This window comes from Pectobacterium hainanensis (genome assembly GCF_046237015.1).
Taxonomy (GTDB): Bacteria; Pseudomonadota; Gammaproteobacteria; order Enterobacterales; family Enterobacteriaceae; genus JBJYIN01.
The window spans coordinates 230,686-275,394 of record NZ_JBJYIN010000006.1 but is presented as its reverse complement, the minus strand read 5'-3'; the positions used below and the strand labels follow the sequence as shown (position 1 = coordinate 275,394).

The window sequence follows — 44,709 nt, the reverse complement described above, 5'->3', positions numbered from 1 at the left end:
GATACGGTCTTGTGAGTGCCCACACAGATTGTCTGATTAAATTGTTAAAGAGCAGTGCGTTGCGGTCTTAGCCACTTCGCGAGGTGGCGTATATTACGCTTATCACCTGCAGAGTCAACGTTTATTTTAAAGCGCTTTCTCTTTCTTCTTCTTTATCAACTCGGTTGTGTATTCACAGCGCCGTGTCGATGGAGGCGCATTATAGGGATCCGTTTTCTTTACACAACAACTTTCTTGATCTTTTTTTCCGTCCGCGTGTTTTTCAACCCTTTCGTTGAGATCTTATTCGATCAAGGCTATTTTCTGAGTATATAAACTGAGATTCTCTCCACTGGATAGCATTATGGTGCCGTGGATAAGGGGTTGTGGATGGTTTCTGAATTATTTCGCCGCTATAAAGATGCATTTCCAATCGTTGGCAAGAACGTCATGGTTGATCGTTCAAGCATTGTTATTGGCAAAGTCACGCTAGGTAATGACGTCAGTATATGGCCACTCGTCGTCATTCGTGGTGACGTTAATCAGATAAGTATTGGTGCAAGAAGCAATATTCAGGATGGTTCTGTTTTACATATTACCCACTGCTCCGAGAAAAACCCCGATGGTAACCCGCTGGTTATTGGGGAAGATGTAACGGTTGGTCATAAAGTGATGTTACATGGCTGCACTATTGGTAACCGGGTATTAGTCGGAATGGGTTCAATCATCCTTGATGGAGCCATTATTGAAGACGATGTAATGATCGGTGCGGGCAGCCTTGTATCGCCAGGTAAACGTTTGGAAAGCGGGCATCTTTACCTAGGAAGCCCAGCAAAAAAAATCAGGCCACTGACTAAGGAGGAAATAGAGGGGCTCATTTACTCCTCAAATAACTATGTCCGTTGGAAAAATGAATACCTTTCTCAAAGTAAAGAAAAATAGCCCTGAGCGTCAGGGGAATCATCGCGTACTATTTTTTCAAACACATCTTCAAAATCCCAGCGATGTTCCCTGAACGACATTAGAAGTTGTTCAGGGCTGACATTACCATAGAGTGATTGAAGATGAGCGAGACCAATTAAGCATTCCTGCTGGAACCCATTGACTAAAACAGGAAAGCGAATTGCCTGCAGCATTTCATCCCAATGTTCACGATCCGGGAACTGAATAGCTTGATTCATAGAGAGAGTTCTTTTTTAAGCTGCTGGATGACAGGATTCACATCAGGCATCACACCATGCCAAAGTTTGAAAGCATGAGCAGCTTGCCCAACCAACATTCCTAACCCATCGGCACAATGTTCAGAGCCTCGTTTTACACACCATGTTAAAAATGGTGTAAGTTCAGGAAGGTAGAACATGTCATAGCAGCGTGTTTCAGGTGAAATTAAGCTAGCGGGTAAATCAGGGATACGATCGTACATACCCGATGATGTCGCATTGATTATCAAACTAAATGACTGTGTTTGCAGAGAATCAAACGAGATGGCTTCAATCTCACCAATTGAACTAAAGATCTGAACGAGCGCTTCCGCTTTTGAAAAAGTACGGTTCGTCAGCACAATAGAACAACCGTGTGATAATAATGGCTGTATAACACCGCGAGCAGCGCCACCTGCACCAATTAGTAAAATACGATCCTTTGGCTTGATAAAATTCAAACGCTGCAAATCACTTAACAAACCAACACCGTCTGTGTTATCACCAAACAGACGTCCATCATTCAACTTATGTAACGTATTTACTGCCCCAGCAAGTAGCGCACGCTCACTAAGCTCGTCTGCTTGTGCAAAAGCACACTCTTTAAAAGGTGCAGTAATATTCGCACCACTGGCGCCATCCAGAAAATAACAGCGAAGCGTATTTTCAAAACCATCCAGCGGAGCCAATATCCGTTGATAAGAAAGCGCAATACCCAATTGGTCTGCAAATAACTCATGTATACGAGGTGATTTACTATGAGCAATGGGGTTACCAAAAACGGCAAAAGACTTCATCTGAGACACCCTACTCTCCAATTGTTAGATTAACCTTGGCGCAACAATTCACCCGTTAAAACATCTCTTATCTCTGAAGGATTAAGCCTACCACCAACATTCCCATGAACCACAGGAAACCCTACGCCAAACTGCTGACAAACCTCCTCTTCAGTACGGCAAGGCGCTAAACCACTTAAGTTGGCGCTCGTTGAGACCAAAGGCTTACCAAAACTAAGACACAGTTGACGAACTAGTGGATGAGCACTAACACGCACAGCAAGAGAGGTAAATTGCCCAGTCAGCCACCGAGGCGTAGTAGGTTTTGCCGGTATTACCCATGTTACAGGACCAGGCCAGCTTGAAAACATCCCTTGTTTTTGCACCTCAGAAAGCATGCTATCGTCAATGTAAGGGAGCAATTGCTGATAATCAGCTGCAATAAGGATCAATCCCTTCTGCCACGGTCGCTGTTTTAATGCCAACAATCGTTTGACTGCCGTTTCACTATCAGGATCACAACCTAACCCAAATACAGCTTCAGTTGGGTATGCAATTACATTTTCACTCTGCAATTCCGACAACACAGAAATCAGAGCATTGCTAGGCATATCATTCATTAGTATCAACTTCAGCCATTACTGGCTTTCCACATAATTTACTGGCGCAAAAAAGCTTCACACCCTGAGCCGTTTTCTTCTCAATCAGCAACGGATAATGGCAATAAGTACATTCGCCAGCAACCGGTTTATGGTTTAGCGTAAACTGGCAATCAGGATAGCGATCGCATGAATGGAACACCTTCCCAAACCGAGACTTACGCTGTAACAACGAACCCTTTTTACACTGCGGACAACCTATCGCCGTTTCATCAGGACGATCAATGGCCTCAGTATGATTGCACTCTGGATAATGGCTACAAGCGATAAACATACCATAACGGCCTTGCCGCAATACCAGCGTAGACTGACATTGAGGACAAACCTGCCCATCTAAGACTTTTACAATATGACCATCAATCTGTGCTTTCAGCGGCCGAATAAACTCACATTCTGGATAATTGGAGCATCCTAGGAAAGGCCCATGTCGCCCTGAGCGAATAACCAAAACTGAGCCACACTCAGGGCAGATATCCTGTTTCTTATCGGCAAACAATCTGGTCTTAGCCATCCGCTTTTTTACACCCTTGGCTATTGCACATAACCGTCATTTACCTCAAATAATAACTCTTCCATTTGCTGGTACGCATTTTCACAACCCGGTACGTTGAAAAGCACCATAAGAATGACCCATTTAAGATCTTCAAGATCAAACTCCGGCGTGTCCAATGCCATCACCCGCTCAATAATCATTTCTCTTGTTTCAAGACTCAACACTTGGATTTGTTCAAGAAATAACAAAAAACCCCGACAGCTCGCATCTAAACGCTGCGCCTCATCCTGTGTATAAATGCGCATAGCCAGTGGGTCATGCGCTAAATTGAGAGGCGCACTCTGCCCTTCCTGTATATCGGCTAATTTTTCCAGCCAATTCAAGGCGCTGTAAATATCATTACGCTCAAACCCTGCGCGAGTGAGGTCATCAGTTAACGTATCCTGATCGACACGCATTTCAGTTTCATTGTGAATATAAGTCTCAAACAAGTACATGAGTACGTCGAACATGGCCTGCCCTCCTTAATCGGACATAGCCGCCGGGTACTGCTGCGATCCATCCTGCTAACTCCAGCTCTAATAGTTTACTTACTACCTCTGGCACAGGTTGGCCGGCACGTTCAGCGACAACGTCAACAGGTGTAACCTCATCTCCTACGTTAGCCAACACATCAGCAAATGGCAATTCAACATCCTCTTCAATAGCAGAAATCGATTGATGATCTTCGGTGGAAAGCCAATGGAGTTCACTTCTCAACTGCTCAATAATATCTTTAGGGTGAGTGACTAAGTAGGCACCTTGTTGAATCAACCAATGAGTTCCTTCCGTCATCGGATTACCGATTGCTCCCGGTAAAGCAAAAACCTCGCGTCCTTGCTCCAAGGCATACTTTGCTGTCACCAAAGAACCACTACGCAGTGATGCTTCAATGATGAGTGTTCCCATACTTAACCCACTAATTATCCTATTTCTCCTTGGGAAATTAGATGGTTTTGGGGGAGTAGAGAGCAAAAATTCAGATACCAAAGTACCGCCATTCTCAAGAATACGCGCAGCAAGATTTTTGTGGCGATGGGGATAAATATTTGCCAATCCGCTGCCTAATACTGCTATCGTTTTTCCCCCAGCATCCAGTGCTGCACGATGGGCCACACCATCAATACCAATCGCTAATCCACTGGTAATAGTAAATTCATTAACAGCCAGCTCTTGAGCAAAGAATTGCCCCCATTGTTCACCGTATAAAGAGTTTTCCCGACTTCCGACTATCGCGATTTGTGGCGACATCAGTAAATCCAAATTACCCTTAACAAAGAGTAAAAGTGGCAATGAATTAATATTGCTTAATAAAAAGGGATACTGCTTATCAGCGCAGGTGACGATATGACAACCCGGTTGAGCGGCCCACTCAAGTGCTGTCGCCAGAGATAAGCCATCAAAAGATCGAAATTGTTCAATCTGAATATCGGTCATTCCCAGAGAACGTAAGGTCTTGCCATCAGTACTCCCTCGTTCAATCAGTTTTCTGGCAATGAGACTGGCACGCTTTGTATTCAACTGCCTCACGTCCATTAACCGCAGCCAAATTTCCGTCGATAGCATGGAATATCCCTTGTTTCTCCAATACTGGAAAGCCGTGTAATGAGTGCTGATGCTGTCAATCAGTGCAGGAAATGTCTAGAATAGAGAATAGGACTCTCTCACCACGTAGATACAGATCTAAACATATATGTCAGTTTTGCAGGTATTACATTTTCCAAACGAGCGGCTCCGCATAAAAGCGCAGCCCGTAAAAGAAGTCAATGCAGACATCCAGCGTATCGTCGATGATATGTTCGATACGATGTATGAAGAAGAAGGCATTGGCCTGGCAGCTACGCAAGTAGACGTTCATCAACGTATTATTGTTATTGATGTTTCAGAGGAAAGAGATCAGCGACTCGTTTTGATCAACCCTGAGTTGCTTGAAAAAGATGGCGATACTGGCATAGAAGAAGGCTGCTTATCGATTCCAGAAACAAGAGCGTTGGTTCCACGGGCTGAGCGAGTGAAAGTGCGGGCATTAGACCGGGAAGGCAATTCATTTGAACTGGAGGCTGAAGGCCTTCTTGCGATTTGCATTCAGCACGAAATGGACCATCTGGTTGGAAAATTGTTCATTGATTATCTTTCTCCACTGAAACGCCAAAGAATTCGCCAAAAACTGGAAAAACTGGCTAAGCAAAATAGCCGCACTTAATAATCTTTCCTTACAGGAAATGCCGTGTCTGACTCTTTACGCATTATTTTTGCCGGAACACCTGACTTCGCGGCACAACATCTTGATGCTTTGCTATCGTCAAATCATCAAATAGTCGGTGTCTTTACTCAGCCCGATCGTCCTGCGGGAAGGGGTAATAAGCTGACCCCTAGCCCGGTAAAGATTCTGGCAGAACAGCATGGTTTGCCGGTATATCAGCCAAAATCTTTGCGAGCCGCTGAAAACCAGAAAATGGTAGAAACGCTTCGAGCCGATGTGATGATTGTTGTCGCTTACGGACTCATTTTACCGCAAGCCGTCTTAAATATGCCTCGACTTGGCTGTATCAACGTACATGGCTCTCTATTGCCCCGTTGGCGCGGCGCAGCTCCCATTCAGCGAGCATTATGGGCGGGAGATCAATATACCGGCGTGACGATTATGCAAATGGACGTGGGTCTGGATACCGGCGCCATGTTGCATAAAATTGAGTGCCCGATCTCTCAAGAAGATACTAGCGCGACCCTGTATAACAAACTTGCAGAACTGGGCCCACAAGGTCTACTGGACACGTTGGAGCAGCTCGCCAATTCATGTGTTGTAGCGGAAGCACAGGATGATACTTGTGCTACCTATGCGGAAAAACTCAGTAAGGAAGAGGCTCGCCTTAACTGGCAACTTTCTGCTGAACAACTTGAACGTTGCATTCGTGCCTTTAATCCTTGGCCTGTGAGCTACTTTTTAACAGATGAACAAGCGATCAAAGTGTGGAAAGCTGAGGTCATCTTTTCTGAGCATCATTCACAGCCAGGTACCATCCTGCAAGCAGACAAACATGGCATTCAGATTGCTACTCAGAAAAATATTCTAAATATTCTCGAATTGCAGCCTCCTGGCAAAAAAGTCATGAGAGCACAGGATTTACTTAACTCACGCCGAGAATGGTTCACACCTGGCAGTATTCTGGCTTAATCGATTGGCATACCGACAAAAATAGTCGATATGCCCTATCCTTCACGTAGTTGCTGACAAATGAAAAGCTCATATAACCTTCGTAGTATTGCCGCTAAAGTGATAGGGCAAGTATTAGATCAGGGACAATCTCTCAGTACGTTACTGCCTGCTAATCAGCGGGAGATCGATGAAAAAGATCGCGCACTATTACAGGAGTTGTGCTTTGGTGTGCTGCGTGTTCTGCCGCAATTAGAGTGGTGTATTCAACAACTGATGTCCAAACCGTTGACGGGCAAACAACGGCCACTGCATTACCTCATTATGGTCGGCATTTATCAGTTGCTATACACTCGAATTCCAGCACATGCCGTGCTGGCTGAAACCGTTGAAGGCGCAGTTACGATGAAACGCCCTCAGCTTAAAGGTCTAATCAACGGTGTATTACGGCAGTTTCAGCGCCAGCAGGAGGATTTACTTCAACGTGTCGCCAATAATTCAGCACGTTATCTGCATCCCAGTTGGCTATTGAAAAGGATTAAAGACAGCTACCCAGATCAATGGGAGGAAGTTATTGATGCAAATAACCAACGCCCCCCCATGTGGTTACGCGTCAACCGATTGCATCACACCCGCGATGCTTATCTCAATTTATTAGCTCAGGAAAATATTGACGCCTCCCCCCATAGCGATTATGTCGATGCAATCAGGTTATCCACGCCATGCGCGGTTAGCCTACTACCGGGTTTTACGCAAGGATGGGTTACCATTCAGGATGCATCTGCTCAAGGATGCGTCCACTGGCTTGCACCACAAAACGGTGAGCAAATTCTCGATTTATGCGCTGCGCCAGGAGGAAAAACCACACATATTCTTGAATTAGCGCCAGAATCTCATGTTTTAGCCGTTGACGTTGATGATTCAAGGCTGAAACGGGTTAAGGAAAACTTACAACGTTTGCAGTTGCACGCCGAGGTAAAGCAAGGTGATGGACGCTATCCTGAGACATGGTGTGGTGACAAAAAATTTGACCGTATTCTCCTGGATGCGCCTTGTTCAGCCACTGGCGTGATTCGCCGCCACCCAGACATTAAATGGTTACGACGCGATAATGATATTGACGAACTGGCAAAACTACAAAAAGAAATACTTGATACCATCTGGCCCCATTTAAAAACTGGCGGCACACTGGTCTATGCTACTTGCTCAATTATGCCGGAAGAAAATCAGCAGCAAATCATCAGCTTTCTTAATCGTCACCCCGATGCACAGTTAGTAGGTACAGGAAACCCAGCAACTCCAGGTATACAAAAGCTACCGAATCCCGATGATGGCGATGGTTTCTTTTATGCGAAACTGGTAAAAAACTGACATTAGCTCCGGTATTGTCAAAAGTACTGCGACAGCAGGTATACGGCAGAATAAACTATGAAAATTATTATTCTTGGCGCAGGTCAGGTCGGTGGCACGTTAGCGGAAAATCTGGCAGGTGAAAATAACGATATTACCGTAGTCGATACAGATACTGTTCGTTTACGCCAACTCCAGGATAAATTCGATCTCCGCGTAGTCACGGGCTACGCCTCGCATCCTCGCGTCTTGCGTGAGGCAGGCGCAGAAGATGCGGATATGCTGGTCGCCGTAACCAATTCTGATGAAACTAATATGGTTGCATGCCAAATTGCCTATTCACTTTTTAATACGCCAAATCGTATTGCAAGGATTAGAGCGGCCGAATATATCCGTGAATCCGAACATCTCTTTTTGCCTGAAGCCGTTCCGATTGATCACTTAATTTCCCCCGAACAATTAGTTATCGATAATATCTACAAGCTGATTGAATATCCCGGAGCGCTCCAAGTCGTCAATTTCGCTCAAGGGAAAATCAGTATAGCTGCGGTAAATGCCTACTATGGCGGCCCCTTAGTCGGAAATGCATTATCATCTATTCGTGAACACATTCCTCATATTGAGACTCGTGTAGCCGCAATTTTTCGCCATGACCGCCCAATCCGTCCTCAAGGATCAACCGTGATCGAGGCTGGCGATGAAGTTTTTTTTGTTGCCGCATCTCAGCACATTCGAGCGGTAATGAGCGAACTACAACGTCTGGAGAAACCCTATAAGCGAATTATGATTGTGGGTGGAGGGAATGTCGGGGCAGGTTTAGCTCAGCGATTAGAAAAGAGCTATAACATCAAACTAATAGAAAGGAATGCAGATCGTGCAGTAGAACTTGCTGAACTATTGCAAGATACCGTTGTGTTTCATGGCGATGCTTCCGATCAAGAGCTTCTGGCAGAAGAGCATATCGAACAAATCGATGTGTTTATCGCTATTACCAACGATGATGAAGCCAACATCATGTCGGCCATGCTAGCAAAGCGAATGGGGGCTAAAAAAGTGATGGTTCTTATTCAGCGTCGAGCCTATGTCGACCTGGTACAAGGAAGTGTCATTGATGTGGCCATATCGCCACAGCAAGCAACGATTTCAGCGTTACTAAGCCATGTCCGTAAAGCTGATATTGTCAGCGTATCTTCTCTACGCCGTGGGGCAGCAGAAGCTATTGAAGCCATTGCACATGGTGATGAAGGCACATCGAAAGTGGTTGGAAGGAAGATTGAAAATATAAAACTTCCCCCCGGCACAACAATTGGCGCAATTGTTCGAGGCGACGATGTCATCATTGCGAATGATGATGCTTACATTGAACAAGGCGATCATGTCATTATGTTTTTAACAGATAAAAAATTTGTACCAGATGTAGAGCGTTTATTCCAACCAAGTCCGTTCTTTTTATAATAGTCAGGATCGGATCTTCTAAGCCAAGCTAGGTCGTGTGGAAAATATCAAACTATTGGTTAAAATTAATTTATCTTTTATCAAGGAGAGTGGTTATGAGCATTATTAAAGAATTCCGCGAATTTGCTATGCGCGGTAATGTTGTCGATCTGGCTGTCGGGGTAATCATTGGGGCCGCTTTTGGTAAAATCGTTTCGTCACTAGTCTCTGATATCATCATGCCACCATTAGGTTTATTAATCGGTGGCGTTGATTTCAAACAATTCAACCTAGTTTTACGTGACGCCCAAGGAGATATACCTGCGGTAATTATGCACTACGGTGTTTTTATTCAGAACATCTTTGATTTCATTATCGTCGCGTTTGCCATTTTCATGGCAATCAAATTAATGAATAAAATGCGCCGTAAACAAGAAGATGCTCCTGTTGAACCAGCGAAGCCAAGTGCAGAAGAATCATTATTAACTGAAATCCGCGATCTACTCAAAGAGCAACAACAGCCCAAGTCATAACCCCCAAAAAGTAACGATCTATAATTTGGCGTCACTGTTTTTCACATCAGAAAGTAAGAAGGTCAGAGGTAAATAATCATTTGATTTCTTACCACTGACCTCCCAATTCCCCTTCTTTGCATGTTTATCTTTTCTACGATAGCTACCTTTACCTTTTACATTCACCTCGACCCGTTGGCGAAACAGTGGGTCATACAGTAATGCTTCGATAGCATTATCTTGGATCTTTCCTCGTTTATGACGATAAGTAGCCATAATCACTCCTATGAGACAGATGATAAAAATGAAACGTGAACAGTATAGTGTACCGATAAAATAATTTGCTCCTGTATTTAAAACTTTTTTTTCAGCGACGACGCATATTCTCCGTGTAAAAAGTCAGTGTTCATCCCCTTTTGCTGCAAGCTAAATTCAAGAACTCGCAAACACTGCGATATGTCTTGATAATCAGATGATTCCCGACAAATCGTACGCAAAATATCTGCTAATTCTAATGCCTCTTTACGCTCTTGCAGTTCAACTGGTAAACATCCTGCGTTTTTAAGTAAACGATAAGCGACTCTGAGTTCTGAAGGCACAGTGCTATCATCATCTAAATCTAATGGACAACCTGTACCGGGAAGATTATCAAAAACACCTTCTTTCTGAGCTTGAGCAATATGGCGTTCAACTAATTCATCAATTAACCACATGATAACCTCTGAAATAGCACCGCAATCATAAAAGGTTAGCTGTATTTTAAATATAAAAAAACCGGGTTTCCCCGGTTTTTTTATGCTCTTACAGATTACTCTGCAGTAGCTACTTCTTCTGTCTGAGAGACTGAGCGATCAACGAGCTCGATGTATGCCATCGGTGCATTGTCACCAGCACGGAAGCCACACTTCAGAATACGAGTGTAACCACCGGCACGGCTCGCAAAACGCGGGCCCAGTTCATTAAACAGTTTTGCCACGATCTCGTTATCACGAGTACGGGCGAATGCCAGACGACGATTAGCAACGCTGTCGGTCTTGGCAAGAGTAATCAGCGGTTCAACAACACGGCGCAGCTCTTTTGCCTTCGGCAGGGTCGTCTTGATGATTTCATGACGAACCAAAGAACTAGCCATGTTACGGAACATAGCCTGACGATGGCTGCTGTTACGGTTCAGTTGACGACCACTCTTACGATGGCGCATGACCTTATCCTTCTCAGTAAAACCTTAACCTGCGATCTGGTTACTCATCAGCAATGCTTGCCGGTGGCCAGTTTTCCAGGCGCATGCCCAGAGACAAGCCACGGGAAGCCAGCACGTCTTTAATCTCAGTAAGAGATTTTTTACCCAGGTTAGGCGTTTTGAGTAGCTCAACCTCGGTACGCTGTACCAGATCACCGATGTAGTGGATAGCTTCTGCCTTAAGGCAGTTAGCAGAGCGGACAGTCAATTCCAGATCGTCAACAGGGCGCAGCAGGATCGGATCGAATTCTGGTTTCTCTTCTTTAACTTCAGGCTGACGAACATCACGTAAGTCAACAAAAGCTTCAAGTTGTTCAGCCAGAATGGTAGCCGCACGGCGGATCGCCTCTTCAGGATCGATCGTACCATTGGTTTCCATTTCGATGACCAGCTTATCCAAGTCAGTACGCTGTTCTACACGAGCCGCTTCAACATTGTAGGCAATACGCTCTACAGGGCTGTAGCAAGCATCAACTAACAGGCGACCAATCGGGCGCTCATCTTCTTCCGTATGAATACGGGCAGACGCCGGCACATAACCACGACCACGCTGAACCTTAATACGCATACTAATGGATGCGTTCTCATCGGTCAGATGGCAGATCAAATGCTGTGGCTTGACGATTTCGACATCACCATCATGAATGATGTCGGCTGCAGTCACAGGGCCAATGCCAGATTTATTCAGGGTAAGAATAACTTCATCTTTTCCTTGAACTCTCACCGCCAGCCCTTTCAGGTTGAGCAGGATTTCCAGGATATCTTCCTGTACGCCTTCTTTGGTGCTGTACTCATGCAGTACACCATCAATCTCAACCTCGGTCACCGCGCAACCTGGCATGGATGAAAGCAGAATACGGCGCAGTGCGTTGCCAAGAGTATGGCCGAAGCCCCGCTCTAACGGCTCAAGGGTCACCTTGGCGTGCGTCGAACTCACTTGCTCGATATCAACCAGGCGCGGTTTTAGAAACTCTGTCACAGAACCCTGCATTGTGTCCTCTCTTTGGTACTAAGCTTTACTTGGAGTAAAGCTCGACGATCAGGTGTTCATTAATGTCCGCAGACAGATCGGTACGTTCAGGAATACGTTTGAACACACCTTCCATCTTGGCAGCATCAACTTCCAGCCAAGTTGGCTTTTCACGCTGTTCAGCCAGCTCCAGAGCGGCTTTCACACGAGATTGCTTTTTCGCTTTCTCACGGATGCTGACTACGTCATTCGGGGAGACCTGATAAGAAGCGATGCTAACAACGCGACCGTTTACCATAATAGCTTTATGGCTAACCAACTGACGCGCTTCTGCACGAGTGGCACCAAAACCCATACGATAAACAACGTTATCCAGACGCCCTTCCAGTAATTGCAACAGGTTCGCACCAGTGTTGCCTTTCAGACGCGCTGCTTCTTTGTAATAGTTACGGAACTGGCGTTCCAGAACACCGTAGATACGGCGAACTTTTTGCTTTTCACGTAACTGTACACCATAGTCAGACAGACGCGGTTTACGCGCACCGTGCTGACCAGGAGCTTGTTCAATTTTACACTTGGAATCGATCGCACGAACACCAGACTTCAGGAACAGGTCGGTGCCTTCACGACGGCTCAGCTTGAGCTTAGGACCCAAATATCTTGCCATTTTCTTTCTCCAACAATCCTAAAAGCGGCGTTATACGCGGCGCTTTTTCGGCGGACGACAACCGTTATGAGGGATCGGAGTCACATCAGTAATATTAGTGATGCGGAAACCAGCCGCGTTCAATGCGCGGATAGTAGACTCACGGCCCGGACCAGGTCCTTTAACCATAACTTCCAGGTTCTTAATACCGTACTCTTTCACTGCTTCAGCACAGCGCTCTGCTGCAACCTGAGCGGCGAACGGAGTGGATTTACGTGAACCACGGAAACCGGAACCACCGGCAGTTGCCCAACCCAACGCATTACCCTGACGATCGGTAATAGTTACGATGGTGTTGTTGAAAGAAGCATGGACATGAGCCACACCGTCAGAGACTTGCTTTCTTACACGCTTACGTGCACGAATAGGTGCCTTTGCCATTATTCAATCACCCCGATTATTTCTTGATCGGTTTGCGCGGACCCTTACGGGTACGGGCGTTGGTCTTGGTACGCTGACCGCGAACCGGCAGACCACGACGATGACGCAAACCACGATAAGTACCAAGATCCATAAGACGCTTGATGCTCAGGGTAACTTCACGACGCAGGTCACCTTCGACAACAAACTTGGCAACTTCGTCACGCAGCTTATCGATTTGCTCTTCAGACAGCTCACTGATCTTAACATTTTCGGCAATTCCTGTTGCAGCGCAAATGGCCTGCGAACGAGTCTTACCGATACCATAGATCGCCGTTAATGCGATAACGGTATGTTTATGATCAGGAATGTTAATGCCTGCTATACGGGCCACTATGCACTCCTACAATTTTATACAGCAATACCATTCTGAAAAGCCCGTTTTCAGGATACTCAAATAGTATTGCAGTGACATACAAAAGATTGGCTGGCTAATCTAGCCAGCTCAACCCAACTTTGCAAGAAAAATATACGAGATAATCAGCCTTGACGCTGTTTATGCTTCGGTTCGGCACTGCAGATCACACGAACGACACCGTTGCGCTTAACAATCTTACAGTTACGACATAATTTCTTGACGGAAGCACGAACTTTCATTTTTACTCTCCGTAACTTCTCAAGCTCACCTAATTAACGGTTATAGCCTTTCAGGTTTGCTTTCTTCAATGCAGACTCATACTGACTTGACATCATCAGAGTTTGCACTTGAGCCATAAAGTCCATGATGACCACAACAACAATCAATAATGACGTACCGCCAAAATAGAAAGGTACTTTCATTGCATCACGCATGAACTCCGGGATCAGGCAGATAAAAGTAATATACATCGCTCCAACTAAAGTCAGCCGAGTCATTACTTTATCGATATATTTCGCCGTTTGCTCTCCCGGACGAATTCCTGGCACGAATGCACCGGACTTCTTCAGGTTATCTGCTGTTTCACGCGGGTTAAACACCAACGCCGTGTAGAAGAAACAGAAGAAGATGATTGCAGTCGCATAGAGTAACACATAAAGCGGTTGTCCAGGCTGCAAATACATCGAAATTGTTGTCAGCCAGTTCCAACCAGTGCCGCCCCCAAACCAAGATGCGATCGTAGCAGGGAACAGAATAATACTGGAAGCAAAGATAGCAGGGATAACACCGGCCATATTCACTTTCAGTGGTAAGTGCGTACTCTGTGCTGCATAAACACGACGTCCTTGCTGACGCTTCGCATAGTTAACGACGATACGACGCTGACCACGCTCAATGAAAACAACGAAGAAGGTTACTGCAAACACTAAAACTGCAACCAACAGCAACAGGAGGAAGTGCAGATCGCCTTGCCGAGCTTGCTCGATGGTATGACCAATGGCCGACGGTAACCCCGCCACAATACCAGCGAAGATTATGATCGAGATACCGTTGCCAATACCACGTTCCGTAATCTGTTCACCCAGCCACATCAGGAACATCGTCCCGGTAACCAGGCTCACAACAGCGGTAAAGTAGAATGCAAAACCGGGATTCAATACCAAGCCTTGCATTCCGGGCATATTCGGCAGACCAGTAGCAATACCGATCGACTGAAATATAGCCAATACCAGAGTGCCGTAACGCGTATACTGGCTTATCTTACGACGGCCAGCCTCGCCTTCTTTCTTTATTTCTGCTAACGCAGGATGAACCACCGTTAACAGTTGGATAATAATCGACGCCGAAATATACGGCATAATACCCAAAGCAAAGATAGAAGCACGGCTCAGAGCACCACCAGAGAACATGTTGAACATTTCAATGATGGTACCCCTCTGTTGCTCGAGCAATTTGGCAAGCACAGTGGCATCAATACCAGGAATTGGGATAAAAGAGCCAATACGGAAAACAATTAGCGCACCGATAACAAACAATAGTCTGCGCTTCAGTTCGCCAACTCCGCCTTTAGCACTTTGAAAATCTAATCCTGGTTGTTTGGCCATCTGCTACTTATTCCTCAATTTTACCGCCAGCAGTTTCGATAGCAGCACGAGCACCTTTAGTGACACGCAGACCACGAATCGTTACCGGACGAGCAACTTCGCCAGACAGAATCACTTTCGCGAATTCGATCTGAATGCCAATAACATTAGCGGCTTTCAGCGTATTCAGGTCAACAATATCGCCTTCTACTTTAGCCAGATCAGACAGACGAACTTCTGCCGTAATCGCAGCTTTGCGAGAAGTAAAACCGAATTTCGGCAGACGACGATATAAAGGCATCTGACCACCTTCAAAACCGCGACGTACGCCACCGCCAGAACGAGACTTCTGACCTTTGTGACCACGACCACTGGTTTTGCCCAGGCCAGAACCAATACCACGACCTAAACGCTTCGGTGCGTGTTTAGCACCTTCGGCCGGAGACAGAGTATTCAAGCGCATCTGTTACTCCTCCACTTTAACCATATAGGAAACCGCGTTGACCATACCACGAACAGCAGGAGTATCCTCACGCTCTACGGTGTGACCAATACGACGCAGACCCAGGCCAAGCAGCGTTGCCTTGTGTTTCGGCAGACGACCGATTGCACTACGGGTTTGAGTTATTTTAATAGTCTTTGCCATGGTTAATTACCCCAGAATTTCTTCAACGGATTTACCACGCTTGGCAGCGACCATTTCCGGGGACTTCATATTCGCCAGACCATCAATCGTTGCACGAACCACGTTAATCGGGTTAGTGGAACCATAGGCCTTAGCCAATACGTTATGAACCCCTGCGACTTCCAGAACGGCGCGCATTGCACCACCGGCAATAATACCGGTACCTTCGGAAGCCGGCTGCATGAACACACGAGAACCCGTGTGAGCACCTTTAACCGGGTGCTGCAGAGTGCCGTTGTTCAGCGCGACATTCATCATATTGCGACGGGCTTTTTCCATCGCTTTCTGGATCGCTGCCGGAACTTCGCGTGCTTTACCGTAACCAAAACCAACGCGGCCATTACCATCACCCACTACAGTCAGCGCGGTGAAGCTAAAAATACGACCACCTTTAACGGTTTTAGATACGCGATTTACCGCGATCAGCTTTTCCTGCAGTTCGCCAGCTTGTTTCTCGATGTGAGCCATCTTACACCTCTACCTTAGAACTGAAGGCCAGCTTCACGGGCAGCATCTGCCAGTGCCTGGACTCGGCCGTGATATTGGAAACCGGAACGGTCAAAGGATACATCTTTAATACCTTTTTCCAGTGCGCGTTCAGCAATAGCTTTACCTACTGCGGTAGCTGCATCTTTATTACCGGTATACTTCAGTTGCTCAGCGATAGCTTTTTCTACAGTAGAAGCGGCTACCAGGACTTCAGAACCGTTCGGTGCGATGACCTGCGCATAAATATGGCGCGGGGTACGATGTACCACCAGACGCGTCGCACCCAGTTCCTGGAGCTTACGGCGTGCGCGGGTCGCACGACGGATACGAGCTGCTTTCTTATCCATAGTGTTACCTTACTTCTTCTTAGCCTCTTTGATACGCACGACTTCGTCGGCGTAACGGACACCCTTGCCTTTATAAGGCTCAGGACGACGGTAGGCGCGTAATTCCGCAGCGACCTGACCAATAACCTGCTTATCAGCACCTTTCAGTACGATTTCAGTCTGGCTAGGGCATTCTGCAGTAATACCTGCCGGCAGCGCATGATCAACCGGATGAGAAAACCCAAGAGACAGGTTTACTACATTGCCTTTAACGGCAGCACGGTAACCAACACCAACCAGTTGCAGCTTCTTAGTGAAGCCTTCGGTAACACCGATAACCATTGCGTTCAACAGAGCGCGAGTGGTACCCGCTTGGGCCCATCCGTCAACGAAACCTTCGCGCGGAGCGAAAGTCAGAGCGTTGTCAGCCTGTTTTACTTCAACAGCATCGTGGATCTTACGACTCAGCTCGCCGTTTTTACCCTTAATCGAAACTTCCTGACCGTTGAGTTTTACCTCTACGCCGGCAGGAATGACGACGGGTGCTTTTGCAACACGAGACATTCTTTCCTCCCGATTAAGCTACGTAGCAGATAATCTCGCCACCCAGACCAGCCTGGCGAGCTGCACGATCAGTCATAACACCTTTAGAGGTAGAAACAACCGCGATACCTAAACCGGCCATAACTTTTGGCAGCTCATCTTTTTTCTTATAGATGCGCAGACTTGGACGGCTTATACGCTGGATGCTTTCTACCACTGCCTTGCCCTGAAAATACTTCAACGTAATTTCCAGTTCAGGCTTGGTATCGCCTTCGATTTTATAATCTTCAATATAACCTTCTTCCTTCAGCACGTTGGCAATTGCCACTTTCAGCTTGGAGGAAGGCATGGTGACCGCAACTTTGTTCGCGGCTTGACCGTTACGGATACGGGTCAGCATATCCGCGATCGGATCTTGCATGCTCATCTGTCTTTACTCCCGTGATTCAATTGGTGACAATTACCAGCTAGCCTTTTTCAAGCCAGGTACTTCACCGCGCATGACGGCTTCACGTAGCTTGATACGGCTCAACCCGAATTTGCCCACATAACCATGTGGACGGCCAGTTTGGCGGCAGCGATTACGCTGACGAGACGGGCTGGAATCACGCGGCAGAGTCTGCAGCTTAAGAACCGCATCCCAACGTTCTTCGTCGGATGAGTTCACACCAGAGATGATAGCTTTTAATTCCTCGCGTTTAGCGCGGTATTTATCAGCCAGTTTCACACGAACAACTTCGCGTGCTTTCATGGATTGCTTAGCCATTAGTAACCCTACCTTACTTGCGGAACGGGAAGTTAAAGGCGGCCAACAGCGCACGGCCTTCATCATCGGATTTCGCAGTAGTGGTAATGGTAATATCCAAACCACGAACGCGATCGACCTTGTCATAGTCGATTTCCGGGAAGATGATCTGCTCACGCACACCCATGCTGTAGTTACCACGACCATCGAATGACTTGGCAGACAAGCCACGGAAGTCACGGATACGCGGTACAGCAATGGAAATCAGTCGCTCAAGGAACTCCCACATGCGTTCGCCACGCAGAGTTACTTTACAGCCGATCGGATAGCCCTGGCGGATTTTGAAGCCTGCAACAGATTTGCGTGCTTTGGTGATCAACGGCTTTTGACCGGAGATTGCTGCCAAATCAGCTGCTGCATTATCCAGCAGTTTCTTGTCAGCGATCGCTTCACCAACACCCATATTCAGGGTGATCTTCTCGACCCGAGGGACTTGCATGACAGAATTGTAGTTAAACTCAGTCATGAGTTTTTTAACTACTTCGTCTTTGTAGTAATCATGCAGTTTCGCCATCGTACTACTCCAAATTACTTGATAGTTTCGCTAGTAGATTTAAAGAAACGGACTTTTTTGCCGTCTTCGAATCTAAAGCCTACACGGTCAGCCTTACCAGTTGCCGCATTGAAGAGTGCAACGTTAGAAACCTGAATAGCGGCTTCTTTTTCAACGATGCCACCTGGTTGATTCAGGGCCGGAACCGGCTTCTGATGTTTCTTAACCAGGTTGATACCTTCAACAATGACCTTACTAGCAGACAGGACATTTTTTACTTTACCGCGCTTACCTTTATCTTTACCGGTTAGCACGATAACTTCGTCATCACGACGGATTTTCGCTGCCATGATTCGCTCCTTAAAGTACTTCTGGTGCCAGAGAGATAATTTTCATGAACTTCTCATTACGCAGTTCACGAGTTACCGGCCCAAAAATACGCGTACCGATAGGCTGTTCGCTGTTATTGTTCAAAATAACGCAAGCATTGCCATCGAAGCGAATGACAGAACCGTCCGGGCGACGAACACCCTTCTTGGTGCGCACCACTACCGCCTTCAGCACGTCGCCTTTTTTCACCTTACCGCGAGGAATTGCTTCCTTGATGGTAATTTTGATGATATCGCCGACGCCTGCGTAGCGACGGTGCGAGCCACCTAGAACCTTGATACACATTACGCGACGTGCACCGGAATTATCGGCCACATTCAGCATAGTCTGTTCTTGGATCATTTTAGTGCTCCGCTAATGTCAACTACTACTTAGGACCTTTTCAGGCCATTAAATACCCCATAATTGAGGGCGCAGCATTATAACACCGCTTCCTTGGTATGGGTAGAAAAAATAAACGGCCCTTTGCAGAGCCGTTTATCATATAGAGAAGTGCGTTACTGTATTACAGAATCGCTTTCTCTACAACGCGAACAAGTGTCCAAGACTTGGTTTTGGACAGTGGACGGCATTCGTGGATTTCAACCACGTCACCGATACCACATTCATTGTTCTCGTCATGTACGTGCAATTTGGTCGTACGTTTGATGAATTTACCGTAAAGCGGGTGTTTCACGAAACGTTCGATAGCAACAACGATAGATTTCTCCATTTTGTCGCTAACTACACGGCCTTGCAGAGTACGGATTTTATCGGTCATTACGCACCCGCCTTCTCAGTCAATAAAGTCTTAACACGTGCAACATTACGACGCACTTGTTTCAACAGGTGAGTTTGTTGCAGCTGACCACTTGCCGCCTGCATGCGCAGATTAAATTGCTCGCGCAGCAGTTCGAGCAGCTCGGTGTTCAGCTCATCAACGCTCTTTTCACGCAGCTCTTGTGCTTTCATTACATCACCGTCTTAGTTACAAAGGTGGTTTTGATCGGCAGTTTCGCTGCTGCCAGTTGGAATGCCTCACGGGCTAACTCTTCCGGCACACCGTCCATTTCGTACAGGACTTTACCTGGCTGAATCAAGGCAACCCAATACTCTACGTTACCTTTACCTTTACCCATACGAACTTCAAGCGGTTTCTCGGTGATCGGTTTGTCCGGGAATACACGGATCCAGATCTTACCTTGACGCTTAACAGCACGGGTCATGGCACGACGTGCAGCTTCGATTTGACGAGCAGTCAGGCGACCACGGCCAACAGCTTTCAGACCGAAAGTGCCGAAGCTCACATCCGTACCCTGCGCCAGACCGCGGTTGCGGCCTTTGTGCATCTTACGGAATTTTGTACGCTTTGGTTGTAACATCAGCGACTCTCCTTACTTGCGGCCTTTACGCTGCTGCTTTTTAGGTTGAGCAGCCGGTTTTTCCGGTTGTTCAACGGCAGCCATACCACCCAGGATCTCACCTTTGAAGATCCACACTTTCACACCGATAACACCATAAGTGGTGTGCGCTTCGGAGGTGTTATAGTCGATATCCGCGCGCAGCGTATGCAACGGAACGCGACCTTCACGGTACCATTCGGTACGCGCGATTTCGGCGCCGCCCAGACGGCCGCTGACTTCAACTTTAATACCTTTAGCGCCCAAACGCATGGCGTTCTGTACCGCACGCTTCATAGCACGACGGAACATCACACGACGCTCCAACTGAGAAGTGATGCTGTCAGCAACCAGTTTTGCGTCCAGTTCAGGCTTACGAACTTCTGCGATATTGATCTGTGCAGGTACGCCAGCGATATCCGCTACGACTTTGCGCAGTTTTTCAACATCTTCACCTTTTTTACCGATCACGATACCCGGGCGAGCAGTGTGAATCGTCACACGGATGCTTTTTGCCGGACGTTCGATGACGATACGAGAAACGGAAGCTTTCTCCAGTTCCTTCGTCAGGTATTTACGAACTTTAAAATCGCTGTCCAGGTTGTCAGCGAATTCTTTGGTATTCGCATACCAGGTAGAGTTCCAAGGTTTGACAATACCCAGGCGAATACCATTAGGATGTACTTTCTGACCCATTGCTAGTCTCCAGAGTCTCAGCGATCGGACACAACCACAGTAATGTGGCTGGTACGCTTCAGGATGCGATCCGCACGACCTTTAGCACGCGGCATAATGCGCTTCATGCTTGGGCCTTCGTCAACGAAGATTTTCGCGACGTTCAGATCATCAATGTCAGCGCCATCGTTGTGTTCTGCGTTAGCAATAGCAGACTCCAGCACTTTTTTAACCAGACCAGCAGCTTTCTTGTTGGTGTAGGTCAGAATATCCAGAGCTTGCGACACTTTCTTACCGCGAATCAGGTCTGCCACCAGGCGAACCTTTTGAGCAGAAGAACGAGCGTGGCGATGTTTAGCGATAGTTTCCATCTCTTCCTCCTACCTTAGCGCTTTTTGGCCTTTTTATCGGCCGCATGGCCGCGATAAGTACGAGTCGGCGCGAATTCACCCAGTTTGTGACCGACCATTTCATCGGAAACAAACACCGGAACGTGCTGACGACCATTATGGACAGCGATGGTCAAACCGATCATGTTTGGAAAGATCGTTGAACGACGGGACCAAGTGCGCAAAGGCTTCTTGTCACCGCTTTCCACCGCTTTCTCTACCTTCTTCAGCAAGTGCAGGTCGATAAATGGACCTTTCTTGAGAGAACGTGGCATGGTTTATCCTCTAAGATTATTTAGTACGGCGACGTACGATAAATTTATCAGTACGCTTATTGCTGCGGGTCTTCTTACCTTTGGTCTGAACGCCCCACGGACTAACCGGGTGCTTACCAAAGTTACGACCTTCACCACCACCGTGTGGGTGGTCAACTGGGTTCATTGCCGTACCGCGAACGGTAGGACGAACGCCACGCCAGCGTGCAGCACCTGCTTTACCCAGAACGCGCAGCATATGCTCAGCGTTGCCCACTTCGCCCAGCGTCGCGCGGCAGTCGGATTCGACTTTACGCATTTCGCCAGAACGCAGACGCAGGGTCACGTAAGAACCGTCACGAGCAACGATCTGAACGTAAGTACCAGCAGAACGAGCCAGCTGGCCGCCTTTACCTGGTTTCATTTCTACGTTATGAACCGTTGAACCGACTGGGATGTTACGCATCGGCAAGGTGTTACCGGTTTTAATTGCAGCATCAACGCCAGATTGGATCTGATCGCCAGCTTTCAGGCCTTTCGGCGCCAGGATATAACGACGTTCGCCGTCTTTATACAGAACCAACGCGATATTCGCGGAACGGTTCGGATCATACTCCAGACGCTCAACAACCGCAGGAATACCATCTTTGTTACGTTTAAAGTCAACCAGACGATATTGCTGTTTATGACCACCACCGATGTGACGGGTAGTGATGCGGCCATTGTTGTTACGGCCACCGGACTTGCTGCTTTTTTCCAGCAACGGGGCGTAAGGCTTGCCCTTGTGCAGCTCAGGGTTAACCACTTTAACAACGTGGCGACGACCCGGAGATGTCGGTTTACATTTAACAATTGCCATTGTTCTTTACTCCTCCGACTTACTCTGCGCCGCCGATGAAGTCCAGATTCTGGCCTTCTTTCAGGGTGACGTAAGCTTTTTTCCAGTCGCTACGACGACCGATACGCTGTCCATGACGTTTCACTTTTCCTTTAACTACTAAGGTGCGAACATCATTGACTTCGACTTCAAACAGTTTCTGTACAGCAGCTTTGATTTCTGCCTTAGTCGCGTCTTTAGCAACTTTGAGAACGATGGTGTTGTTCTTTTCCATCGCAGTAGACGCTTTTTCAGAAACGTGCGGCGCGCGCAAAACTTTCAGCAGACGTTCTTCACGGATCATGCCAGCATCTCCTCAACTTGCTTAACAGCGTCAGCAGTCATAACGACTTTGTCGAAGGCGATCAGGCTAACTGGGTCGATTGCTGCTGCATCACGCACGTCAACCTTGTACAGGTTACGCGCAGCCAGGAACAGATTTTCATCCAGCTCACCGGTGATAATCAGCACGTCTTCCAGCGCCATGTCTTTCAGTTTCTGAGCCAGCAGCTTAGTTTTAGGCGCTTCTACAGAAAACTTCTCGACAACGATCAGACGATCTTGACGTACCAGTTCGGACAGAATGCTTTTCAGCGCGCCGCGGTACATCTTTTTGTTAACTTTCTGACTGTGGTCCTGAGGCTTAGCAGCGAAGGTCACACCACCGGAACGCCAGATCGGGCTCTTGATAGAACCTGAACGCGCACGGCCAGTACCTTTCTGACGCCAAGGTTTTTTACCGGAACCAGTTACTTCAGCACGGGTCTTCTGGGCGCGAGTACCTTGACGGGCACCTGCTGCATAAGCAACAACAACCTGGTGTACCAGCGCTTCGTTGAAATCACGACCGAAGGTAGTTTCGGAAACAGTCAGCGCGCTTTGCGCGTCTTTCAATACTAATTCCATTGCTATCTCCTCACGCCTTCACAGCTGGTTTAACGATCAGGTCGCTACCGGTAGCTCCCGGAACAGCACCTTTAACCAGCAGCAGGTTGCGCTCAGCGTCAACACGCACAACATCCAGGCTCTGAACGGTTACACGTTCGTTACCCAGTTGGCCTGCCATTTTCTTGCCTTTGAACACTTTGCCCGGAGTCTGGTTTTGACCGATAGAACCCGGAACACGGTGAGACAAGGAGTTACCGTGAGTAGCATCCTGAGTACGGAAATTCCAGCGCTTAACTGTGCCAGCAAATCCTTTACCTTTAGAAGTACCAGTAACGTCTACTTTTTTAACGTCTGCGAAAATTTCAACGCTAATGCTCTGACCTACAGTAAACTCTTCGCCTTCAGACAGACGGAATTCACGCAAGGTACGGCCAGCTTCTACGCCAGCTTTAGCAAAGTGACCTGCTTCTGGTTTGGTAACACGGTTTGCTTTTTTAGCACCGGTAGTTACCTGCACAGCGCGGTAACCGTCGTTAGCCAGGTCTTTAACCTGAGTGACGCGGTTCGCTTCAATTTCGATAACGGTTACGGGGATAGATACGCCATCTTCAGTGAAGATACGGGTCATGCCCACTTTTTTACCGACTAAACCAATCATTGTTTCAACCTCTCAATCGCTCAATGACCTGATTAACCCAGGCTGATCTGCACGTCTACACCAGCAGCCAGATCCAGACGCATCAGAGCATCAACGGTTTTCTCGGTTGGCTCAACGATGTCAACCAGACGCTTGTGAGTGCGAATCTCATACTGATCGCGCGCATCTTTGTTGACGTGCGGAGAAATCAGAACGGTAAAGCGCTCTTTGCGGGTCGGCAGCGGGATCGGACCACGGACTTGCGCACCAGTGCGCTTAGCAGTCTCGACGATTTCCGCGGTTGATTGATCGATCAGACGATGATCAAACGCTTTCAGGCGGATACGGATTCTTTGGTTCTGCATGAGACCAGAGCTCCAATTATTTATAAACGTAAATGATTACTCCTCACACCCATTTCGATTGATGGGGGAGTGTAATCGTCAGCACATAACTCCCATATCGGGAGTATTGTTTAGGCCAGTAAATGAATATTGGCCTTCTGATTCAGATTGAATCAGGCTAGCCTTATTTCGGCAAGCTCGCGCATTATACGCAAATTGGCTGGGGAAGCAACAAGCAGGATAAAATGATTTAAAATACGGTCAGGATAATGCGTATCACGTATCAACCCTGACCGTATTCAGGCATGCGGCATTATGGCAGACAGCGCTACTCAGATTTTAACTGAGTTTGAAGATAGTTTTGTATACCAAGGCGCGTAATCAAATCCAACTCAGTTTCCAACCAGTCAATGTGCCCTTCTTCATCGGCAAGAATTTCTATCATTAAATCCCTGCTGACGTAGTCATGCACTGAATCAGCGTAGGCAATCGCCTCACGCAGATTCTTTGCGCCATCCAGTTCCAGTTGAAGATCGGAACGCAAGATTTCTTCAACATCTTCTCCGATATTCAGCTTGCCCAAATCTTGCAGATTTGGGATACCTTCAAGAAACAAGATTCGTTCGATATAGCGATCCGCGTGCTTCATCTCGTCAATAGACTCATGATATTCGTGATCGTTAAGACGGGTTAGGCCCCAGTTTTTAAACATTCGGGCATGAAGAAAATATTGGTTGATGGCTACCAGCTCGTTGCCCAATAGCTTGTTGAGATGAGTAATAACTTTTTTATCGCCTTTCATGACACACTCCTCCGCTCCAGTTCTTAAAGTGTAGAACCGGTAGGCAGAGAGTCAAAAAAACGACCCTACATTTTATGCTACTTCATACATATCAGGAATTTTTGCTTGTTCCTCTTCGAAAATGACACGCGTCTGACGAATGCATTTGCCACAATCTGTCCCGACAGGGACCAGTTTACGTAACTGCTGCAAAGATTGAGGTTGATACTGTCGAACTACGTTACGAATGACTTTGTCAGAGATCGCATTGCACAAACACACATACATACCGAATGACTCACCATTATCGCGGATGTTTTTTAACCAATGCCAGTATTGTAAATAATAATAGTTTTCATTTCAATTCACATTTAAATATTGGGTATAAAAAAAGGCACCGAAGTGCCTTTTTCATGCTTAGGTTTATCTACAATTAAGCGATAACCTTAGCAACAACGCCCGCACCAACAGTACGGCCGCCTTCACGGATAGCGAAACGTAAACCATCGTCCATCGCGATCGGAGCAATCAGGTTTACTACCATCTTGATATTGTCGCCAGGCATAACCATTTCAACGCCTTCTGGCAGTTCAATGGTACCCGTGACGTCAGTGGTACGGAAGTAGAACTGAGGACGGTAGCCTTTGAAGAACGGAGTATGACGACCGCCTTCATCTTTGCTCAGGATATATACTTCAGACTCGAACTGAGTATGAGGTTTGATTGAACCTGGTTTAGCCAGTACCTGACCACGTTCTACGTCATCACGCTTAGTACCACGCAGCAGAACACCAACGTTCTCACCAGCACGACCTTCGTCCAGCAGTTTGCGGAACATTTCTACGCCAGTACAAGTCGTTTTTGTCGTATCTTTGATACCAACGATTTCAACTTCTTCACCAACTTTAATGATCCCACGTTCTACACGACCGGTAACAACGGTACCACGACCAGAGATAGAGAATACGTCTTCGATTGGCAGCAGGAACGGCTTGTCAATTGCACGCTCTGGTTCTGGGATATAAGAATCCAGGTGTTCAGCCAACTCAACAATTTTTGCTTCCCATTCAGCTTCGCCTTCCAACGCTTTCAGCGCTGAACCACGAACGATAGGCGTATCATCGCCTGGGAAATCGTACTGAGACAGCAGTTCACGCACTTCCATCTCAACCAGTTCCAGCAGCTCTTCATCATCAACCATGTCACATTTGTTCAGGAACACGATGATGTATGGAACGCCAACCTGACGACCCAGCAGGATGTGCTCACGAGTCTGAGGCATTGGGCCGTCAGTCGCAGCAACAACCAGGATCGCGCCGTCCATCTGCGCAGCACCGGTGATCATGTTTTTCACATAGTCGGCGTGTCCTGGGCAGTCAACGTGAGCATAGTGGCGAGTCGGCGTATCATATTCAACGTGAGAGGTGTTGATGGTGATACCACGAGCTTTTTCTTCTGGCGCATTATCGATCTGATCGAATGCACGTGCGTTACCACCGTAGGTTTTTGCCAGAACGGTAGTGATTGCAGCAGTCAGAGTCGTTTTACCATGGTCAACGTGGCCGATAGTACCGACGTTAACATGGGGTTTTGTACGTTCAAATTTTTCTTTAGACACGGCGATATTCCTTACTCAAATGCTCTCCCCCTATGGAGAGAGCACGGGATTTTGGTTTTAACCCTGAGGCTTATTTACCACGGGCTTCGATTACGGCCTGAGCAACATTGTTCGGCGCATCGTCGTACTTCAGGAACTCCATGGAGTAAGAAGCACGGCCTTTGGTCAGAGAACGCAGTTGAGTTGCGTATCCGAACATTTCAGACAGCGGAACTTCAGCGTGAATCACAACGCCAGTCACGTTGGATTCCTGACCACGCAGCAGACCACGACGACGACTAAGGTCACCGATGACGTCACCCGTGTTCTCTTCCGGCGTTTCAACTTCAACCTTCATGATCGGCTCAAGCAGAACAGGCTGTGCTTTCTTAAAGCCATCTTTAAAGGCAATAGAAGCAGCCAGTTTAAACGCCAATTCAGAGGAGTCAACGTCATGGTAAGAACCGAAGTGCAAACGCACACCGAGATCAACCACAGGGTAGCCAGCCAACGGACCAGCTTTCAGCTGTTCCTGAATACCTTTATCAACGGCAGGGATGTATTCGCCAGGAATAACACCACCTTTAATGTCGTTGATGAACTCGTAGCCTTTCGGATTTGAGCCCGGCTCCAGCGGATACAGGTCGATAACCACGTGACCGTACTGACCACGACCACCAGACTGCTTGGCGTGTTTACCTTCAATATCGGTAACTTTCGCACGAATCGCTTCACGATAAGCAACCTGAGGTTTACCGACGTTCGCTTCAACGTTAAATTCACGTTTCATACGGTCGACGATGATATCGAGGTGCAACTCACCCATACCAGCGATGATAGTCTGGTTAGACTCTTCATCAGTCCATACGCGGAAAGACGGGTCTTCCTTCGCCAGACGACCCAAAGCAAGGCCCATTTTTTCCTGGTCAGCTTTGGTTTTCGGTTCTACTGCGATGGAGATTACCGGCTCTGGGAATTCCATACGCTCCAGAATGATCGGTGATTCTGGGTCACACAGGGTATCACCCGTTGTAACGTCTTTCAGACCGATAGCTGCAGCGATATCGCCCGCACGAACTTCTTTGATTTCTTCACGTTTGTTGGCGTGCATCTGTACGATACGACCAAAACGTTCACGAGCCGCTTTCACGGAGTTCAATACGGTATCACCAGAGTTAACCACACCGGAATACACGCGGAAGAACGTCAGGTTACCCACAAACGGGTCGGTAGCGATTTTGAATGCCAGTGCCGCAAACGGCTCGTCATCGCTAGCATGACGCTCAGCCGGCGTATCTTTACCGTCATCCAAAAGGCCGTTGATCGCAGGTACGTCAGTCGGCGCTGGCAGGTAATCAATTACCGCATCCAGCATCGCCTGCACACCTTTGTTCTTAAATGCAGAACCACAGGTTACCAGGATGATTTCGTTGTTCAGAACACGCTGACGCAGAGCTTTTTTGATCTCTTCTTCAGTCAGTTCTTCACCACCCAGGTATTTTTCCATCAGCTCTTCAGACGCTTCTGCTGCGGATTCAATCAGGTTCTGATGCCATTCTTCAGCCAGTTCCTGCATATCAGCCGGGATGTCTTCATAAGTGAAGGTGACACCTGCATCGGCCTCATTCCAGTTGATGGCTTTCATTTTCACCAGGTCAACAACGCCGGTGAATGCTTCTTCAGCACCAATCGCCAGTTGCAACGGAACAGGATTCGCACCCAGACGGGTTTTGATCTGACCAACAACTTTCAGGAAGTTTGCACCCATGCGGTCCATTTTGTTAACGAACGCAATGCGTGGAACTTTATATTTGTTTGCCTGACGCCATACGGTTTCAGACTGCGGCTGAACACCACCAACTGCGCAGTAAACCATTACCGCACCGTCGAGTACACGCATGGAACGTTCTACTTCGATAGTGAAGTCAACGTGTCCTGGGGTGTCGATGATGTTTACGCGATGCGGTTCATACTGCTTAGCCATACCTGACCAGAATGCAGTAGTCGCTGCGGAAGTGATAGTAATACCACGTTCCTGCTCCTGTTCCATCCAGTCCATAGTGGCTGCGCCATCATGAACTTCACCGATTTTGTGGTTTACACCGGTGTAGAACAGAATACGTTCGGTAGTAGTGGTTTTACCGGCGTCGATGTGCGCACTGATACCGATATTACGGTAGCGTGCGATGGGTGTTGTACGAGCCATTTGTATCCTCTATTTACTAGGGCGTTCAATTAGTTAACCCAAGCGGGTTGGCTATTCAGCGCCCGCTTGGTTAGCATGACTACAGCGAAGGGATTACCAACGGTAGTGAGCGAACGCCTTGTTGGCTTCGGCCATACGGTGAACGTCTTCACGTTTCTTAACAGCAGTACCTTTGTTTTCTGCTGCATCAGAAAGTTCGTTCGCCAGGCGTAAAGCCATAGATTTATCACCGCGTTTACGAGCAGCTTCAACGATCCAACGCATTGCCAAGGCATTACGGCGAACCGGACGGACTTCAACTGGTACCTGATAAGTAGAACCACCAACGCGGCGCGACTTAACTTCGACAGTCGGGCGAACGTTGTCCAGAGCTACTTCAAAAGCTTCCAGATGATCTTTACCAGAACGCTGAGCCAGGGTCTCCAGCGCGGTATAGACGATTGCTTCAGCAGTAGATTTTTTACCATCTACCATCAGGATATTTACAAATTTGGCCAACAGCTCTGATCCGAACTTAGGATCCGGCAGAATTTTACGTTGACCAATGACGCGACGACGTGGCATGGAAATACTCCGTTGTTAATTCAGGATTGTCCAAAACTCTACGAGTTTAGTTTGACATTTAAGTTAAAACGTTTGGCCTTACTTAACGGAGAACCATTAAGCCTTTGGCTTCTTCACGCCATACTTGGAACGGGATTGCTTACGGTCTTTAACACCTGAGCAGTCCAGCGCACCACGAACGGTGTGGTAACGCACACCTGGCAGGTCTTTAACACGACCGCCACGGATCAGGATCACGGAGTGTTCCTGTAGGTTATGACCTTCACCACCGATATAGGAGGTAACTTCAAAACCGTTAGTTAAACGAACACGACATACTTTACGCAGTGCGGAGTTCGGTTTCTTTGGAGTGGTGGTATATACACGAGTACATACGCCACGTTTCTGCGGGCAGGCTTCCAGCGCCGGAACGTTGCTTTTCGCAACTTTCAGGGAGCGTGGTTTGCGTACCAGCTGGTTAATTGTTGCCATTCAAAAAGCTCCTGGTTTTTGCTTCGTAAACACGTAATAAATCGTCTCATGCATGCGCAAGGCAAAGTATGAGGACGCAGAATTTTAGGGCTGGCCGTGTAAGGAGTCAAGAAATAGTCAAAAAATCACTGCTACCAAGCCAGCTGTTGCGAATGTTGCACCGTTAATCGAACAAACTGATTATAGTCAATGTATATGGAGTCACAGGAAATTTGTTCAGAAACGCCCCTCGCTTCAGCATCATTTCTAAGGACATACAAGGGAATAGATAAATCATGAATTTGCTTTACGAAAGTGGTTCCAGCCAGAGCGGCAATCACACCATCTTGCATTAAAACCAATACATCGCCAGGTCTCAGATAGCGCAAAAGCGCATCCATGTCACTTTGATAAGGAGAATGGGAAAGCGTGTGCAACATATAATGAAAAACCTGTCGCTAAAATGTAAGAACAGAATGGTAGTCGGTCAACTTATTGCACAAAGCATCTGGCGATAATAATTCAACGCCCAGAATCCAATTCGTTTCTACACTAATGCCACGTTGTCGTATTGACGTTTCACATGCATAGCAGTTTTCAATATCATAAAGCGGCAATACGCCAAACGTTGCAATGTAGTTACGCATCAGTATTTTTTCAGGCTGCTGTGCTGGCATCAGTTGCAAGACCCCATCACCGATAAAAAACACGCCGATATCTTCAGTTAATGCGGACATAGCTAAAAGCGCGTCCAGCCCCTCCCGTCCAGAGGCGCTGCCGTGAGGCGAATGACTAAAAACAAAAGCAACACGCTTCATGACGCTACCTTAAAACAGATTAAAACTGCATAACACGATCGCATTCCAGCACCGACTGAGCCAATTCACCCAAGCCACTGAGCGTAAATCCGGCTTGTAAATTAGCGTGACCTAACTTAAGCAATTCAGCCTGCTGCTCATCCGTGACACCGCGCCTTAACGCCGCCGCAATGCACACGTTAAGAGCCACATCATACTCCAGCCCCAGTTGTTGCCAGGCTCGAACAAGATCGAATTCATCATTCGCGGGTGATGTCAGTTGGTTAGCATTCAACACACCTTCGCGATAGAAAAACACGCTTTCCAACCGATGACCTTCCGCTAATACCGCCTGTGCGAACTGAAACGCGCTACTCGCCTGCTGTGTACCATAAGCAGGCCCAGTCACTAGCAGGCAATAACTCAGCATCAGCGATCGTGCCCACTGAAGTCACCGCTTTTAAACTGGCGGATATAAAGGTAAACCGTGTGCTTGGAAATATTCAGACGTTCAGCAACCTGATTAATCGCATCTTTGATATCAAAGATCCCTTTTTCATACAGGCTAAGCACGATTTGTCTGTTTTTCGCATTATTAGACACGTTGCGATCGGCATTTACTTCCTCGATGGAAAATTCCAGCGTTTGAGCGACGAGATCGTCTACCGAAGACGCAAAATTGACCGACGATGCAACTTCATGCATTTCAGGGGGGATGAACGTCTGAACAATCTGTGAGAAAGGAACGTCCAGGTTCATGTTAATACACAACAGACCAATAACGCGCTGATCGCGGTTACGGATTGCGATAGTGACAGATTTCATCAATACGCCACTTTTCGCACGAGTGAAATAGGCCTTGGATACACTGCTATCCTCTCCAGCCATATCGTGCAACATACGCAATGCAAGGTCAGTGATGGGGGAACCGATTTTCCTGCCGGTATGTTCACCATTAGCAATCCGCACGGCAGAGCATTTAAGATCTTCGAGAGAATGCAACACTATCTCGCAATGCTCACCGATTAACATGGCCAAACCATCGACCACTGCTTCATACGATTTCAGGATCTCATAATCCGTCTGGTTAAACGGACGTTCATCCAGCAAATCAAGGTCATAAGATTCGCCAGACACAAGCGAATTGGACATGGCAGACACCACCCTCAACATCATCTATTTATTGTATTGACAAGGGACATAGTTTAGCAAATGTCCACTCTCTCGTCCCTGAATTTAACGGGCCCCGTTCTTAAGGTTGCTTTAATTTAACCTCACTAGGATGCGTCGCTATTGATATTGCACATAGATACCAAAGAGACGCTTTATGAAAAATGGGATTCTGCTAAGCAGGCCACGCTGGAGCAGCCTAACGTTTGTACTGATTTTTTCCGCATTCATCACTATCGCACATAACATTGCCTATTATCGTCAAACGCTACACTTGCTAGATATGGCAAGTGGGGTAAATGTCTTGTTCTTCCTGAGTATGCCTGTCGTTATTTTCGCTGTATTGAATATCGTCTTTACTCTACTCGCCGTCCCTTACTTGTGTCAGTCCATCATCATTTTCTTTTTACTCACTGGTGCCTCTGCGCAGTACTTTATGCTGAATTACGGCATCGTGATAGACCGGACGATGGTTCAGAATATTATTGAAACAACGGTTAGTGAGTCCTTATCGTTAATCACTCCGCAGTTTATCCTGTGGCTATTTACTCTTGGGGTTATTCCCTCTATTTTCGCCGTTTGGGTGAAAATAAAACCGATACACTTTAATATCACGGCGATCGGAATACGTATTCTTCTCATCCTCGCCTCCCTATTTTCAATTTTAATTATCGCTGTTTTCTTCTATAAAGATTACGCCTCTCTTATGCGGAATAATAAGGAACTGGTGAAATCAATAACCCCGAGCAATATCGTCGCGGCGTCTCTTTCTTATTACAAACACAACGCATTGGCCAATTTGCCACTGGTCAAAATCGGTCTGGATGCCCATAAGAAAACATTACAGCAGGCAAATGGGAAAAAGAATCTGGTTATCCTGGTTATTGGCGAAACATCCCGTGCACAAAATTTTTCGCTGGGGGGATACACGAAGGAAACCAATCCAAAACTGGCAAAAAACAATGTCATTTACTTTGATAACACCGTGTCTTGCGGTACATCAACGGGTGTTTCTGTCCCCTGCATGTTTTCTAACATGCCTCGCCAAGGGTTTGATGGAGGATTGGCAAGCCATCAGGAAGGGTTACTGGATATATTACAACGCGCCAAAGTAGATGTACTTTGGCATGAAAATGATGGCGGCTGTAAAGATGTTTGTTCTCGAGTCCCAACGGTAAATATTACAGATTTAAAATTGCCGAATTTGTGCTCAGGTGGTAACTGCTACGACGAAGCACTCTTTCACGATCTGGATAACTACATCAATAAGCTCGATAACGATGGCATTATCGTTTTGCATACCATGGGAAGCCATGGCCCAAGTTATTATCAGCGCTATCCTGACACTTTTAAAAAATTCACGCCATCCTGTGATACCAATCAGATTCAGACCTGTTCTCAAGAAGAATTGGAAAACACATATGACAATACTATTTTGTACGCCGATTACATTCTGGATAAAGCCATTAACTTATTAAAATCTCGTCAGGATAAATTTAATACGGCGCTCGTTTATCTGTCTGACCACGGAGAGTCGTTGGGGGAGAAAGGTATTTATCTCCACAGCATGCCTTATTCTATCGCGCCCGAGCAACAGACGCATGTTCCGATGCTCATGTGGTTCTCAGAAGACTATCAGAAACAATTTTCAATCAAAGAAAACTGCTTACGCAATAATGCGAAGCAAAACGCCTATTCGCAAGATAATCTTTTCCATACCATACTGGGGATGTTTAACATTGAGACAACGGAATACCATCAACAGTTAGATATTATCCGGCCATGCCAAGGCAGTGCATCATGAAACTATTGATTGTTGAAGATGACAAGCTATTGCAAGAAGGGCTAATGCTAGCACTGACGCACGAAGGCTATACCTGCGATTGTGTCGGAACAGCCAAAGAAGCCGATGCCTTAATTGGAAGCGCGCACTATAGTCTTATCATCCTGGATCTCGGCTTACCGGATGATGATGGTCTGCACCTGTTATCCCGCTGGCGTAAAAATCAGTACCAACAACCGGTCCTCATTTTAACTGCCCGTGATACCGTTACCGATCGTGTCAATGGGCTAGATGTCGGGGCTGATGACTATCTCATCAAGCCTTTTGCTCTGACGGAGTTACAAGCCCGAGTCAGGGCCCTCATTCGTCGGCACCAAGGAGCGGGTCATAGCCATATACAGGTTGATAACATTACGCTGGATCTCAACAATCAACAGGTGAGTGTTGACGGCAAGCTCGTCGTGTTGACGCCCAAGGAATTCGCTATTCTGTCACGGCTCATCTTAAAGGCTGGTATTCAGGTTCATCGTGAGGTACTACACCAGGATATCTATAACTGGAAAGACGATCCCTCATCAAATTCACTTGAGGTACACATTCATAATCTGCGCCAGAAAATTGGTAAAGACCGCATACGAACCTTACGCGGCTTTGGTTATGTATTAACAAAGAGCGAACATGCATGAAAAGCAATGCCCCCGGCACCACCAGTATGCGTCGTCGGCTCATATTAACGCTGGGTGGCATTCTTCTGGTTTGCCAGTTAATCAGCGTGCTATGGCTGTGGCATGAAAGTGAAGAACAGATTGGATTGCTGGTTGATAAAACCCTCAGCGCGCAAGCTCAAAACAGAAAAATCAATCAAGAAATTAATGAGGCGATTGCATCACTCAGTATCCCTAGCTTTGTCATGGTTATTGCCACATTGGTTTTATGCTTTCAAGCCGTCAGTTGGATAACTCGCCCACTTTCACATCTACAGGAAGAGTTGAAAAATCGTACGGCAGAAAACCTGGAACCTCTACCGCAGCAAAGTGACATACAGGAGATCGCTGCTGTGACAAGCGCCATCAATCTGCTATTTCAACGCCTGGACGAAACTTTAAAACGCGACAGACAATTTACTGCCGATGTGGCTCACGAACTGCGCACACCACTAGCGGGCATACGCCTCCATTTGGAGTTACACGAGCAGAGACACCATATTGATTGCCAGCCGCTGCTCAATCGCATTGATCAAATGACGAAAACTATCGAACAGTTATTATTGCTTGCCCGAGCCGGGCAGGATTTCTCTGCCGGCCAGTATCAAAACATCTCGTTACTGAAAGACATCATCTCTCCCATACAGGGTGAACTACAGGAAATGGTGTCTACACGTCAGCAAACGCTGGCGTGGGAGCTATCCACAAACGACCACATCATGCATGGTGATGCGATACTATTGCAGATGTTATTGCGTAATCTGGTCGAAAATGCCTATCGCTACAGCCCAGAGCACAGCACGATAACCGTTCGGCTGAATACACATGAACACATTGAATTACAAGTAGAAGATCAAGGGCCTGGCATTGAAGAGGGCAAGGTTGGCGAATTAAGTAAAGCATTTGTCCGGATGGATAGTCGTTACGGCGGTATCGGCCTTGGGCTCAGTATTGTTACACGGATCGCCCAATTGCATAACGGTCAGCTATTCCTCTGCAACCGCACGGAAAGCTCAGGCACTCTCGCCCGGGTGGTATTTATCATGCTGGATAATCCGTCAGTCTCCATGCCCAATGCTCCCAGCGGCAAACAATAGACGAGAGTCTGGTTCCCTGACACAAAAAACCGCAGGGATAACCTGCGGTTCATGCATCATTCGGTATTCGTCATTACTGAGCGTTTTTCTCTGCGGCTGGTTTTTCCGCTTTTGCATCATCAGCCGCTTTAACATCGGCTTCAGACTTAATATCCAGCAGTTCAACGTCAAACACCAGCGTGGAGTTGGCAGGAATTCCCGGAACCCCTGTTTCACCGTATGCTAACGCCGGTGGGATAACCAGTTTGATTTTGCCGCCTTTCTTCACGTGTTTCAAACCTTCAGTCCAACCTGGGATCACACCGTCCAGACGGAAAGAAAGCGGTTCACTACGTTTGTAAGAACTATCAAACTCGCTACCGTCTACCAACGTGCCTTTATAGTTGACGACCACGGTATCGCTGTCTTTCGGCGCGTTACCGCTACCTTCTTTCTCAACTTGATACAACAGGCCAGACGCCGTTTTCTTCACGCCTTTTTCTTTGGCGAAAGTATCGCGATACTTGGTACCTTTATCTTCGTTATCCTTCGCATCCTGCTTCACTTTGGCTTCAGCCGCTGCTTTTACTTTTCCTTCAAAGCCTTGCAGCGTTTTCTCGATCTCTTCATCGTCCAGCTTACTCTTATCAGCAAACGCATCCAGAACACCCGCGATCAATTGTTCCTTGTCCAGCTTGATGCCGATTTTTTCCTGCTCTTTCAGAGAGTTATCCATGTAACGCCCTAAGGATGCGCCTAGAGCATAAGCAACGGCTTGTTCATCATTCTTGAATTTGGCTGTCGCGGTACTATCAGACGCCTGCGCTTTCTCTGCTGCCAGAACCTGGCCTGCGTTCAAAGTCAGGGCCATCGTCGTCGCTAACAGTGTTACTTTAAACAGTGATTTCATCCATCTCTCCAGCATCTGGAACAACGCGCTCCAGCCATCATTAAAATAAGTTCGTGACTACTATAACTGTGCGAGCGAAGACAACACAACGACGCTCACAACAAACTTTTGATAAAAAACGCCATAAATCATTTTTAGTTGCACACAGCAACATTTAGGAAAAAACGGACTGAGTGGCCCAATGTAAAAATGCCTGCAACAATGTTTAAGTCGCTGAAACTATCCAGATCCCAAAAGCGAATCACCAAATGAAAAAGCGCTTATCTTTAGGTCGCGTTCCCACGAACGTCGCCTATTACGTTTTATTCCGACCATTTTTACTACCAGAAGTTTCCGCTTTCTGACACACTCGCGGGTAACAAGAAGTAAGGGGAATATCGATGTCACCATCATCACTCGAAGAACGGCTCGAACAGTTGGAGAGCCGCCAAGCCTTTCAGGAATTAACGATAGAAGAGCTAAACCAAACGGTCATTCAACATGAGCGCGAGATTAGCCGCTTACGCGAACAAATGCGCCTATTAACGGAACGATTGCGAACTCAGCAGACATCACTTGTCGCGCCACAATCGGAAGAAACACCACCGCCACATTACTAAAACGAACAGCCTCGTCCTACGAAAATCAGACACAAAAAAACCTCAGGTGACAAATATCAGACTGAGGTTTTCTTTTACCAGTGACGGTTAATCAATGGCAGCCACAGCCACCATGACCGCCGCAACCACCTTTACCGTGTTCGTGTCCGTGCTCATGATCGTGACCATGGCCGCCACAGCAACCATCGCCATGTTCATGATCGTGCTCACCATGAACATGACCGTGAGCCAGTTCTTCTTCGGTCGCTTCACGGATCGCGATCACTTCAACATTGAAGCTCAGGTTCTGACCTGCCAGCATATGGTTGCCATCAACAACAACGTGATCGTCTTCCACTTCTGTAATTTCAACTGGTACTGGACCCTGGTCCGTTTCAGCCAGAAAACGCATGCCAACCTGGAGCTCGTCAACGCCCATGAAAACATCTTTCGGTACACGTTGAACCAGATTTTCATCATAGTTGCCGTAGGCATCGTTAGACTCTATTTTCACATCGAAGCGTTCGCCTGCGGCACGGCCTTCCAGCGCATTTTCCAGACCGGAAATCAGCGAGCCATGACCATGCAGATAGTCCAACGGCGCGCTCACCGGAGACTCATCAACCAACACACCGTCTTCTGTACGTACCTGATAGGCCAGACTGACCACCAGATCTTTTGCTACTTTCATGATATCTCCTAGCGTTGGAAATCAAACTGGCGCAAATTGTAGCTGAAAAATGTCCCTATGTACCGTCTGGAATCAAAAAACGTCAGGCACTTTTCATGATGAGCATCGTCCCCATCTTCGGCAAACTTATTCCAGAGAGGCGTTGTTTTAGCGCCTCTTGCATCAAGCCAGCATAAAACAGCGTCTTGAAAATCAGTCAGGATGAAAAATGCCGATAATTTCCTGTGCTGGCCGCTCCGATGAGGCCGAAGCCGTTTCCGACTGACGTTGGTGATAGCCGCATTTTACGCAAGTTACCACTTCCGTTTCACCTTCACGCCCAACCGCCAGCGTATCCTGAGCCTGACATTTGGGGCAAACTGCTCCTGCAATAAATCGTTTACGCATAACTGTCTCGATCTGTCCCCATGATTATTCGTCTACTCGTCATCCTCATCCCAAACGCTGGGCCGACGTCGTTCACGCTGCATTTCCCGTTGAAAAATATCTTCCAGCTCGCGACGTGCTTCTTTCACACGGGAGATCTGCGCCACATCGCCCGTCAGTTGCGGCATTAATTCACGCAGCATGCGCATATCCAAACGTCGAAAATGCTGCTGAGCGCGAAATGCCTGATGAGGATGCATGCCCAAAGACATCAATGCCTTACGCCCCAATTCCAACGCACTGGAAAACGTTTCGCGTGAAAAATGTCTTACGCCCGCCTGGAGTAATTCATGCGCTTCAACGCGCCCACGCGCCCGTGCCAGAATCTCCAAATGAGGAAAATGCTGCTGGCACAGATGGACAATCTCCATGGTATCTTCTGGCGTATTACAGGTAATAACGATCGACTGCGCCTGTGCCGCACCAGCGGCACGCAGCAGTTCTAACTCTGTCGCATCGCCATAGTACACCTTATAACCATAGCTTCTCATTAGGCTCACGGCGCTGATATCGCGTTCCAGTACCGTAATTCGCATTTTGTTTGCCATCAGCAAACGGCCAATAACTTGCCCAAAACGCCCAAACCCCACAACGATGACCTGGGGTTCATCATCTGCGACATAAGGCTTTTCATCCGGCGCATCCTGCACGTTATAGCGGCGTTCAAGAATACGATCGATTATCTGCATCAGCAGTGGCGTCGTCATCATCGATAGCGTGACGGTGACCAACAGTAACGGCAACTGCTCGCCTTTCAGTACGTTGAATACAGAGGCGGCAGAAAACAGAACAAACGCAAACTCGCCACCCTGACTCAACACCCCGGCAAACTGTAAGCGTTCGGAACGCCGCATTCTGTTAAGTCGTGCCAAAAAGTATAAAACAGCGCCTTTGACCGCAACCAACACCAGCACGGCAACCATGATTTTTACAATGTGGGTGTAAAGAATACCGAGATTCAACGCCATCCCGACAGAAATGAAAAAGAGTCCCAGCAGCAACCCTTTGAACGGCTCAATCGCGATCTCCAGTTCATGACGGTACTCACTTTCCGCCAGCAGAATTCCCGCGATAAAGGTGCCTAGCGCCATGGAAAAACCTAATGCTTCCATAAATAGCGCCGAACCCAGCACCAGTAATAATGCCGCCGCAGTAAAGACTTCACGCACACCCGATGCGGCGATAAAACGGAACAAAGGACGAACCAGATAGCGTCCACCGATTAACATACCCAGAAATGCAGCAACCTTTAGCCCGATGCGCTCCCAGTCGCCAAAATCCCCTTGTACACCAGCCAAAATAGGGATTAACGCCAGTGCTGGGATAACCGCCAAGTCCTGAAATAATAAGACGGAAAAGCCCAACTGACCCGATTCACTGCGGTTCATGCCTTTTTCACGCATCAATTGCAACGCCATCGCTGTTGACGACATCGCCAACCCCACGCCGCCAATTAATGCCGCTTGCCATGAAAAATCCGTCAGAAATAAAGCGCCACCTAAGAACAGTGAACTCAAACCAACCTGAGCGGCACCGATGCCAAAAATAGAACGGCGCAACGTCCATAGCTTCCCAGGGTTAAGCTCCAACCCAATGATAAACATCAGGAAAACCACACCCAACTCAGAAAAATGCAGAATTGCTTCAACGTCCCGGATAAAACCTAATCCCCAAGGGCCGATAGCAATTCCTGCAATCAAATAACCTAATACGGCACCAATCCCTAATCGAACAGCGATCGGTACGGCTACCACCGCCACAAATAAAAATAGTACGCTGGCGGTCAGTAGCGCAGAACTCTCCATAATCAGCGTTCCTCTTTTTTATCGAACGGAGACGCCAGCCATTCACCATAAGCTCGGGCATGGCTGGCCAAAACATCGGGCTGTAAACGACGAGCCCAGTAAACAATCATCGGTGCCATCCAACGCATACGGCACATTGATGCCGTTAGCTCGAATGGACGCAATAATTCATCCATCGAATAGAGACGGCTTCCCTCTGTTTGATAAGCATATTCCGGCTCACCCGTGGTCATCACCGATCGCCAATACTTTCCTTCCAGCGCCGTACCGCCAATTCCATTAGCAAAACCGCGCGACAACACTCGATCGAGCCATTCTTTCAATAACGCCGGACAGCTATAGGTGTAGAACGGATGTTGGAAAACAATGACGTCATGTTCGCGCAGCAACTGCTGCTCATAGTGGATATCAATAAAAAAATCAGGATAGTGCGCGTAGAGATCGTGCACGGTGACATGATTTAATTGCTGGGCCGGTTGCAGTAAAACTCGGTTAGCCACCGAGTCTTGTGATTCCGGATGGGCATACAGCAGCAAAATCTTAGGTGGCTGCGACATCATTCCCCTCCAAAGCGTCGTCATAGTAAACATTTTCCGTTACCATGCAGCGCAACGACTAAAAACAGGGCACTATCAGCCCTGATATCATGTCCATAATTTAACATACTCTGAACATATGGCGCTTTATGATTGTCTTCTCTTCGCTGCAAATTCGACGTGGTGTACGTGTTTTATTAGATAACGCGACCGCTACGGTTAATCCAGGCCAAAAGGTCGGTTTAGTCGGTAAAAACGGTTGTGGTAAGTCTACCCTGCTGTCGTTACTGAAAGGTGAAATCAGCGCCGATGGCGGTAGCGCGACATTCCCTCAAAACTGGGCGCTGGCATGGGTCAATCAGGAAACGCCCGCGCTGGATGTGCCGGCGCTGGAATACGTTATTGACGGTGACCGAGAGTTTCGTCAGTTAGAAGCCGAACTTCACACGGCCAACGAAGAGAACGATGGACATGCCATTGCGACATTGCACGGCAAGTTAGATGCCATTCAGGCTTGGACTATCGAAGCAAGGGCGTCAAGTTTATTACACGGCCTTGGATTTTCTCAGGATCAACTACAACACCCTGTCAGTGACTTCTCAGGTGGCTGGCGTATGCGCCTCAACCTGGCGCAGGCGCTATTGTGTCGCTCCGACCTTTTACTACTGGATGAACCAACCAACCACCTGGATCTTGATGCCGTGATCTGGCTGGAGAAATGGCTAAAAGGTTATCCGGGAACTCTGGTGCTGATTTCACATGACCGGGATTTTCTCGATCCCGTCGTGAATAAAATCCTGCATATCGAGCAACAAACGCTCAACGAATATACGGGTAACTACTCTTCGTTTGAACGCCAGCGCGCGACCCGACTGGCACAACAACAGTCGCTCTATGAACACCAGCAGGAAAGGGTCGCGCATTTACAACACTATATTGACCGTTTCCGGGCACAGGCAACCAAAGCCAAACAAGCGCAAAGCCGGATAAAAATGCTGGAACGTATGGAAATGATTGCCCCGGCACATGTGGATAACCCTTTCCGTTTCAGCTTTCGACCGCCAGCATCGCTGCCTAACCCCCTTCTAAGGATGGAAAAAGTCAGCGCCGGGTATGGTGACAAACTCATCCTTGAATCGATCAAGTTGAATTTAGTGCCCGGTTCACGCATTGGCTTGCTGGGGCATAACGGTGCAGGTAAATCCACACTGATCAAGCTATTGGCTGGCACACTTGCCCCTTTGCACGGTGAAATTGGTTTGGCCAAAGGCGTAAAACTGGGGTATTTCGCTCAGCATCAGTTAGAGTTTCTTCGGGCAGATGAATCGCCACTGCAACATCTTATCCGCCTGGCAGAACGGGAAACCGAACAGCAACTACGGGATTACCTCGGTGGCTTTGGTTTTCAGGGTGATAAAGTAACCGAAATAACTGAACGCTTTTCTGGCGGAGAAAAAGCCCGTCTGGTACTGGCCCTGATCGTGTGGCAACGCCCAAACCTGTTACTGTTGGATGAACCAACCAACCACCTTGACCTTGATATGCGCCAGGCGCTGACCGAAGCGTTGATCGATTTTGAAGGTGCGCTGGTGGTGGTTTCGCACGATCGACATCTGATCCGATCTACGACCGATGATCTTTATTTGGTCCACGACCATAAAGTAGAGCCCTTTGATGGCGATCTGGAAGATTATCAAAAATGGCTAGTCGACCTGCAACGTCAGGATAATGCAGCAGACGAGGTAACAAAAGAGAGTACCGCTAACAGCGCTCAAGCACGTAAAGAGCAAAAACGTCGTGAAGCAGAGTTACGTACACAGACGCAGCCACTACGTAAGCAGATCGCTAAACTCGAGCAGCAGATGGAGAAACTCAGCACAGCATTAGCGGAGATCGAAGCCCGTCTGGCAGACAGTGAGCTTTATGATATTCGTCGTAAAAACGAGTTAACAGACTGCCTGCAACAGCAGACCAAAATCAAAAATGAACTGGAAGCAACAGAAATGGCGTGGCTGGATGCTCAGGAACAGTTGGAACAATTAAATCAGTCATTATCCTAGTCGATACCTGTTGCGAGCGGACTAAAAATCATCCGCTCGCAACAATATTTTTTCAACGATAAGCTAGTGCCAAATCAGCAGCACGCACGCTGCGGTCAATATTCCCATCGAAACATTAAAGAGAATCCACGCTTTTTTGCTACGCAACAGGCGGCCTATCATGGTGCCGAACCCCAGCCAAATCACGCCAGAGACCAGGTTGACCAGCACGATCCCCACGCTAATTGCCATGACAGAATGGTAATATTCCTCTCCTGCCAAACTAAAACTCGCGACAGCCCCCAACGCCATCAGCCACGCTTTAGGGTTCAAAAACTGCAACAACCATCCCTGATAAAGTCGGACTGGCTTGGGAGGCGCGATATTTGTTTCCAGCTTTTCATAAGCCGCCGTCGCAATTTTCCACGCCAGCCAAAGCAGATAGGCGCTACCAAGCACTTTGAGGATAAAATGCAAAGACGGGTAAAGTAGGATCAAGCCGCCAACACCAAAGGCCACCAATAACAAGATGCTTTGCATTCCCAGCATAATGCCGAGCATTAACCACAGAGAACGGAAAAAGCCAAAATTGGCGCCGGAGGTCGTTAACAGCATGTTATTTGGCCCAGGTGTAATCGCCGCAACCCAGAGAAAACCCAACATCGAGATAAATAAACTCAGTTCCATGAAATGGGCTCCTCTCGCCCGACAACCGTGATGTCATACCGTTTTTGATAGATGGTTATTTGCAAAAAATAACGATTAACTAGCAGTATCGAAGCTAACAGTGTGATATTGATCGCACAAGATCTGACAACAAGATTTTCTTTACATTATGTATGATGTTTTTCGCCCACTTAGCGGTGCCAGTAATCCCCACGTTCAAACGCTATTGCCGCGACTGATAAGACGTAAAGCCCAATTACAGCCGGTCTGGCAATGCCTCGACCTGCCCGACGGCGACTTTGTCGATCTGGCCTGGAGCGAAGACCCAAATCAAGCCCGAAACAAACCGCGAGTGGTACTGTTTCATGGCTTGGAAGGCAATTTCCATAGCCCTTATGCCCACGGTTTATTACACGCCTGCCGACAGCATGGCTGGTTGGCCGTTATCATGCATTTTCGCGGATGCAGTGGTAAACCCAATCGAATGAAACGCATCTATCATTCTGGTGAAACTGAAGATGCCAGCTATTTTCTACATTGGTTGCAGACGACTTACGGCAAGGTCGCAACGGCCGCTGTCGGTATTTCTCTCGGTGGCAACATGTTAGCCTGTTTGCTGGAAAAACAGGGCGATCGGTGTTTGCTATCTGCGGCCGTGATCGTATCAGCCCCGCTGATGCTGGAGCCTTGTAGCCGACGGATGGAACACGGGTTCTCTCGAGTTTATCAGCACTACTTATTACGTCAGTTAAAGCAAAACGCGACGCGTAAACTGCTCGCCTATCCCGATACGCTGCCCGTCCAATTAGCGCAATTAAAGAAAATTAAACAGCTACGCGAATTTGATGATGTGATTACTTCACGAGCACACGGTTTTCATGACGCGGCAGATTATTATCGCCGCTGTAGTGCGCTACCCTTGTTATCACAGGTAAAAAAACCATTACTGATTATCCATGCCAAAGACGATCCGTTCATGACCCGAGAGGTCATCCCCAATATTTCCCTATTACCTTCTAATATTGAATATCAGTTGACAGATCATGGCGGACACGTCGGTTTTGTCAGCGGTACGCTTCTCAAACCGGAAATGTGGCTGGAGAAACGTATACCAAACTGGCTTGCCCCTCATCTGGGCAGTGCACTTTCTGGATCGCTTCATTCTGGAGAAACATCGTGATTATTCCCTGGCAACAACTCGATCCTGAAACGCTGGATAACCTCATCCAATCATTCGTCCTACGCGAAGGGACCGATTATGGTGAGGAAGAACGCACCCTGGAACAAAAAGTCGCCGACGTTCGCCGACAGTTAGCATCTGGCGAAGTGGTTCTGGTCTGGTCTGAATTGCATGAAACGATCAACATCATGCCACGCGGTCAATTTAACGTCGGTGAACATCAGTCGTATTAGACGAATAAACATGCTAAAACAATGTCTATCGCGGTTGATGACAAACCTTATTTCCCCGCTATCCTCATACGGGCTGAGCATTTTTATTTAGGTAATACGTTGATATCAGGAAGATTCCTGTCTACACAGGAAGGGCTGATTGGGTCCGGTACTGTCAATAATCACCACGTTGTCATCAGGCTATTATCCATTCCTTCTTCTGATGACGTTTGGTCTGTGAGATAGCCACACGGACAAGCGCCACCACCACGGAGTCATGCATCTCATGTCAGATAAGCATCCAATTATTGCGGTAACAGGCTCCAGCGGAGCGGGAACCACCACCACCAGCCTGGCCTTTCGCAAGATTTTTCAGCAACTGAACATGCAGGCGGCGCAACTGGAAGGGGACAGTTTTCATCGCTATACCCGACCAGAAATGGATATGGCTATCCGCAAAGCTCGTGATTTGGGTCGACATATTAGCTATTT

Annotated in this window: 66 protein-coding genes (1 of these 66 only partly in view); 14 read left to right on the top strand and 52 right to left on the bottom strand. The window is 47.5% G+C overall.

What is annotated here, in order from left to right:
• Nucleotides 1–369 precede the first annotated feature (369 nt).
• On the top strand, nucleotides 370–921 hold the full coding sequence (locus tag ACKPVM_RS08785; protein ID WP_409308646.1) for a gamma carbonic anhydrase family protein: 552 nt from the start codon (nucleotides 370–372) through the stop codon (nucleotides 919–921).
• Here ACKPVM_RS08785 and ACKPVM_RS08780 read toward each other — a convergent pair.
• The 6 genes from ACKPVM_RS08780 to dprA are packed head-to-tail and all read right to left on the bottom strand — an operon-like array spanning nucleotide 903 to nucleotide 4,711.
• A complete protein-coding gene (locus tag ACKPVM_RS08780; protein WP_409308645.1) occupies nucleotides 903–1,160 on the bottom strand; it encodes a DUF1488 family protein in 258 nt (85 codons plus the stop codon). The two genes, ACKPVM_RS08785 and ACKPVM_RS08780, sit on opposite strands and share 19 nt — an antisense overlap.
• Nucleotides 1,157–1,984, bottom strand: coding sequence for a shikimate dehydrogenase (gene aroE / locus ACKPVM_RS08775; RefSeq protein ID WP_409308644.1), 828 nt, complete (start codon nucleotides 1,982–1,984; stop codon nucleotides 1,157–1,159). The genes ACKPVM_RS08780 and aroE overlap by 4 nt, the downstream gene beginning before the upstream one ends.
• A 20-nt stretch (nucleotides 1,985–2,004) precedes the next feature.
• Nucleotides 2,005–2,574 carry an L-threonylcarbamoyladenylate synthase type 1 TsaC gene (gene tsaC, locus ACKPVM_RS08770; protein WP_409308643.1) on the bottom strand — a complete coding sequence of 190 codons (570 nt, stop codon included), beginning with the start codon at nucleotides 2,572–2,574 and terminating at the stop codon, nucleotides 2,005–2,007.
• Entirely contained in the window at nucleotides 2,567–3,124 is a 558-nt protein-coding gene (locus ACKPVM_RS08765) for a DNA topoisomerase family protein (RefSeq protein WP_409308642.1), read from the bottom strand. The genes tsaC and ACKPVM_RS08765 overlap by 8 nt, the downstream gene beginning before the upstream one ends.
• Nucleotides 3,125–3,144: 20 nt before the next feature.
• Nucleotides 3,145–3,618: a DUF494 family protein Smg gene (gene smg / locus ACKPVM_RS08760; protein ID WP_409308641.1), complete on the bottom strand. Its 474-nt coding sequence runs from the start codon at nucleotides 3,616–3,618 to the stop codon at nucleotides 3,145–3,147.
• Nucleotides 3,590–4,711, bottom strand: a complete 1,122-nt coding sequence (gene dprA, locus ACKPVM_RS08755) for a DNA-protecting protein DprA (RefSeq protein WP_409308640.1) — start codon at nucleotides 4,709–4,711, stop codon at nucleotides 3,590–3,592. Before dprA ends, smg begins: the two co-directional genes overlap by 29 nt.
• Before the next feature lie 127 nt (nucleotides 4,712–4,838).
• Here dprA and def point away from each other — a divergent pair, with 127 nt between their 5' ends.
• The 5 genes from def (at nucleotide 4,839) to mscL (ending at nucleotide 9,616) form a co-directional block, all read left to right on the top strand.
• On the top strand, nucleotides 4,839–5,348 hold the full coding sequence (def, locus tag ACKPVM_RS08750) for a peptide deformylase (RefSeq protein ID WP_409308639.1): 510 nt from the start codon (nucleotides 4,839–4,841) through the stop codon (nucleotides 5,346–5,348).
• Nucleotides 5,349–5,372: 24 nt separating this feature from the next.
• Nucleotides 5,373–6,320, top strand: a complete 948-nt coding sequence (fmt, locus tag ACKPVM_RS08745; RefSeq protein WP_409308638.1) for a methionyl-tRNA formyltransferase — start codon at nucleotides 5,373–5,375, stop codon at nucleotides 6,318–6,320.
• A 60-nt stretch (nucleotides 6,321–6,380) separates the two neighbouring features.
• Nucleotides 6,381–7,670 carry a 16S rRNA (cytosine(967)-C(5))-methyltransferase RsmB gene (gene rsmB / locus ACKPVM_RS08740; protein ID WP_409308637.1) on the top strand — a complete coding sequence of 430 codons (1,290 nt, stop codon included), beginning with the start codon at nucleotides 6,381–6,383 and terminating at the stop codon, nucleotides 7,668–7,670.
• Between the two features lie 57 nt (nucleotides 7,671–7,727).
• Nucleotides 7,728–9,104 carry a Trk system potassium transporter TrkA gene (gene trkA, locus ACKPVM_RS08735; RefSeq protein ID WP_409308636.1) on the top strand — a complete coding sequence of 459 codons (1,377 nt, stop codon included), beginning with the start codon at nucleotides 7,728–7,730 and terminating at the stop codon, nucleotides 9,102–9,104.
• Nucleotides 9,105–9,199: 95 nt separating this feature from the next.
• Nucleotides 9,200–9,616: a large-conductance mechanosensitive channel protein MscL gene (gene mscL, locus ACKPVM_RS08730; protein ID WP_409308635.1), complete on the top strand. Its 417-nt coding sequence runs from the start codon at nucleotides 9,200–9,202 to the stop codon at nucleotides 9,614–9,616.
• Between the two features lie 18 nt (nucleotides 9,617–9,634).
• On the opposite strand, the gene ACKPVM_RS08725 is transcribed toward mscL, so the two are convergent.
• The 40 genes from ACKPVM_RS08725 to ACKPVM_RS08530 form a co-directional block, all read right to left on the bottom strand.
• On the bottom strand, nucleotides 9,635–9,871 hold the full coding sequence (locus ACKPVM_RS08725) for an alternative ribosome-rescue factor A (protein ID WP_409308634.1): 237 nt from the start codon (nucleotides 9,869–9,871) through the stop codon (nucleotides 9,635–9,637).
• Between the two features lie 77 nt (nucleotides 9,872–9,948).
• Nucleotides 9,949–10,308: a DnaJ family domain-containing protein gene (locus tag ACKPVM_RS08720; RefSeq protein ID WP_409308633.1), complete on the bottom strand. Its 360-nt coding sequence runs from the start codon at nucleotides 10,306–10,308 to the stop codon at nucleotides 9,949–9,951.
• Nucleotides 10,309–10,403: 95 nt separating this feature from the next.
• The gene (gene rplQ / locus ACKPVM_RS08715; protein ID WP_005970246.1) at nucleotides 10,404–10,796 is read right to left on the bottom strand and encodes a 50S ribosomal protein L17; all 393 of its coding nucleotides are present in this window, start codon (nucleotides 10,794–10,796) and stop codon (nucleotides 10,404–10,406) included.
• A gap of 40 nt (nucleotides 10,797–10,836) precedes the next feature.
• Complete coding sequence (locus ACKPVM_RS08710; protein WP_005970247.1) at nucleotides 10,837–11,826, bottom strand: DNA-directed RNA polymerase subunit alpha; 990 nt, start codon at nucleotides 11,824–11,826, stop codon at nucleotides 10,837–10,839.
• 25 nt (nucleotides 11,827–11,851) lie between these two features.
• Entirely contained in the window at nucleotides 11,852–12,472 is a 621-nt protein-coding gene (rpsD, locus tag ACKPVM_RS08705; RefSeq protein ID WP_009111218.1) for a 30S ribosomal protein S4, read from the bottom strand.
• Between the two features lie 30 nt (nucleotides 12,473–12,502).
• Entirely contained in the window at nucleotides 12,503–12,892 is a 390-nt protein-coding gene (rpsK, locus tag ACKPVM_RS08700; RefSeq protein WP_002438687.1) for a 30S ribosomal protein S11, read from the bottom strand.
• A 16-nt stretch (nucleotides 12,893–12,908) separates the two neighbouring features.
• Nucleotides 12,909–13,265, bottom strand: coding sequence for a 30S ribosomal protein S13 (rpsM, locus tag ACKPVM_RS08695; protein WP_409308632.1), 357 nt, complete (start codon nucleotides 13,263–13,265; stop codon nucleotides 12,909–12,911).
• Between the two features lie 146 nt (nucleotides 13,266–13,411).
• Nucleotides 13,412–13,528 carry a 50S ribosomal protein L36 gene (gene rpmJ / locus ACKPVM_RS08690; RefSeq protein ID WP_002227352.1) on the bottom strand — a complete coding sequence of 39 codons (117 nt, stop codon included), beginning with the start codon at nucleotides 13,526–13,528 and terminating at the stop codon, nucleotides 13,412–13,414.
• Between the two features lie 33 nt (nucleotides 13,529–13,561).
• Nucleotides 13,562–14,893, bottom strand: coding sequence for a preprotein translocase subunit SecY (secY, locus tag ACKPVM_RS08685; protein WP_409308631.1), 1,332 nt, complete (start codon nucleotides 14,891–14,893; stop codon nucleotides 13,562–13,564).
• A gap of 7 nt (nucleotides 14,894–14,900) precedes the next feature.
• Nucleotides 14,901–15,335, bottom strand: a complete 435-nt coding sequence (gene rplO, locus ACKPVM_RS08680; protein WP_409308630.1) for a 50S ribosomal protein L15 — start codon at nucleotides 15,333–15,335, stop codon at nucleotides 14,901–14,903.
• A 3-nt stretch (nucleotides 15,336–15,338) separates the two neighbouring features.
• Nucleotides 15,339–15,518, bottom strand: a complete 180-nt coding sequence (gene rpmD, locus ACKPVM_RS08675; protein ID WP_004846568.1) for a 50S ribosomal protein L30 — start codon at nucleotides 15,516–15,518, stop codon at nucleotides 15,339–15,341.
• Nucleotides 15,519–15,524: 6 nt separating this feature from the next.
• Entirely contained in the window at nucleotides 15,525–16,025 is a 501-nt protein-coding gene (rpsE, locus tag ACKPVM_RS08670) for a 30S ribosomal protein S5 (RefSeq protein WP_005970257.1), read from the bottom strand.
• 14 nt (nucleotides 16,026–16,039) lie between these two features.
• A complete protein-coding gene (rplR, locus tag ACKPVM_RS08665) occupies nucleotides 16,040–16,393 on the bottom strand; it encodes a 50S ribosomal protein L18 (RefSeq protein WP_121576372.1) in 354 nt (117 codons plus the stop codon).
• Nucleotides 16,394–16,402: 9 nt separating this feature from the next.
• A complete protein-coding gene (rplF, locus tag ACKPVM_RS08660) occupies nucleotides 16,403–16,936 on the bottom strand; it encodes a 50S ribosomal protein L6 (RefSeq protein ID WP_409308629.1) in 534 nt (177 codons plus the stop codon).
• 13 nt (nucleotides 16,937–16,949) lie between these two features.
• Complete coding sequence (gene rpsH / locus ACKPVM_RS08655) at nucleotides 16,950–17,342, bottom strand: 30S ribosomal protein S8 (protein WP_132459338.1); 393 nt, start codon at nucleotides 17,340–17,342, stop codon at nucleotides 16,950–16,952.
• A gap of 33 nt (nucleotides 17,343–17,375) precedes the next feature.
• Nucleotides 17,376–17,681 (bottom strand): 30S ribosomal protein S14, encoded by a 306-nt coding sequence (gene rpsN, locus ACKPVM_RS08650; RefSeq protein ID WP_409308628.1) that lies wholly within the window; start codon nucleotides 17,679–17,681, stop codon nucleotides 17,376–17,378.
• 13 nt (nucleotides 17,682–17,694) lie between these two features.
• Nucleotides 17,695–18,234 (bottom strand): 50S ribosomal protein L5, encoded by a 540-nt coding sequence (gene rplE, locus ACKPVM_RS08645; RefSeq protein ID WP_005970265.1) that lies wholly within the window; start codon nucleotides 18,232–18,234, stop codon nucleotides 17,695–17,697.
• 14 nt (nucleotides 18,235–18,248) lie between these two features.
• Nucleotides 18,249–18,563 carry a 50S ribosomal protein L24 gene (gene rplX, locus ACKPVM_RS08640; RefSeq protein ID WP_409308627.1) on the bottom strand — a complete coding sequence of 105 codons (315 nt, stop codon included), beginning with the start codon at nucleotides 18,561–18,563 and terminating at the stop codon, nucleotides 18,249–18,251.
• Between the two features lie 10 nt (nucleotides 18,564–18,573).
• Nucleotides 18,574–18,945, bottom strand: a complete 372-nt coding sequence (rplN, locus tag ACKPVM_RS08635) for a 50S ribosomal protein L14 (protein ID WP_000613954.1) — start codon at nucleotides 18,943–18,945, stop codon at nucleotides 18,574–18,576.
• Nucleotides 18,946–19,108: 163 nt separating this feature from the next.
• Nucleotides 19,109–19,363 (bottom strand): 30S ribosomal protein S17, encoded by a 255-nt coding sequence (gene rpsQ / locus ACKPVM_RS08630; protein ID WP_005970270.1) that lies wholly within the window; start codon nucleotides 19,361–19,363, stop codon nucleotides 19,109–19,111.
• Complete coding sequence (rpmC, locus tag ACKPVM_RS08625) at nucleotides 19,363–19,554, bottom strand: 50S ribosomal protein L29 (protein ID WP_409308623.1); 192 nt, start codon at nucleotides 19,552–19,554, stop codon at nucleotides 19,363–19,365. The genes rpsQ and rpmC overlap by 1 nt, the downstream gene beginning before the upstream one ends.
• Complete coding sequence (gene rplP / locus ACKPVM_RS08620) at nucleotides 19,554–19,964, bottom strand: 50S ribosomal protein L16 (RefSeq protein ID WP_409308621.1); 411 nt, start codon at nucleotides 19,962–19,964, stop codon at nucleotides 19,554–19,556. Before rplP ends, rpmC begins: the two co-directional genes overlap by 1 nt.
• Nucleotides 19,965–19,976: 12 nt before the next feature.
• Nucleotides 19,977–20,678 (bottom strand): 30S ribosomal protein S3, encoded by a 702-nt coding sequence (gene rpsC, locus ACKPVM_RS08615; RefSeq protein WP_005970274.1) that lies wholly within the window; start codon nucleotides 20,676–20,678, stop codon nucleotides 19,977–19,979.
• A gap of 17 nt (nucleotides 20,679–20,695) precedes the next feature.
• On the bottom strand, nucleotides 20,696–21,028 hold the full coding sequence (gene rplV / locus ACKPVM_RS08610; protein WP_172291818.1) for a 50S ribosomal protein L22: 333 nt from the start codon (nucleotides 21,026–21,028) through the stop codon (nucleotides 20,696–20,698).
• A 14-nt stretch (nucleotides 21,029–21,042) separates the two neighbouring features.
• Complete coding sequence (gene rpsS / locus ACKPVM_RS08605; RefSeq protein ID WP_004929772.1) at nucleotides 21,043–21,321, bottom strand: 30S ribosomal protein S19; 279 nt, start codon at nucleotides 21,319–21,321, stop codon at nucleotides 21,043–21,045.
• Nucleotides 21,322–21,337: 16 nt separating this feature from the next.
• Nucleotides 21,338–22,159 carry a 50S ribosomal protein L2 gene (gene rplB / locus ACKPVM_RS08600; protein WP_409308615.1) on the bottom strand — a complete coding sequence of 274 codons (822 nt, stop codon included), beginning with the start codon at nucleotides 22,157–22,159 and terminating at the stop codon, nucleotides 21,338–21,340.
• Nucleotides 22,160–22,178: 19 nt separating this feature from the next.
• A complete protein-coding gene (gene rplW / locus ACKPVM_RS08595) occupies nucleotides 22,179–22,481 on the bottom strand; it encodes a 50S ribosomal protein L23 (protein ID WP_009111205.1) in 303 nt (100 codons plus the stop codon).
• Complete coding sequence (gene rplD, locus ACKPVM_RS08590) at nucleotides 22,478–23,083, bottom strand: 50S ribosomal protein L4 (RefSeq protein WP_409161630.1); 606 nt, start codon at nucleotides 23,081–23,083, stop codon at nucleotides 22,478–22,480. The genes rplW and rplD overlap by 4 nt, the downstream gene beginning before the upstream one ends.
• A gap of 10 nt (nucleotides 23,084–23,093) precedes the next feature.
• Nucleotides 23,094–23,723 carry a 50S ribosomal protein L3 gene (gene rplC, locus ACKPVM_RS08585; RefSeq protein WP_010304941.1) on the bottom strand — a complete coding sequence of 210 codons (630 nt, stop codon included), beginning with the start codon at nucleotides 23,721–23,723 and terminating at the stop codon, nucleotides 23,094–23,096.
• 32 nt (nucleotides 23,724–23,755) lie between these two features.
• Nucleotides 23,756–24,067, bottom strand: coding sequence for a 30S ribosomal protein S10 (rpsJ, locus tag ACKPVM_RS08580; RefSeq protein WP_001181005.1), 312 nt, complete (start codon nucleotides 24,065–24,067; stop codon nucleotides 23,756–23,758).
• A 307-nt stretch (nucleotides 24,068–24,374) separates the two neighbouring features.
• Nucleotides 24,375–24,848, bottom strand: coding sequence for a bacterioferritin (bfr, locus tag ACKPVM_RS08575; protein ID WP_409308612.1), 474 nt, complete (start codon nucleotides 24,846–24,848; stop codon nucleotides 24,375–24,377).
• A 72-nt stretch (nucleotides 24,849–24,920) separates the two neighbouring features.
• Nucleotides 24,921–25,115, bottom strand: a complete 195-nt coding sequence (gene bfd, locus ACKPVM_RS08570) for a bacterioferritin-associated ferredoxin (protein WP_409308610.1) — start codon at nucleotides 25,113–25,115, stop codon at nucleotides 24,921–24,923.
• 145 nt (nucleotides 25,116–25,260) lie between these two features.
• Nucleotides 25,261–26,445 (bottom strand): elongation factor Tu, encoded by a 1,185-nt coding sequence (gene tuf, locus ACKPVM_RS08565; protein WP_409308608.1) that lies wholly within the window; start codon nucleotides 26,443–26,445, stop codon nucleotides 25,261–25,263.
• Nucleotides 26,446–26,515: 70 nt separating this feature from the next.
• A complete protein-coding gene (gene fusA / locus ACKPVM_RS08560; protein WP_409308606.1) occupies nucleotides 26,516–28,630 on the bottom strand; it encodes an elongation factor G in 2,115 nt (704 codons plus the stop codon).
• Between the two features lie 93 nt (nucleotides 28,631–28,723).
• The gene (gene rpsG / locus ACKPVM_RS08555) at nucleotides 28,724–29,194 is read right to left on the bottom strand and encodes a 30S ribosomal protein S7 (protein ID WP_009111198.1); all 471 of its coding nucleotides are present in this window, start codon (nucleotides 29,192–29,194) and stop codon (nucleotides 28,724–28,726) included.
• A 96-nt stretch (nucleotides 29,195–29,290) separates the two neighbouring features.
• On the bottom strand, nucleotides 29,291–29,665 hold the full coding sequence (gene rpsL, locus ACKPVM_RS08550) for a 30S ribosomal protein S12 (RefSeq protein WP_012768095.1): 375 nt from the start codon (nucleotides 29,663–29,665) through the stop codon (nucleotides 29,291–29,293).
• Nucleotides 29,666–29,796: 131 nt separating this feature from the next.
• Complete coding sequence (gene tusB, locus ACKPVM_RS08545) at nucleotides 29,797–30,084, bottom strand: sulfurtransferase complex subunit TusB (protein WP_409308602.1); 288 nt, start codon at nucleotides 30,082–30,084, stop codon at nucleotides 29,797–29,799.
• A gap of 18 nt (nucleotides 30,085–30,102) precedes the next feature.
• Nucleotides 30,103–30,462, bottom strand: a complete 360-nt coding sequence (gene tusC, locus ACKPVM_RS08540) for a sulfurtransferase complex subunit TusC (protein WP_409308600.1) — start codon at nucleotides 30,460–30,462, stop codon at nucleotides 30,103–30,105.
• Between the two features lie 19 nt (nucleotides 30,463–30,481).
• Nucleotides 30,482–30,871, bottom strand: coding sequence for a sulfurtransferase complex subunit TusD (gene tusD, locus ACKPVM_RS08535; protein ID WP_409308598.1), 390 nt, complete (start codon nucleotides 30,869–30,871; stop codon nucleotides 30,482–30,484).
• The gene (locus ACKPVM_RS08530) at nucleotides 30,871–31,593 is read right to left on the bottom strand and encodes a helix-turn-helix transcriptional regulator (protein ID WP_409308596.1); all 723 of its coding nucleotides are present in this window, start codon (nucleotides 31,591–31,593) and stop codon (nucleotides 30,871–30,873) included. Before ACKPVM_RS08530 ends, tusD begins: the two co-directional genes overlap by 1 nt.
• A gap of 175 nt (nucleotides 31,594–31,768) precedes the next feature.
• On the opposite strand from ACKPVM_RS08530, the gene eptA reads away from it, so the two are divergent.
• The 3 genes from eptA to pmrB are packed head-to-tail and all read left to right on the top strand — an operon-like array spanning nucleotide 31,769 to nucleotide 35,195.
• Nucleotides 31,769–33,415, top strand: a complete 1,647-nt coding sequence (eptA, locus tag ACKPVM_RS08525) for a phosphoethanolamine transferase EptA (protein WP_409308594.1) — start codon at nucleotides 31,769–31,771, stop codon at nucleotides 33,413–33,415.
• Nucleotides 33,412–34,080 (top strand): two-component system response regulator PmrA, encoded by a 669-nt coding sequence (pmrA, locus tag ACKPVM_RS08520; RefSeq protein WP_409308592.1) that lies wholly within the window; start codon nucleotides 33,412–33,414, stop codon nucleotides 34,078–34,080. Before eptA ends, pmrA begins: the two co-directional genes overlap by 4 nt.
• Entirely contained in the window at nucleotides 34,077–35,195 is a 1,119-nt protein-coding gene (pmrB, locus tag ACKPVM_RS08515) for a two-component system sensor histidine kinase PmrB (RefSeq protein WP_409308589.1), read from the top strand. Before pmrA ends, pmrB begins: the two co-directional genes overlap by 4 nt.
• A gap of 73 nt (nucleotides 35,196–35,268) precedes the next feature.
• On the opposite strand, the gene fkpA is transcribed toward pmrB, so the two are convergent.
• A complete protein-coding gene (gene fkpA / locus ACKPVM_RS08510; RefSeq protein WP_409308587.1) occupies nucleotides 35,269–36,084 on the bottom strand; it encodes an FKBP-type peptidyl-prolyl cis-trans isomerase in 816 nt (271 codons plus the stop codon).
• A gap of 380 nt (nucleotides 36,085–36,464) precedes the next feature.
• Between fkpA and ACKPVM_RS08505 the strand changes: the two genes are divergently transcribed.
• Complete coding sequence (locus ACKPVM_RS08505) at nucleotides 36,465–36,683, top strand: SlyX family protein (protein WP_409308585.1); 219 nt, start codon at nucleotides 36,465–36,467, stop codon at nucleotides 36,681–36,683.
• 91 nt (nucleotides 36,684–36,774) lie between these two features.
• Here ACKPVM_RS08505 and slyD read toward each other — a convergent pair whose 3' ends face one another.
• The 4 genes from slyD to kefG all read right to left on the bottom strand — a co-directional run bounded on the left by slyD (nucleotide 36,775) and on the right by kefG (nucleotide 40,141).
• Nucleotides 36,775–37,353, bottom strand: a complete 579-nt coding sequence (slyD, locus tag ACKPVM_RS08500; RefSeq protein ID WP_409308583.1) for a peptidylprolyl isomerase — start codon at nucleotides 37,351–37,353, stop codon at nucleotides 36,775–36,777.
• 192 nt (nucleotides 37,354–37,545) lie between these two features.
• Nucleotides 37,546–37,740, bottom strand: a complete 195-nt coding sequence (locus tag ACKPVM_RS08495) for a YheV family putative zinc ribbon protein (RefSeq protein ID WP_409308581.1) — start codon at nucleotides 37,738–37,740, stop codon at nucleotides 37,546–37,548.
• 32 nt (nucleotides 37,741–37,772) lie between these two features.
• Nucleotides 37,773–39,584: a glutathione-regulated potassium-efflux system protein KefB gene (gene kefB / locus ACKPVM_RS08490; RefSeq protein ID WP_409308579.1), complete on the bottom strand. Its 1,812-nt coding sequence runs from the start codon at nucleotides 39,582–39,584 to the stop codon at nucleotides 37,773–37,775.
• A gap of 2 nt (nucleotides 39,585–39,586) precedes the next feature.
• Complete coding sequence (kefG, locus tag ACKPVM_RS08485; RefSeq protein WP_409308661.1) at nucleotides 39,587–40,141, bottom strand: glutathione-regulated potassium-efflux system ancillary protein KefG; 555 nt, start codon at nucleotides 40,139–40,141, stop codon at nucleotides 39,587–39,589.
• Between the two features lie 128 nt (nucleotides 40,142–40,269).
• Between kefG and ACKPVM_RS08480 the strand changes: the two genes are divergently transcribed.
• On the top strand, nucleotides 40,270–42,180 hold the full coding sequence (locus tag ACKPVM_RS08480) for an ABC transporter ATP-binding protein (RefSeq protein ID WP_409308577.1): 1,911 nt from the start codon (nucleotides 40,270–40,272) through the stop codon (nucleotides 42,178–42,180).
• 63 nt (nucleotides 42,181–42,243) lie between these two features.
• Here ACKPVM_RS08480 and ACKPVM_RS08475 read toward each other — a convergent pair whose 3' ends face one another.
• Nucleotides 42,244–42,846, bottom strand: a complete 603-nt coding sequence (locus tag ACKPVM_RS08475; RefSeq protein ID WP_409308576.1) for a LysE family translocator — start codon at nucleotides 42,844–42,846, stop codon at nucleotides 42,244–42,246.
• 148 nt (nucleotides 42,847–42,994) lie between these two features.
• Between ACKPVM_RS08475 and ACKPVM_RS08470 the strand changes: the two genes are divergently transcribed.
• The 3 genes from ACKPVM_RS08470 to ACKPVM_RS08460 form a co-directional block, all read left to right on the top strand.
• The gene (locus ACKPVM_RS08470) at nucleotides 42,995–44,005 is read left to right on the top strand and encodes a hydrolase (protein ID WP_409308574.1); all 1,011 of its coding nucleotides are present in this window, start codon (nucleotides 42,995–42,997) and stop codon (nucleotides 44,003–44,005) included.
• A complete protein-coding gene (locus tag ACKPVM_RS08465) occupies nucleotides 44,002–44,238 on the top strand; it encodes a YheU family protein (RefSeq protein ID WP_409308572.1) in 237 nt (78 codons plus the stop codon). The genes ACKPVM_RS08470 and ACKPVM_RS08465 overlap by 4 nt, the downstream gene beginning before the upstream one ends.
• Before the next feature lie 265 nt (nucleotides 44,239–44,503).
• Nucleotides 44,504–44,709, top strand: the 5' end (the start) of a protein-coding gene (locus ACKPVM_RS08460; RefSeq protein ID WP_409308570.1) for a phosphoribulokinase. It continues 664 nt past the right edge of the window; only the first 206 of its 870 coding nucleotides appear in the window; it begins with the start codon at nucleotides 44,504–44,506; its stop codon lies beyond the right edge, outside the window.

What these genes read in the sequence shown, in the direction of transcription:
- ACKPVM_RS08785 (WP_409308646.1), top strand. Translation starts at nt 370, where the DNA reads ATGGTTTCTGAATTATTTCGCCGCTATAAAGATGCATTTCCAATCGTT.
- ACKPVM_RS08780 (WP_409308645.1), bottom strand. Translation starts at nt 1,160, where the DNA reads ATGAATCAAGCTATTCAGTTCCCGGATCGTGAACATTGGGATGAAATG.
- tsaC (WP_409308643.1), bottom strand. Translation starts at nt 2,574, where the DNA reads ATGAATGATATGCCTAGCAATGCTCTGATTTCTGTGTTGTCGGAATTG.
- ACKPVM_RS08765 (WP_409308642.1), bottom strand. Translation starts at nt 3,124, where the DNA reads ATGGCTAAGACCAGATTGTTTGCCGATAAGAAACAGGATATCTGCCCT.
- smg (WP_409308641.1), bottom strand. Translation starts at nt 3,618, where the DNA reads ATGTTCGACGTACTCATGTACTTGTTTGAGACTTATATTCACAATGAA.
- dprA (WP_409308640.1), bottom strand. Translation starts at nt 4,711, where the DNA reads ATGCTATCGACGGAAATTTGGCTGCGGTTAATGGACGTGAGGCAGTTG.
- def (WP_409308639.1), top strand. Translation starts at nt 4,839, where the DNA reads ATGTCAGTTTTGCAGGTATTACATTTTCCAAACGAGCGGCTCCGCATA.
- rsmB (WP_409308637.1), top strand. Translation starts at nt 6,381, where the DNA reads ATGAAAAGCTCATATAACCTTCGTAGTATTGCCGCTAAAGTGATAGGG.
- trkA (WP_409308636.1), top strand. Translation starts at nt 7,728, where the DNA reads ATGAAAATTATTATTCTTGGCGCAGGTCAGGTCGGTGGCACGTTAGCG.
- mscL (WP_409308635.1), top strand. Translation starts at nt 9,200, where the DNA reads ATGAGCATTATTAAAGAATTCCGCGAATTTGCTATGCGCGGTAATGTT.
- ACKPVM_RS08725 (WP_409308634.1), bottom strand. Translation starts at nt 9,871, where the DNA reads ATGGCTACTTATCGTCATAAACGAGGAAAGATCCAAGATAATGCTATC.
- ACKPVM_RS08720 (WP_409308633.1), bottom strand. Translation starts at nt 10,308, where the DNA reads ATGTGGTTAATTGATGAATTAGTTGAACGCCATATTGCTCAAGCTCAG.
- rplQ (WP_005970246.1), bottom strand. Translation starts at nt 10,796, where the DNA reads ATGCGCCATCGTAAGAGTGGTCGTCAACTGAACCGTAACAGCAGCCAT.
- ACKPVM_RS08710 (WP_005970247.1), bottom strand. Translation starts at nt 11,826, where the DNA reads ATGCAGGGTTCTGTGACAGAGTTTCTAAAACCGCGCCTGGTTGATATC.
- rpsD (WP_009111218.1), bottom strand. Translation starts at nt 12,472, where the DNA reads ATGGCAAGATATTTGGGTCCTAAGCTCAAGCTGAGCCGTCGTGAAGGC.
- rpsK (WP_002438687.1), bottom strand. Translation starts at nt 12,892, where the DNA reads ATGGCAAAGGCACCTATTCGTGCACGTAAGCGTGTAAGAAAGCAAGTC.
- rpmJ (WP_002227352.1), bottom strand. Translation starts at nt 13,528, where the DNA reads ATGAAAGTTCGTGCTTCCGTCAAGAAATTATGTCGTAACTGTAAGATT.
- secY (WP_409308631.1), bottom strand. Translation starts at nt 14,893, where the DNA reads ATGGCCAAACAACCAGGATTAGATTTTCAAAGTGCTAAAGGCGGAGTT.
- rplO (WP_409308630.1), bottom strand. Translation starts at nt 15,335, where the DNA reads ATGCGCTTGAATACTCTGTCTCCGGCCGAAGGTGCTAAACACGCACCG.
- rpmD (WP_004846568.1), bottom strand. Translation starts at nt 15,518, where the DNA reads ATGGCAAAGACTATTAAAATAACTCAAACCCGTAGTGCAATCGGTCGT.
- rpsE (WP_005970257.1), bottom strand. Translation starts at nt 16,025, where the DNA reads ATGGCTCACATCGAGAAACAAGCTGGCGAACTGCAGGAAAAGCTGATC.
- rplR (WP_121576372.1), bottom strand. Translation starts at nt 16,393, where the DNA reads ATGGATAAGAAAGCAGCTCGTATCCGTCGTGCGACCCGCGCACGCCGT.
- rplF (WP_409308629.1), bottom strand. Translation starts at nt 16,936, where the DNA reads ATGTCTCGTGTTGCAAAAGCACCCGTCGTCATTCCTGCCGGCGTAGAG.
- rpsH (WP_132459338.1), bottom strand. Translation starts at nt 17,342, where the DNA reads ATGAGCATGCAAGATCCGATCGCGGATATGCTGACCCGTATCCGTAAC.
- rpsN (WP_409308628.1), bottom strand. Translation starts at nt 17,681, where the DNA reads ATGGCTAAGCAATCCATGAAAGCACGCGAAGTTGTTCGTGTGAAACTG.
- rplE (WP_005970265.1), bottom strand. Translation starts at nt 18,234, where the DNA reads ATGGCGAAACTGCATGATTACTACAAAGACGAAGTAGTTAAAAAACTC.
- rplX (WP_409308627.1), bottom strand. Translation starts at nt 18,563, where the DNA reads ATGGCAGCGAAAATCCGTCGTGATGACGAAGTTATCGTGCTAACCGGT.
- rplN (WP_000613954.1), bottom strand. Translation starts at nt 18,945, where the DNA reads ATGATCCAAGAACAGACTATGCTGAATGTGGCCGATAATTCCGGTGCA.
- rpsQ (WP_005970270.1), bottom strand. Translation starts at nt 19,363, where the DNA reads ATGACCGATAAAATCCGTACTCTGCAAGGCCGTGTAGTTAGCGACAAA.
- rpmC (WP_409308623.1), bottom strand. Translation starts at nt 19,554, where the DNA reads ATGAAAGCACAAGAGCTGCGTGAAAAGAGCGTTGATGAGCTGAACACC.
- rplP (WP_409308621.1), bottom strand. Translation starts at nt 19,964, where the DNA reads ATGTTACAACCAAAGCGTACAAAATTCCGTAAGATGCACAAAGGCCGC.
- rpsC (WP_005970274.1), bottom strand. Translation starts at nt 20,678, where the DNA reads ATGGGTCAGAAAGTACATCCTAATGGTATTCGCCTGGGTATTGTCAAA.
- rplV (WP_172291818.1), bottom strand. Translation starts at nt 21,028, where the DNA reads ATGGAAACTATCGCTAAACATCGCCACGCTCGTTCTTCTGCTCAAAAG.
- rpsS (WP_004929772.1), bottom strand. Translation starts at nt 21,321, where the DNA reads ATGCCACGTTCTCTCAAGAAAGGTCCATTTATCGACCTGCACTTGCTG.
- rplB (WP_409308615.1), bottom strand. Translation starts at nt 22,159, where the DNA reads ATGGCAATTGTTAAATGTAAACCGACATCTCCGGGTCGTCGCCACGTT.
- rplW (WP_009111205.1), bottom strand. Translation starts at nt 22,481, where the DNA reads ATGATCCGTGAAGAACGTCTGCTGAAAGTTTTGCGCGCGCCGCACGTT.
- rplD (WP_409161630.1), bottom strand. Translation starts at nt 23,083, where the DNA reads ATGGAATTAGTATTGAAAGACGCGCAAAGCGCGCTGACTGTTTCCGAA.
- rplC (WP_010304941.1), bottom strand. Translation starts at nt 23,723, where the DNA reads ATGATTGGTTTAGTCGGTAAAAAAGTGGGCATGACCCGTATCTTCACT.
- rpsJ (WP_001181005.1), bottom strand. Translation starts at nt 24,067, where the DNA reads ATGCAGAACCAAAGAATCCGTATCCGCCTGAAAGCGTTTGATCATCGT.
- bfr (WP_409308612.1), bottom strand. Translation starts at nt 24,848, where the DNA reads ATGAAAGGCGATAAAAAAGTTATTACTCATCTCAACAAGCTATTGGGC.
- bfd (WP_409308610.1), bottom strand. Translation starts at nt 25,115, where the DNA reads ATGTATGTGTGTTTGTGCAATGCGATCTCTGACAAAGTCATTCGTAAC.
- fusA (WP_409308606.1), bottom strand. Translation starts at nt 28,630, where the DNA reads ATGGCTCGTACAACACCCATCGCACGCTACCGTAATATCGGTATCAGT.
- rpsG (WP_009111198.1), bottom strand. Translation starts at nt 29,194, where the DNA reads ATGCCACGTCGTCGCGTCATTGGTCAACGTAAAATTCTGCCGGATCCT.
- rpsL (WP_012768095.1), bottom strand. Translation starts at nt 29,665, where the DNA reads ATGGCAACAATTAACCAGCTGGTACGCAAACCACGCTCCCTGAAAGTT.
- tusB (WP_409308602.1), bottom strand. Translation starts at nt 30,084, where the DNA reads ATGTTGCACACGCTTTCCCATTCTCCTTATCAAAGTGACATGGATGCG.
- tusC (WP_409308600.1), bottom strand. Translation starts at nt 30,462, where the DNA reads ATGAAGCGTGTTGCTTTTGTTTTTAGTCATTCGCCTCACGGCAGCGCC.
- tusD (WP_409308598.1), bottom strand. Translation starts at nt 30,871, where the DNA reads ATGCTGAGTTATTGCCTGCTAGTGACTGGGCCTGCTTATGGTACACAG.
- ACKPVM_RS08530 (WP_409308596.1), bottom strand. Translation starts at nt 31,593, where the DNA reads ATGTCCAATTCGCTTGTGTCTGGCGAATCTTATGACCTTGATTTGCTG.
- eptA (WP_409308594.1), top strand. Translation starts at nt 31,769, where the DNA reads ATGAAAAATGGGATTCTGCTAAGCAGGCCACGCTGGAGCAGCCTAACG.
- pmrA (WP_409308592.1), top strand. Translation starts at nt 33,412, where the DNA reads ATGAAACTATTGATTGTTGAAGATGACAAGCTATTGCAAGAAGGGCTA.
- pmrB (WP_409308589.1), top strand. Translation starts at nt 34,077, where the DNA reads ATGAAAAGCAATGCCCCCGGCACCACCAGTATGCGTCGTCGGCTCATA.
- fkpA (WP_409308587.1), bottom strand. Translation starts at nt 36,084, where the DNA reads ATGAAATCACTGTTTAAAGTAACACTGTTAGCGACGACGATGGCCCTG.
- ACKPVM_RS08505 (WP_409308585.1), top strand. Translation starts at nt 36,465, where the DNA reads ATGTCACCATCATCACTCGAAGAACGGCTCGAACAGTTGGAGAGCCGC.
- slyD (WP_409308583.1), bottom strand. Translation starts at nt 37,353, where the DNA reads ATGAAAGTAGCAAAAGATCTGGTGGTCAGTCTGGCCTATCAGGTACGT.
- ACKPVM_RS08495 (WP_409308581.1), bottom strand. Translation starts at nt 37,740, where the DNA reads ATGCGTAAACGATTTATTGCAGGAGCAGTTTGCCCCAAATGTCAGGCT.
- kefB (WP_409308579.1), bottom strand. Translation starts at nt 39,584, where the DNA reads ATGGAGAGTTCTGCGCTACTGACCGCCAGCGTACTATTTTTATTTGTG.
- kefG (WP_409308661.1), bottom strand. Translation starts at nt 40,141, where the DNA reads ATGTCGCAGCCACCTAAGATTTTGCTGCTGTATGCCCATCCGGAATCA.
- ACKPVM_RS08480 (WP_409308577.1), top strand. Translation starts at nt 40,270, where the DNA reads ATGATTGTCTTCTCTTCGCTGCAAATTCGACGTGGTGTACGTGTTTTA.
- ACKPVM_RS08475 (WP_409308576.1), bottom strand. Translation starts at nt 42,846, where the DNA reads ATGGAACTGAGTTTATTTATCTCGATGTTGGGTTTTCTCTGGGTTGCG.
- ACKPVM_RS08470 (WP_409308574.1), top strand. Translation starts at nt 42,995, where the DNA reads ATGTATGATGTTTTTCGCCCACTTAGCGGTGCCAGTAATCCCCACGTT.